This is a genomic window from Aliiglaciecola sp., assembly GCF_039982535.1.
In the GTDB taxonomy this organism is placed as follows: Bacteria; Pseudomonadota; Gammaproteobacteria; order Enterobacterales; family Alteromonadaceae; genus Aliiglaciecola.
Map to the genome: position 1 here is coordinate 1 of NZ_JBDWYG010000027.1, position 57,671 is coordinate 57,671.

Genomic DNA, 57,671 nt, shown 5'->3' on the forward strand with positions numbered 1-57,671 from the left:
CATCGACTGTAAAGTCACTGGTAACTAAACTGATTGTTAATGGGCTTTTTACTATATCGCTAGCCTCAACTTTCCCCTTAGCATTCGCTTTCCAAGGCGTATTTGCTTCTTTCACTAAGTTGAAATCAAGTTGGCTAGTAGCGGTATCCATTGTAGCCAAATCCGTGTTTAATTTGGATATTTCTAAGACGTTGGTGCCGCTAACCTGGATCTTCTCAGCTTGTTTTTGCATCTTCCCTGAGGCTGCAACATTCAATTCCGCAGCAATGAGTTGTTGGTCAACGAAAAGCTCAGTGGCTTCAGTCTGAAGTGTGATTTGATAGTCTAACTTGGCATCCATTTGCGTGTTTAATTCAATATCCTTTAATGTCAGTTTCAACGGATTTTGTAATGAACTGGAGATGAGATTTATCTCTGGAATGCCTATATTTGTGGCAGTAGCCGTGTTGATTTTAGGGATATCTATTGACCAAGCGTCTAGTTTTAGCAGTTGAGTAACCACGTCTGCTTGAGGACATTGTTTTATGGAAAATTGGGGTTTTAATTGACTAAGATCGACTTGCACCGCCAAAGGTGTAATTAGCAGACTTCCTTTAATTTCACCATCGAGTTGCACTGGGATCTTACAGTCTTCAAAGGTTATGACATTGTTGAGGGTAATCTCATGCTGACTGTTAAGCTCTGAGCCTGTGAATTCAAAATTGCTATGAATTGGAGTATCCAGCATAGATTGCCAATTAGTAAAATAGTCTTGGTAAGGTTGGATGAAACTCTCAAGTTGCTTACTTTGCGACAAAAATAGATTAGCAGACCATATTAAATCCCCACTAATTATGCCTTTACCTTGATGTTTAGTGACAAACAGGTCTGCTTCTACATCTCCCCGAATGGCTAATTCAGAACGATTGGGTTGAAAAATACGAATGTGTAAAGGTTGTTCCATAAGATATGAGTCAACACGAATTTGCTCAATAGTTATTAATGGCAACATCTCTGGAAGTGCCCACAACTCTTGTAGGTCATTATTTTGAGTTGGCTTAGGAGTTAAAGTTTGTAGGTTTTGTTTATGGGACACAGAAAGGCTGTCAATTTTCACACTGGCTTGGTTCAGGTAGCTAGCTTTTGCGAATAAACTCGGTCCAATAAAATACTTTGCCTGTTGAAGGTTAATTTCCACATCAGCAGACTCGATACACATTGAATGGATATTAATAAAGGGGGTTGTACCCAAGTCGAAGTCCAAACAGGTAATTGATGTATCTTCAGCTAACCAGAAATCACTCAACCAAATAACCAAGCTATTTCTAAATAAGAATCCACATAGAAAAATTACGAATGTCAGCAAAACTAGCCGAGGAAGAAAGCCATTGAGTAAATAACGGGATGTCTTTTTTGCTGTCACTAACAAGCGTTTCCTGAATTGATGATGAATGTACGCAGCAGATAAATGTTATTACGACTAAAAGCGAGATTAGATCTACCGTTACATTAGTTTGTTTATCAAATATTTCCTGCAAATACTATCATAGGGTGTAATAGGATAGGGCATATTCTTTGATGAAGTTTTGTTGTATAAAATTTGTGCTATATTCAGTGGGTGGCATTCTAGGGATAGTGGTTCTTCTCATGTTGTGTTGCCTCATATTACACACCAAAACTAATAGGGAATATTATGCGACAGCACATGCATTATTTACTGACAGCTATCATACTTGCCAGCCTAATTAGCTGCTCATCTCAGACACCAACACCACTAACAGACAGAGTTGATCAAGCTACACCCATTATTCCAAGAGATACATTATTTGGAAATCCAAGTAAATATCAAGGTAGATTGAGCCCAGACGGAACCAAAATAAGTTTCCAAGCGCCTCTAAACGGTGTAATGAACGTTTGGTTAGGGCCTCGGGATGAAGCTAATAAGGCAAAACCGATTACCCAAGATACTGGGCGAGGGATACCGAGTTATTTTTGGGCGCTAGATAATAAACATATTATGTATATTCAAGATAAGAATGGCGATGAAAACTGGCATATTTATCGTATCGACTTAAACACTAATGACATCTTAGATTTGACCCCTTTTGAGGGGGTTCGAGGAGATTTTATTGGTCAAAGTGAAGATACACCAGGCATAGCGATTATCGGTATGAATGATCGAGATCCTAAATGGCATGATGTATATCGCGTTAATATAGTGACTGGTGAACGGGAGTTATTAGAGCAGAACCCTGGTTTTGCATTTTATACTATTGACCACGAACTGAATGTTCGATTGGCAACAAAAGCGATGGATGATGGATCATACCAGGTACTGAACAAGCTCAACGATCAGTGGCAGCCATGGTTCACCATACCTGCCGAAGACGCTCTAACCACGCAGATTTTGGGATTTGATGGAGATAATCAAGGCATCTATCTGTTAGACAGCAGAAATCGAAATACCTTAGCACTGGTGCATATGAAGTTGGGCGAAAGCCAAGTAAAAGTCATAGCAACTGATAGTGAAGTTGATGTATCTAATGTATTAATTAACCCTATCAGCCATGAGCCTTTTGCTTATGCGCTGGATGTCATTAAACCGGTTTGGTTTGCAATTGATCCTTCTTTTAATTTAGTTATTGAAAAGTTTAATCAGCAAATTTCTGGTGGTTCACAAGTACTAGCATTATCACAGAACAATAAATATTGGACGGTTTTTACCGACGATAGTAATCGTTCACCGCTATATAAAGTATTTGATTCTGAACTTGGTACTTTGAATGAGCTTTTTGTTACTCGCCCAGAGGTCAATGAATTTGCGCTCACAACAATGCATGGGGTAAAAATTAAATCTCGGGATAATATGGAATTAGTTAGCTATCTTTCCGTACCTGTAGATGCCGATCCTGACCAAGATGCCGTTCTTGAGCAGCCCGTTCATATGATTCTATTGGTCCACGGAGGCCCTTGGGGACGAGATGTGTATGGGTTCAATTCACTCGTTCAGTGGTTAACTAACCGAGGTTACGCTGTTTTACAGGTAAACTTTCGGGGATCAACTGGGTTTGGAAAAGATTTCATAAATGCAGCCAATAAACAATGGGCAGCAGCCATGCATAATGATCTATTGGATGCTAAACAGTGGGCTGTTGATAATGGTATTACCCGTGACGATCAAGTTGCAATCATGGGGGGCAGTTATGGCGGTTATGCTACTCTCGTGGGATTAACCTTTACACCTGAGGCGTTTAAGTGTGGAGTCGATATTGTTGGACCCTCAAATTTAGTCACTTTAATGGACTCCATTCCTCCTTACTGGGAAAGCTTTAGGAAAGTTTTATACAACGCCATTGGAGATCCGACAACAGAACAAGGTTTAGCGTTGTTACAGGAGCGTTCGCCTTTGACTCACGTCGACAAAATCGTTAAACCCTTGCTGATTGCGCAAGGAGCGAATGATCCTCGAGTCAAGCAAGCGGAGTCTGATCAGATTGTAAATGCAATGAAAAAGCGTGATATTCCGGTTACCTATGTACTATATCCTGACGAGGGTCACGGATTTCAGAAACCAGAAAATAATCTATCATTCTATGCTGTGAGCGAAGCCTTTCTTAGCAATTGCTTAGGCGGTTCAGTGCAACCCGTTGGCGATGATTTTGATAATTCGAGTATTGAAATCATTCATGGATTAGATTTTATCCCCAGTATTAAAAACCATATAGATAGCGATCAATAGTACTGGTCATAGTCATAGAGACGTCAAAAACAACGAGTTCTGACGTCTTTTTTTGTTATTTACTATTTAATTGTAAGACATTGTTTTAACCAATACAGCTGACAGCAAAAAGCAGATAGTTTGCATATGAGCTATAAAGGTTATGTAATGGACATATACTCTGAATTAGCTTTCAGTCATCGTAATTAAATCAGATAGCCGTTTTAAAAATCCTTTTCCCTTTTAACATAAATTAACACCTTTACATAAACTCATAGGGTCTAATATTGCACCGCAACTTTAGAATTAGACTTGAATAAACTGCCTTATTGGATAAAGTGTTAATGATGTTTTTACAAAACCAGAACAGTTATTTCAGTCAATACTATTTAAGATCTGTATTCAAAGAATGCATCAAAAAAGCGCAATAAAAATCAGCCACAAGGAATAGTTATGTCCCAGTCTCATTACGATCTCATTATTTATGGCGCTACTAGTTTTGTGGGTAAATTACTTGTTGCACATTTACTCCATCGACATGGCGTTGAAGGTGATAAAAGTGGAGCAGGGCGCATACGCTGGGCTATAGCAGGGCGTAATCAATCGAAGCTAAATCAGCTTAAACTCGCTCTTAGGGAAATGACGATACCGACAGTAATAGCCGATGCCAGTGATCGTGACGCGTTGGATGCTATGGTTTCGCAAACAAAAGTGGTTGTTTCTACTGTAGGGCCTTATGCGATATTCGGTTCAGAGCTAGTTGCGGCCTGTGCTGCAAGTGGTACCCATTATTGTGATTTGACCGGCGAAGCGCAGTGGATACGACGAATGGTAGATACCCACGAGTCGAAAGCTACGGAAACTGGGGCCAAAATTGTTCACAGTTGTGGTTTTGATTCGATCCCATCAGATTTAGGTGTCTGGTTTATTCAGCAGCAGGCACTGGAATCATTTGGTGAAACCTGTTCGCGAGTACGATTATTAGTTAAAAACATGCGCGGTAGTGCCAGTGGCGGAACAGTTGCTAGTGCGCTAAATGCGATAGCTGAACAAAGCAAAGATCCATCTGTTGCATTGGAAATGGCGAATCCGTATTCCATAGCGCCACTGGATTATCGTCATGGAATCAAACAACCACAAGTTATTACCCCTGAATTTCATAAAGCTAGCGGTAATTGGTTAATACCTTTTGTAATGTCTGTGATTAACACGCGCATTGTACATCGCAGTCATGCATTGTTAGGGCAACCTTGGGGCAAAGATTTTCGGTATGATGAAGCGGTGATGGTAGGTAGTGGTACTCTAGGTTGGTTAAAATCTGCAGTCGCTTGTGGTGCCATGGCATCAGGCATGAAAGCCATGGAGTTCAGTATGTTACGTGAATTTGCAGCCAAACAACTACCTCAACCAGGTGAAGGCCCAAGCCCTAAAGAGCAAGAACAGGGTTGTTTTAACATCCTACTTTTTGGGGAAACAGCAAGCGGTAAGACAATCGAAACCCAGGTAACCGGTGATCGCGATCCGGGTTATGGCTCGACCAGTAAAATGTTAGGCGAAGTGGCCGTTGCTTTAGCTCAGGATATGGGGTCAAGCAAACTTAAAGGCGGGTTTTGGACACCATCCACATTATTTGGTGATGAACTAATAGACCGTTTAGTTAAACATGCCGGTTTGACATTTGTCCGTCTAAACTAATATTTCGTAGCGTATTTGGAATCCGTAATTTTGGACAAAGTTCTCACATTCAACAATCTCAAAGTACGTCTAAAGCAAAGTATCGAATTAAAGTAATTCATCGGGTTTTAAGCAAAATAACAGAGTGAAAATCAATAAGCATTTAACGATACAGATGTAATTATCGGCTCATCCAAAACGCTTTATTTCAACAGATCTAAACTTTCCAAAAATAAGAGTTAAACGAATAATAGTCTCCGCTATTTGTTGACTTCTGACTCAAACAAAAACTTCAAAACCTTTTCTATCTGAGACCGCAGATCAAACTAAAGTGTTGGTTATTTGTTTTTAGATTAAACGGATCTTACAACACATTCTTTATTTTACTATCCATTAATCTTTCCGCTGTTTTACCTGCAAATAATTTTTGAAAAATAGAAATTAAAAAATAGTGGGAGAGAGTATAAAACTGTATTTCGTTACTTAGATTCAAATCTGACGGCATTGTATGGCGACAGTGAGTACTTATTATCAAAATAATATTTAATTTAACATAATATACATTATACGAATATTACTATTAATGTGGATGGGAGGGCTTCTCGTGCTATTTAGGTAAAAATGACCATCTTTGTTACGCGTCCCTGTGTGTCTGGTTTCGCAATAACTCTCGCAAACTTGCACAGATTTCACGTACAGCACGGTTTGATTTATTGGTTAAATTAGAACAATTGGAAATGAGAATTGATTTGGGAAAATGCCGTTAAAAATATTTGTTAGTTGGATTTAAAAACCTTGGTCATTATCCAATCTTATTTATTGAAATGAAGTTCGATCACCCAGGTTTTTACAACTACGATTTCACGTTGCCGCTTTGTCTAGGAATGGACGAAGTAACACAATTTTTGTGGGGTAAAATTTGAGGTTAGATTTTGCGAATTAATAAGTAACAGAAAATGTGGCCAACATGAGCCGACCACATATTTTACTTATAAGTCACGGAAGTTGCTTTGTGACTCGTTTTATAAATAGACCTATTAGCTATTTAAAAACTTATCGACTTGCTCTTCGGCTTCTTCTTTGGATTTACCGTAAGACTGTTGAACTTTGCCAACTAATTCTTTACGAGTACCTTCCATTTTATCCAGATCATCATTGGTAATTTTTCCCCAATTTTTCTGTACTTTGCCTTTTAATTCTTTCCAATTGCCTTTTACTTGATCATCGTTCATAAAATTCTCCGTTTAAAGTTGAAGTTAGTTAAAACGCTAATTGATTGCACAGTTAAAGGAGCAAAGACTGGACCAGTTAGCGCTAGTAAATGGTAATAGCTAGGCAAATGGCGCAAATTGACTGATTTAAAAGGGATATTTTTTATCCCATATAGTTTTATAGGTTTAAAAATTCGATTTCTCGACTAATCTAATAGCTGCATGTTTGAAAATATTACAGCTTTACTGTGACAAAATTGCATGATTACACCTTTAAAAACTGAACAATTAATTGCTTTACGATTTAAGCTTCGGCATCACATTACAGACATATTGAATGACAGATAAATGGATACTAATTGCTGAGATTTTAGGCGGTATCGGGCTGTTTTTGCTCGGTATGATTGTAATGACTGACGGATTAAAATCTCTAGCGGGTAACCTCATCCGTTTCCGCTTAATGGAGTACACCCGAAGCCCCTACTCTGGCGCTCTTTGTGGCGCGATCAGTACCGCAATCCTACAATCTTCTAGTGCGGTTACGGTTGCTACCGTTGGCTTTGTCAGAGCGGGATTAATGACCTTTAGCCATTCATTGGGCGTAATATTTGGGGCCAATATTGGTACCACTATCACTGGCTGGTTGGTTTTATTATTTGGCTTTAAACTCAAATTAGGGGTCATTGCGTTTCCACTTATTTTTGCAGGCGCACTGCTTCGTCTATTCGCCAAAGCAAATATTGCAGCCTTAGGGTTAACAATTGCAGGTTTTGGGCTAATTTTTGTTGGAATTACTGAGCTTCAAGAAAGCATGTCTACTTTACGGGAATTTTTTGCCTTTGAAGGTTTGTCGGTGTCTACGTTCTCGCAAAAATTGACCGTATTGGGTTTTGCAATCCTTTTTACTTTAGTAACTCAATCATCAAGTGCTGGCGTTGCCGCGGCGTTAACAGCTCTTTATTCTGATTTAATTAACTTTGAAGTGGCGGCCACCTTGGTGATAGGCATGGATATTGGCACAACTGTTACCGCATTAATGGCAACGACCGGAGCCTCTATTGCTGCCAAACGCACTGGCTATTCCCATGTTATTTATAATTTGTTTACTGGAGTAAGTGCCTTAATATTTGTAACACCCTTTGTTATGGCTTGGGAATACATAACAACTCAGTCAATTGTAGAGAATGCCGAGGTCGCTTTAATTACTTTTCATTCCGCTTTTAACTTACTTGGCATTATCATAGTTTTACCCTTTAGTAAGTTGTTTGCAAAGGTAATAGAGAAGCTTATTCGCTCTTCCCATGAGACTAATTCAGAGCAACTTGATGAAAGTCTGCTTAATCAACCTTCTATAGCATTAGATTTAGCTTTGGACTCGTTAAAAAAGCAAATGATGGCATTATTACAAGCAACTGTGGGAGTGTTGCGGACAGATCCCTTAGCGATGACTACTAAACTGGTGGAATTACAAACTGATATCGATATTTCACGGGAATTTATCGACAAAATACCCATAGAAAAGAATGATCACCAGGAGCGACAGCGTCTACTTAATTTGATCCATACCTTGGATCATATGCAAAGATTACATGAACGCTGTGAAGAATTACCGAATCAATCTTTTAGACATTCCTTAAGCTCTAAAAGTGCCCTCCCCGCTGAAATTGCCGATTATTCTGAGCAGTTATGTAAAGCTGTGACGCTATTGAACAATAGCATTCAGCGCAATCAATGGTCTGCCCCATTAAAAGAAGTTTCAATATTGTTTGAACAACTTAGCGCAGCTCATCAAGAGTTCAGGCAAAAAGTACTGACTAAAGTCACCAATGATGAGTTTGATATTATGGATGCGACTAACATGTTGGATACGTATCGCTGGTTAGTGCATGTGGCTAAACACATCGAACGCTGTGCTAGCCACTTATTAGAAGCCAGCGCATTAACTGCTGGCTAGATTTTGAGACTCATAGTTTCTTTCTGCGCCTTCCTTCGGCATCAGCGGCTTTAATACAATGCATAACCTTTCTATGGGTGACCTCATAAGGTTCATTATGAATTGTTTCTCCCTCAGCACAGGCTCTTTTCGCCACCTTTAACAGTTCGTCTTCAGTGGGATCAATCATGCCAATATCTTCAAGACAAATGGGTAACCCTATTGATTGACAAAAATCGAACACTAAATCAATTGTCTTACTGGGTCTATCGGTTAGAAACATCATGGCTTGAAGACCAATTGCGACTTTTTCACCATGATAATAATTGTGGGTAGCGGCAATGGTGGTTAATCCATTGTGAATTGCATGGGCAGCTGCCAAACCACCACTTTCAAACCCTAGGCCGCTTAATAGCGTATTGGCTTCAACAACATGTTCCAATGCTGGGGTAACAATGCTGCTTTCACAGGCGTGTTTGGCATAAACGCCATATTCGAGCAATATTTCGTGACATAACTTGGCTAACGCATAAGCGCTTAAGGGCCCAACTCTGCCGGTCATATTTGTACCGCGTTTAAGTCGACAATCTTCTGCTTCAAACCAAGTTGCAAATGCGTCTCCCATGCCAGCGACTAAAAACCTAACCGGTGCATGGGTAATCACATTGGTATCAACTAAAACCACTTCAGGGTTGTGTGGCAACACTTCATAACGGTTAAATGAACCATCGGTATTATAAATTACAGATAAAGCACTACAAGGTGCATCTGTGGAAGCAATTGTGGGGATCAGTATAATCGGACAATTTTGTTTATAGCCAACAACTTTAGCTGTATCTAGGGTTTTACCACCACCGATTCCAATGATGACGTCAGCAGAATCTTTAGAAAAACGATCACAAAGTTTATTAATTTCATCATCACAACACTCACCACCAAAAAGCTGTAATTTTGAATCGTTAAGTTGCGATAGTGGCTCTTTGAATATTCCGCCGTTGTTATCGGTCACGAATTTATCCGCTATGATTAAAGCACTCTTACCATGCCGAGCTACTTCTTCTGGCAAAATACTTAATGCTTGGTCACCTTGAACATAACGCCCCGGAAATATGGATGTAGAAATCATTGAATTGGCCTCATTTAGTTCGAAGATAAGTATTAATTTAAAGGATCAGCCACGTTTTACGTTGATCTACATCAACAACTTTTACTTATTAGAGGTTCAAACTAGTATTAATAGCTTAATTGCTATTAACAGCAATGTTCGAAGAGGTGCTTTGGTTTTTTCAGTTGTAAGAATGAAATTATCAAACTGCGTGATACAGCTATTTTAGTCCTACAAAATTATTTGCCTGCCAACTATCGTGTAAGGAATATGAATGGATTTTAAAGATTATTATCAAGTTTTAGGTGTTAAAGAAGACGCTGATTTAAAAGAGATAAAAAAGGCCTATCGTAAACTTGCCCTTAAACTTCATCCCGATATGAATGCAGCCCCAGATGCAGAAGTAAAATTCCGTGAAGTAGCGGAAGCCTATGAAGTTTTAAAGGATGAAAATAAACGTGCCGAATACGATCAATTAAAACGGTTTGGTGGTCAAGAACAAGGCTTTGATGTACCACCAGATTGGCAGTCTAGTGGTAACTATACCCATTCTCATGGCGCAGGAAGTGCTGACTTTTCAGATTTTTTTAATTCCATATTTGGCGGAGCAAATCGACAACATCGTCAGTCTCAACAGGCTGAATCAAATCTATATAAAGGCCAAGATGTAGAGTTAGAAGTGCCACTTTTTCTAGAAGAATCTATCAAGGGCATTGTTAAACGAGTTGAATATACTGTACCTAATTTAACAGGTAACAACGTTGAACAGCTTAAAAAGTCATTGGAGGTTAAAATTCCAGAAGGCACCTCTGATGGCGAACGAATTCGAGTAAAAGGTCAAGGCGTACCAGGTAGTGAAAGCAAATTAAATGGTGACCTATATTTGCATATCCGTTTAATTCCCCATCCCTTATTTGATGTTCAAGGTAATAATTTGCTGCTTACCCTCCCCTTGGCACCTTGGGAAGCGGCCTTGGGTACTAAACTCGAAGTACCTACGTTATACGGTAATATAAACCTTAATATCCCTGCGAATAGTCGTTCTGGACAAAAGTTACGTGTCAAAGGTAAAGGACTGAAACACAAGGGGCAACAGGGAGATCTCTTCGCTGTTATTAAAATAGATATTCCCCCTAAAAAAACAGCTGAAACTGAAAAATTATGGTCACAATTGGCAGACGTCGCTAATTTTAATCCCAGAGCAGATTGGAGCAAGTAACATGTCTGAAATTACACTTCACCTTTCAATTCACGAGTTATGCGAATACCAAGAAATTAGCCAAGACTCAATCTATACGATGGTTGAATACGGCATAGTTGATCCTATTGATGGCAAATCTGTTTCCGATTGGATATTTGACTTGGACAGTGTCCACTGGATAAAAAAAGCAGTTCGTCTTAATCAACAAATGCAAATTGATTGGGTAGCAACTGCAATGGTCATTGACCTATTGCGACAAAAAGAGCAACTAAAAAAAGAAAACGACCAGTTAAAAGCAAGATTAAATAGATTACTTTGAAAGCTTATAACTACAAATAAAAAGGTCAGCCATTGTCTAGTGCTGACCTTTTTAAAAGTCATAGCTTGTTCTATTTTGCTATCAAGGCGATCTCTGCATCAGAGGTCAATACAACCCACCAAAGATTCCCCAATTCTGCGCTAAAACCTACAAGTGGATAATCGCTACATGCAGTATCGCGAATTGGAGGTGCAGTTAGAAAGGTATCGTCCCATGCCCCATCTATAACGCATTCCGAAGGTGTTATGGCAGCCCAACTATCTAATTTACGACCTAATTCCACAGTGTTGACGTCGACAGAGTCAGGTACCATGAATTCAACGGCGTATTGGTCTGAAACTGCGTTACTAATATCCCAAGATTTTGTAGCAGATGAAGGTAAAGAAACAACAGGTTTAGCTTCTCCTTCTTCCAAACTATCCAAATTCGGGCCAGACAATGAATACGCAAGGCCTGTATCCACTTCGATATCTTTTTCAAGACCATAATCATCTTGGTACATACCAGTTTGATTTTGTGTGCCACTGATAATTAAGATATCTGAACTAGTTTCTTCGGTGGCGGCAGTCCAGCTCAAAGTTACGTGTTCTTTTAAATCTATAGTTGTCTCTGGAATGATCATTTCATCATTATCATAGTCAGGCACAACGCGATATGCAGCATTTAAATTTGGTGACCAGCTTTCATGTACTTGGAATAACCATTGATAAGCAAGCCTAACGAGGTCGTTTAAGCTTTCAGCTCTTGTAAAACCAGGTGAAAAGCTCATATCACGGGTTCGTGTATCTGTGCGATTAAAAGTGTTGTTCAGTCCTCCTGCTAAACGCGCATATGAACCGTCTTCCGCGTAACATTCATTGGATATGTAACTAGGTTGTAAAACCATAACTGGACGAGTTTCTTGATGAATTGCATTAGGATATACAATAATCTCACATCGGTTTGTAGTTCGAGAAAATTTATCCATCAGTTTCCAGTCTGCGGTAAATGCTTGGTCTGGATCATTAGAGACTGCATTGTGAGTTGCAAAGTATGATTGGTAGTCAATTCGATCATTTTCAAAGGTTAATATTGAAGAATTAACATCATAACCACTGTCTTCAGCAGACGCATTGGTTTGGTTTTTTTGAGAAACGATCATTTGTACTAAATCACGCTCTCCAAAACGAAATTCATATCCTTTATAAGAGGCGTTACCTGTCATGATTTGAGTATACATATCCATGCGGTAGTTACCGCCAGTGGGTGTTGAGCTTGATGGGTAAGTAGTTAGTGTCGTTTTCGCGCTAATTAGTGAGCGTTGATATTGATGCTCGTGACCCTGGACATATATCACATCATATGCAGAAAAAAAGTCTCTTATTTGCGGTTGGACGTCGTATACCCATCCATCATCTTTGGTTCCATCAACTATTTGTTCTAGTGTTTGACCGTATTTAGCTCCTATTAGGCCATCATGACTGGCAACAACTATATGATCGATTTTATCTTCATTAGCTAAAACTGATTGTTGAATCCAATCAAATGCAATAGGCAAGTTATAATAAGCTAATGCGAATATAAGCACATTTTCACGCACTACATAGTAGTTGACCCACTCATAACTGGGCATATGGGTAGCATCTTCTGGAATAAAGTTCGTCATGTTCTTTATCCAGTTATAAGTATAGGCATAACTAGTTTCATGGTTTCCCATTAAGGGGAGAAACTCAATTCCTTGAACAACATAACTATCTGCAACAGAGCGCCATTCAGCAAATTCAATATCACTACCGCCGTCGGTTAAATCCCCTACAGCAATAACCATGTCGACATTTGAAGCTGCCTGATGTTTTAGTAACTCAGACATGGGGTGAATAGATACGTGGGCTTGCCCTTCACTATCTGAACCTCCTTGAGTATCAGGAAGTAAACCTATCTTGAACTGGTTGGTCGATTTCACAATAGGAACAGGCTCAGGTTGTTCAATTGGAACTTCGACAATAACGGGCACTTCTACTTCAACAACTTCTACAATGGTTTTTTCGTCTTCGCAGGCCGACAAAGCTAAAACTAACGCTAAGCAAGTCCCTGTTTTTATAAATCGATTAAATTGAATCACGTTACACTTCCTTTTATTGTTTTGTGGGACTATTGAGTTGAAAGTCGCGGCTACTATATTGGAGCTTTATTGCAAATTAATTAATGAAGTGTGTTACTTAGATGAAGCTTAAATGAACGTTTTGCCTTACTTTGTTTTTAGTGGGGCTAATAAAAAGTTACTGAATAGTGACTATGAAAAGTAATTTTTTTGAACATGCACCTAAAAAATAAGAGTATTTTAGTAAATTTATTTTGTTTCTATTTTTATCTTTAAAAAGGAGCATTAAGTAAACAATATCAACGAGTTCAAGGGTTATGCGTAACTTTGCAGGGGCGGGATTTGAGGTGTTTTATGGGGTCAGATACGTTGATTTTATCAATCTTGATGATAATTTCACGGGATCTGACCCCTATGAGTTTTTTAGATTAAAGTAGTTTTCTAATCACGAATTGCAAGATACCGCCGTGTCTGAAGTATTCAAATTCATTAGGAGTATCAATACGAATATCCGCATCAAAACTAAATGGTTGTTCGTTCACTCGGCGTACATTTACCACAACGCTTTTTTGTTCAGCGGATATAGCGTCGATACTGAAGGTTTCTGTACCGTCTAATTTATAAGTTTCAGCGCTTTGTCCAGGCTTAAACTGCAGGGGTAAAATTCCCATTCCAATCAAGTTCGACCTATGTATTCTTTCATAACTTTGGGCAATCACCGCTTTAATGCCTAACATCAATGGTCCTTTTGCTGCCCAATCTCTTGAACTGCCAGTCCCATATTCTTTGCCCGCAATAACAACTGTGGGTGTTTGTCGTTTTTTATAGATCTCGGACGCTTCAAAAACGGACATTTCATCAGATTCCGGTTGAAGTCTGGTCCACCCACCTTCTGTTTCAGGCGCAAGTTGGTTCTTTAAGCGCACGTTAGCAAAAGTACCTCGCATCATAACTTCGTGATTTCCACGTCTTGAGCCGTAGGAGTTAAAACTGGTTTTATCCACGCCCTCTTGTTGCAAATATTTTGCTGCGGGTGTGTCTAACCCTATGGCCCCTGCTGGTGAAATGTGGTCGGTTGTAACGCTATCACCTAATTTAAGTAGGCATTTGGCATCTTCAATTGCTTCAATTTTAGAGGGAGAAGCCGTCATTTGATCGAAAAATGGTGGCCTTTTTACGTAAGTAGAATCCGGCCAATCGTAGATATCTGAATTAACCGCTTCAAGTTCATCCCAGATTTTACCACCATCGTAAATTGAACCATATTTTTCACTAAACATGTTTTTATTTACAACTTTATCAACCATAGCATTTACTTCTTCATTACTAGGCCAGATATCTCTTAGGTAGACAGGCTTACCGTCTTGACTGGTGCCTAAAGGCTGTGAGGTCAAATCAATATTCATATTGCCGGCTAAAGCATAAGCGACCACAAGAGGTGGTGAAGCAAGGTAATTTGTTTTTACTTCCGGATGAATTCGCCCTTCAAAATTTCGGTTCCCAGAAAGTACTGAAGAAACGGTTAAATCACCGGTTGTAATAGCATCGGATATGGGATCTGGAAGAGGTCCTGAGTTACCGATACAAGTTGTGCAGCCATACCCTACTAGATTAAAACCTAATTGATTAAGTTCGTCACTAAGTTGGGCTTCATTTAAATATTCAGTTACAACCTGTGATCCAGGTGCAAAGCTGGTTTTTACCCATGGATGCACTTTTAAGCCTAGTCTGTTGGCATTTTTGGCTAGTAATCCTGCAGCAACTAGAACCGAAGGATTCGATGTGTTGGTACAACTGGTGATTGCAGCAATGACAACTGCCCCATCTTCAACATTAAATGTTTCGCCGTTGTACTGGCATTCTACCTTCTTGCTGATGGGCTCTTGCCCTTGCCCTCCTTCATTTTCATAACGACCTTCAATGGTATCTTTGGGTGCTACGTTTAGATCCGATTGATCTGAAACCCACTTTTTGAAACTGCTAGCTGCATCTTCTAAAGCGATTCGATCTTGAGGTCTTTTCGGACCAGCAATTGAAGGTACAATAGTCGACAAATCCAAATGTAATTTGGCGTGGTACTGGGCTTCACTCAAACTTTCTGAGCCCCACATATTTTGCGCTTTGTTATATTGCGTGATGTATTCTATTTGCTCTTCACTTCGGCCGGTTAAGCGCAAGTAAGTAATGGTTTGTTCATCAATGGGAAATAACCCACAGGTTGCCCCATATTCTGGTGACATATTGGCAATGGTTGCTCTATCTGCTACGGATAAATGTTGTATGCCTTCGCCAATAAACTCGACAAATTTACCTACTACGCCGAATTCACGTAATTGTTGTGTAACCGCTAATACCATATCTGTTGCCGTCACCCCTGGTGCGAGTTTGCCAGTAAGTTCCATTGCAACTACTTCAGGGATTAACATCGTTACTGGCTGTCCTAACATGGCGGCTTCGGCTTCAATGCCGCCTACACCCCATCCCATTACACCTAGTCCATTGATCATAGTGGTATGTGAATCTGTACCCACCAATGTATCTGGGTAAAGTACCTTACTATTGTCCTTTGCGTTTTCGTTATCGTCAGCGAAAGTAACTCGTGCCAGGTACTCTAAATTTACTTGGTGAACAATGCCTTTTCCTGGTGGTACAACTTTAAAGTTGTTAAACGCTTTTTGTCCCCACTTTAAAAATTGATAGCGCTCTTTATTTCGTTTTACTTCAATGGCTGTGTTGTGTTTAAAGGCATCTTTGTTACCAAACTCATCGACCATAATTGAGTGATCAATAACCAAATCAACAGGCTTTAAAGGATTGATCTTAGTTGGATCACCGCCAAGATCATTCATTGCATCACGCATTGCAGCTAAATCGACAACTGCCGGTACGCCAGTGAAATCTTGTAAGATAACCCGAGAAGGTACAAAAGCAATCTCGGTACTTGACGCTGCAGTGTTATCCCATTTACTCAAAGCATCTATGTCTTCATTTTGTACAAAATCGTTGTGACTGTGCCTAAGTAGGTTTTCAAGCAGAAGCTTAGCGGTTAAGGGCAGGCGTTGCAGGGCGTCCGGTGATGCAGCCTTGTTAATATCGTAGAACAGGTATTCGTTATCACCGATAGTAAGGTTAGATTGATACTTTGAAGATAAATCCATAATGCTTCCTTTTTTGTATGCAATTAAAACGGGACGCGAGAGGACAAAAATAGACCGAATAAAGGTTCGATATAATCCTCATATATTGGTTCCATAAATTTAATGATTATTAATTACCGCTAGCATGAAAAGTTGCGAACTCCCATGCTAAGGATCTTGTTACCAAGTTTAATCTTTATATTTATATTTATATTTTTATTGCAATTTGTTAGCCAATTGAGCGCTGGCAATGGATTCGGGGGAAGGATCGTTAAACAGAGGGATTTTATCTATAAATTATTCACTAATTGTAAAAGTTACACTGATATGAAACTCATTATTTATTGGAATAGTAGTTTTCTCTGATTTTACTGAAGTCGCCATTTTGTTTTCCGGCTATTATTATTTGTTCAATCTCTGCTTGTCGTGAGGTGAATTTAGACGATTTACTCAGGCCAAAAAAGTAATTACGTCGAGCTTCAGGCTGATAAAGAGAGGGAACTATAGTTATCTCACTTTCTAAGGTTTCCAATAACTTGTATGTACTAGCAGCAAAATGCACAAAACCGTCCACTCTGCCTTTTTCTAACAATCCAATTTTCTGTTTTAAAGTGGATACGCTAACCGTCTTAGGTCGATCATTTAAGCTCAGTTCAGGAAAGTAACTTCCTCTTGTTGTCACGGCAAAGGTAGATGTTTTGAAGTTATCGACGGAGGTCATTTTGTATTGATCTTGTAGCTTCACAAATACAGTATTTTGGATAGATTCATAGCTTGGCTGAAGAATAATAAACGATTCATCTGGTGATGCGTAATGGTGTACACCTGCAATCAGATCTAAATGTCCATTTTTAAGCTCAATCAAACGGCGTCCAAATGGTAAAGGCGTAATTTTTAAATCTGCACCTAATTTATTGGCTATGTACTTTAGATATTGAGCGTGCAATCCGTCTGGAAATTCAGGGGATACAGAAGAATGTAAAACCTCTTTTGAGACGACTATTCCAGTTGAGAAAAGGAACATTAACAATATACTGCATAAAAATCTGAAACCTTTAATACTCAAAACCCCTACTACCTTTACTACTTGTTATAATCTGTATTTTTACAGACTAATTAATCTATCACCTTAACATCGTTTATTGCATAAAAATGCGAATTGTGACTAACGTTTATGATCTTTAAGCCATTCATTTAGTAATTTAATTTGGCCACACTTATAAGCCGCGTACGTAATTCTTAATGCGTTCGATAAGACTTCATTATCGGTCCAGTTTGTTTTTTCTCGTATCTCATCATAACAACTCATGGCATCTTTTGTGACATAACCACGAACTTGTTTGTGCCCTAATTCTTTTTGACGCTGCCGGTAGCGTTTTTGCTTTTCGGCATTGGCTACTTTTTTGAGGTTTTTTTGCATTTAATCAATTTTCAATTAAGTTTAAACATATAATGACTATAAAATACCAGTTTGTTAAGAAAATTTCACTGTTCAGAGTTGTTTAGCTTACAAGTGTTCGCTAAATTAGAGCCTTTATAAACTAGAAGAAGCCTAAATGAGTAATTTTAAATCAAGTTTTAGTCGAGAAGATCTATTAGCGTGTAGTCAAGGGGAGCTTTTTGGACCAGGAAACAGTCAGTTACCTGCTCCGAATATGCTGATGATGGACCGTATTGTTACCATAAGCGAAACTGGCGGAAAGTATGACAAAGGTTATATTTTGGCTGAATTAGATATTTCTCCTGATCTTTGGTTTTTCGACTGCCATTTTCCTGGTGATCCCGTTATGCCTGGTTGTTTAGGCCTTGATGCCATGTGGCAATTAGTTGGGTTTTTCTTGGGATGGTGCGGTGGTCCTGGCAAAGGTCGCGCGTTAGGTGTGGGTGAAGTGAAATTTACTGGCCAAATACTACCTACTGCCAAAAAAGTCACTTACAAAATCCATATGAAGCGAGTTATTAAGCGTAAATTGTTTATGGGAATGGCTGACGGTGTGGTAGAAGTTGATGGTAGAGAAATCTATGCTGCCGATAACCTTAAAGTTGGGTTGTTCCAAGATACGAGCAGCTTCTAGGTGTTCTAAGGGATAGTTGCTTCGTCTAACTATCCCTCCAAATTACAAAAGCCCCTTTCGGGGCTCATTTTTAACGGCTATTTAAACCTATGTTGCGGTCTTCGATAGCTTCTCGCCATCCTCCTAACCACTCGGAACGTGATTCCGTTGTTTGAAATGGACAGATTTCTTTAGAACGTCCGGAAATTCCTGCTTGATAGCCTTTTGAATGAGCTCGGGAAAGTTTATCGCGTTTTTGTCTTTTCATTGAGTGACCTCTTATTGAAAAAAATACTTGTGATTATCTGAACCACATAACTGAGACTATCTTAACCACGAAAGGGTTCAATATGTTATTGCATAAAAATTTACCGGTTTTCAATAAATATATGATTAGTTTAGGTTTTTACCTTTACATCAATTTTGAATATAGGCAGTCTTTTTAATTTCTATTTGATATTACAATTTTGTGACGTCACTGGGTGCGGGGCTTAGCTAGAGATTTAACAAAAAACAAAAAAAAGCCCCGACATAAGAGTCGAGGCTTTAAAAAGATTCGAGAGCAATTTTAGCAGGCGTTTATGACTTTAATTTTTGTCTTAAGCGGCCATAAAATCCAAATAAAGCTAAACCAAGTAAATAGTAGATACTCCCACCTTTTCTCTCAATGACCTCTGTGGTTAAATGACAGTCATCGATGCTACCACCAGGAATCGGCACTAACTTAACCGCCACTGACATATTTTCAAAAATAGTATTACCACGGGCATCTAAGGCTAATTCACCGTTTATTGCTGTACGTTCACGATAAATTACTGCAGTAGCTGTGATTTCATCATTATCGTTAATATCAACACCTTGAACTATGGTGTATGGCGTATCACAACTCAACAGCTCATTTACGTTAGTAAATTCATCGCTATTAATATCGTAAAGAAACGCTTCACTTCTGCGAGTGCCGATTAAATCAGTATCAATCTGCCCTTCTCCAACGACTAAGCCGTTGTTATTAATTCCTCTGGCAACACTTGATGAGCTTTCAAAAAAGTCATCTGGAAAATCTAGCACGTCACCGCGATAGTCATAAACGAAGAATTTATTTCGAGAAGTCCCGTTAATAATTATATTCGCATAACCTACCACCATGTCGTTGTCATTGATGTCTAATGCGGTACTTTCAATGTATTCTTCATCACTAACAAAGCCCACGACTTCATCACCATCAAATACAGCCGCTTTATTTACAACAACACTCTGTGAGTCTTGATAATAGTCATTAGATACACCTACAGCGATACCGTTATTATTGATGGCATTAGCTCGGCTACCATAAAACGTTTCATCACCTGGAGCAGGTTCAATCAAAGTACCAAGCTCTCTGCTATTAAGAAGTTCTCCGCTAGCATTAAACTCCCATATAATTGCTCTACGCTTAAAGGTTTGATCAATGGGATAGCGATTTCCAACTGCATTAGCGAGTCTACCGCGTATATTATTCTGATACTGGTCTCTAAGTTGTCTCAGACAATACTCTAGAGGAATATCCCCTCTTTCATTTTTGTCGTCACAAACATCTACCACATCGTCGAAACCATCGACATAATCTACTGAACCGTAACCCGCTACTTCAAAACTATCGTTAATATCATTAGCAACACTAATACCACCTAACAAATCTTCAATTGGCGGTACTTCGATTGTGACACCGTTAATATCCATAAATCCGCGTACTAGAAAATCTTGAACGTGGTACTGAAGATTAAGGCCGTCTTCGTTACGATAGTTAATTTTATAAAATGGGGCTTCAGCAAATCCTACGGTAGCAGAAAAGTTATTAATGCCGGTCGTAAGGGTATCTGCGCTTTTGGTATAACCTTGCAGGTCTTGATCAATAACATCAAATCCAAACTTTTCTTCTACTTCGGTATTTTCTAATACGTAACTCTGTACCCTCGCAATTTGCTGCAAAAAGGGATTTGTAGAGTCATTACTTTGCGGATAAAAAGTACTGGAAGTGGTTGCATCAGACGTGATGAAACTATAAAGAATTAACAAGTCATCATCGTTGATATTTCCCACTGACGCGCCATCGGCATCGGTAAGTAAATTGATCAACGTTTCGTTTTCAAAGTCAATTAAGTCAACATCTATAGGAGGATCGAAGGGATCCGAAATGGAAGCTGCAACATCTCCTTTATCATTGATGGCTCTAGCATAGCTGTTGACGCCTTTATCTCTTAAAGGTAACTCTACAACTTCATATTTTGCTGCTTGCGCTGAACAAACGGTTAGCGCACAAAGGGTTAGCCCAGAGGCCAGCCGATTTATTTTCATTACATATCCTGTAAATTACTGCTTAATTAGCTAATTTCGGTATTTAGATATTGTAAAACCATTAGGTTCTTACATACCTTCTAGCTCATCCCATCTTGCATATGCTTTTTCTAAAGAACTTTCACATTCGGCCAGTTCGTTGATAGCAAGATTAAACTCGTCTTGGGACTGCTTAAAAAATTCCGGATCATTTATTTTAGTCTGTAATAGCTGAACTTCATTTTCCAGCTTTTCAATTTCTTGTGGTAAAGAATCGAGTTCTAATTGGTGCTTATAAGACAGTTTCTTTGTCTTTTTTAATACCGGTTGTGATTTAGGACTCGCTGATTTTACAGAAGTTTCGTCTTCTGTGGTTTTTTTTTCTGTCTGATACCAGGTTTCTATATCAGTATAACCGCCCACAAACTCTTTAAGTTCACCATTACCCTCGAAAAACAGGCTAGATGTTACGACATTATCAACAAATTCTCTATCATGACTTACTAAAATAACCGTCCCTTGGTAGTTTGAGATTAAATCTTCAAGCAATTCCAAGGTTTCAACATCTAAATCATTGGTTGGTTCATCGAGGATCAGAATATTTGACGGTTTCAATAATAATTTAGCTAGTAATAGTCGGTTTTTCTCACCACCAGAAAGAGACCTGACTGGCGCGTTCACCCTATCAGGGGTGAATAAGTAGTCCTGTAGGTAACTCATAACGTGCTTATATTGGCCATTGACCAAAAGATCACGTTTACCGTCACCCACAACATCTATGACGCTTTTATCTAAATCAAGAGCCAACCTATGCTGATCAAAATAAGCGACTTCTAAATTTGCGCCTTGTTTTACATAGCCAGATTGAGGCTGCAAATCACCAAGCAACAGCCGAATGAGGGTACTTTTTCCACAACCGTTGGGACCTATTAACGCTAGTTTATCTCCGCGAAACACATTCAATTCTAGATTATTAACAATAATCTTATTATCGATTTCATAATGGAGATCGGCTGCTTCAAATACAATTTTACCCGAAGAACTACTGGTACTAACGGTAGCTTTGGCCCTTCCTTGTAATTTATTCCGTTGCGAGTGCTCTTGTCGTAAAGCTTTTAGTGCACGTACTCGTCCTTCATTACGGGTACGACGGGCTTTAATTCCCTGTCTAATCCACTGTTCTTCTTGAGATAATTTTTTGTCGAATTCTGCATTAGCATTTTCTTCGTTTCTAAGATCTTCGGCTTTTTTATCTAAGTAGGTTTGATAATTACCTGGGTAACTGGTGAGGTTACTGCGATCTAAATCGACGATTCTTGAAGCAACAGCTCGAATAAAAGCTCGGTCATGACTAACAAAGACCACCGCGCCTTTGTAATCCTTTACTATGCCCTCGAGCCACTTAATCATATGAATATCTAAATGGTTGGTTGGCTCATCTAGTAATAATATATCTGGATTTCCCACCAATGCTCTAGCTAAAGCTGCCTTTCGACGCCAACCTCCAGATAATGAAGACAGTTGCTGATTACCATCTAAACCTAACAGGGTAAGCACTTGACTAATTTGCTGTTCAAATTGCCATGCATCTTGGTGTTCTAATTTATGTTGAAGTTGTTCTAATACTTGTAGATTTTTATCCGACGGGTCTGTGGAGACTAAATTAATTTGATGGAAATAGGCTTTTAAAAGTTCGCCGGTTTCAGCCATTCCTTCAGCGACATAATCAAATAAGGTTGATTCTACGCTCTCAGGTGGGTCTTGAGGTAAACGAGAAATTTTCACATTTGGTGAAATAATACGTTGACCATCATCTAAGGGTTGCTCCCCTTCCAACACTTTTAATAAGGTGGATTTTCCGCATCCGTTACGACCGACTAAACAGATTCTTTCGCCAGGATGAACAACCAGCTCACCTTTATTTAAAATGGCAGGGTGTCCAAACGAAAGCTGAGCATTTTTTAATTGTAACAAGCTCAATCTAAAAACTCCTTTAACTGCTGCAAATCAAATGGCCAGCCTAGTTCTTTTTGGTTATCTTCACGTTTAATCACAGGAATACGAGCACCGTATAAATGGAATAATTGGTGATCAGATTTTACGTCCATTTTGGTAATTTCTAAATCGTAACTTGATTCCACTTGTGCCAACAAAGCATCAGCTAGGTCACATAAATGGCATTCTTTTCCAGAATAAAATGTTAACTGCATTAAGTTATTTTCTCGTTATTTTAAGCGTGTTTCGTCAATATCCAGCAGTGGTGGATTTTAGGGTTACGTTTGAAATCTTCAGGTAATGTCTTTTGACTTATATTCTCTACAGATAAACCTAAATCGTTGACTGCGTTATTATCTAACTTAAAACTGCGCAAATTATTAGAGAAAATTATTTCTCCATTTACATTCAGACGATTATACGCATGTTCAATGAGTTGTAGATAATCACGTTGCACATCCCATGTTGAATCCATACGTTTTGAATTAGAAAATGAAGGGGGATCAATGAAAATTAAATCGTAGGTGTGTTCATGGTCCGCTAACCAATTAATACAGTCTGCTTGGATAAACTGGTTGGCACATTGAATGTTGTTCAATTGAACATTCTGTTTCGCCCAGTTTATGTAGGTTTTTGACATATCAACGGTTGTCACTGACTTAGCTCCGCCTAATCCAGCGTGCACAGAAACACTTCCCGTATAAGCAAATAGATTCAATACATCTTTATTGCGAGATCGTTGCTGAATAATTTCTCGAGTAATCCGGTGATCCAAAAACAAACCAGTATCAAGGTAATCAGATAGATTAACTAAGAACTTAGCGCCATTTTCATAGACTTCTAAGGTGACTTTCTTTTCAGCTACTTTTTGGTATTGCTCACTACCCTTTTGTTTCTGGCGGGTTTTTACCACGATTTGTGCTGAATCCACACCAGTAACACCAGGTAGTGCCAGCAGCACATCGTGCAAGCGCTTACGGGTCTTTTGTTCTGGTATATCTTTAGGTGCAGCATACTCTTGCACGACTAACCAGTCGCCATAACGGTCAATTGCTACGTTATATTCAGGCAAATCAGCGTCATACAATCGGTAACAATTGGTATTTTGCTTTTTTAACCAACGAGACAAAGATTTAATGTTTTTAGCCAGTCTATTGGCAAAATCAGAATCGGGTTTTATTGCTTGTTTTACGATGCAATTTTTTTCATCCAAAACATAGTTAACTAACTGGCACTCAATTGCGCCATTCATTAGTTTGTAGTCTTTGTTAGCTACCAACTTCAGTTGTTTGAATAAATCTCGATTTGCGGTGAGTAAACTCACTCGCCAACCTTGGAAGTGTTGTTTTAAATGTTCCCCCCAAGATTGAAATACGGGCAGTAGTTCGGTGAGTTCATTTAAACGTTCACCATAAGGTGGGTTAGAGACTATGTACCCAGCTTCACAATCCACCTGCAATTTAGTGGCATCAGAATTAAAAAAGGTTATGTGCTCTAACATTCTCGCCGAGTCGGCATTTTGTTTGGCGGTATTGAGTACTCTTCTATCTAGGTCATTAGCATAGATTTTTGCAACTGGCTGCACCTGTGCATCTTGAGCTTCATCTACCAACGTATCCCAAAGATCAGCTTGGTGTAATTTCCAATTGCTAAATCCCCATTGTTGCCGGCCTATACCTGGAGCAATATTACAGGCCATCAAGGCGGCTTCAATGGCAATGGTACCGGAACCACACATTGGATCGAAGAGCGGTTTAGTGCGCTCATTGTTCCAACCACTTCGCAATAACATAGCGCAGGCTAGATGTTCTTTTAGAGGCGCTTGCCCGGTATTTTGGCGATAATGGCGTTGGTGCAAACTACGCCCTGAAATATCTACATAAACCGCAAAGTTTTCTCTGCGTACTCTTGCATGAATTCGGATATCTGGTTGAACTTTGCTAATTGAAGGCCGTTCATCAAAATGGTGGGTAAAGGTATCAACAATGGCATCTTTTACCTTTAGGGCACCAAATTGGGTGTTATTAATCGTTCTATTGGTTCCCACAAAATCAACCACAAAGGTGTTGGAGACCTGAAAATGATCCTGCCAAGGAACAGTTGCCACAATATCGTATAGCTCCTCTGCAGTATCAATTTTGCCTTCTGCTAATTGCACAAGCACCCGATTAGCTAATCGGGACCAAAGGCAAACTTGGTAAGCGTCTTTAAGATCGCCACTAAAATACACCTGTCCAGGTCGCATTTTTAAACTGCAATTGGGTAATAATGACGTCAACTCGTCAAGTAGTAGCCCGTCAAGTCCCCTTGAGGTTGTAACTAGAATTTCAAACATGTTTGTACCAGAAAATAAAATCTCGGCGATTATACGGGATAACGACTGTGGGTATAAGGGGTATTATTGATTAGCCCTTTAAATTTATATAAAACTAAATCTGCAATGACGCTCAAAAGTGAGATTGATTTTCTAACCCTTGGTCGTCATCGTCTTCTAGTTGCTCTAAACTCATTAGTCGATCAGACAACACGTTAATCAAAGAAAACTGAGGATGTACTTTATTATCTGAGGTTTTAAACTCTTCTGATAGGTTTAAACACAGTACAGAACTACCTTGTTGTTCTAGTGTAAGCATAAGGTAGCTTTCGTCATGACTAGTTAACCAAGCAAGTTGTTGTTCGTCGCCATGCAAACTAACCGCGTTTTTAGTATATAACCAGCTTTTGTTTAGAACCGGCTTATGAAAACATTTAGCCGCAGTAGCATTCAATGCAATTTGCGTTTTGACGCTGCTTTCGAACGGAACATTTGAATGATTAATGGCTTCAAGAGATTCAATAAAAGATTGCGAATGTTGAATTTGAAAGTATAGATTCTCAGGAATTAATTTTAACTGAGAATCTAAGTAAGCCGTTTGGAAGGATAGCCCAGCGTCCATTTCAATCATCAAAAAATGCGATTGTTTATCTATAAACCACTTCCAGTGACCTGATGGCAACAACATAGATTACGCTCTTAAGTCGAAACAATTAATCTAAATTTATCATAACCACAAACTTATTCTAATCCTTTCACTATTTGTTTTATTAATGGTGGTCCTTGATATATAAAACTGGAATATATTTGAACTAAACTTGCTCCTGCATTTAATCTTTCGTTGGCCGTAGCACTAGAATGGATACCTCCTACCCCAATTATCGGTAACGCACCACCTAAATACTGAGCCAAAAGTTTAGTGATATGTAAGCTTTTATTGGTCAATACCTCACCACTTAACCCGCCAGCCTCTTTAGCATAACGCAAACCTTCAACTGCACTGCGATCGAGAGTGGTATTAGTGGCAATAACGCCATCAATTTCTGTTTTTAGTAAAGACTCAGCAATACCTTTTACTTCTTCATCCGTTAAATCTGGCGCTATTTTAACCACCAAAGGAACATATTTACCGTGCAGTTGTGCTAACTGTTTCTGTTCATTCTTTAAACCGAAAAGTAAGTGCTCTAGAGCCTCACCATACTGCAAAGATCTTAAGCCTGGCGTATTTGGAGATGAAATATTTACCGTTACATAATCAGCATAAGCGTAGACTTTTTTCAAACATATTAGATAGTCATCAAGGGCATTTTGCTCTTCTGTTTGTTTGTTTTTGCCGATATTAATGCCCAGTATGCCGTCATACTGAGACTGCTTAACTTGCTCAACCAAGTAATCTACGCCTTTGTTATTAAATCCCATGCGGTTAATGATTGCTTTGGCATCCGGTAATCTAAACATCCTTGGTTTATCGTTACCTGGTTGTGCTAATGGTGTAACCGTGCCCACTTCAATAAAGCCGAATCCCATGGCTGAAAAAGCATCGATACATTCGCCATTTTTATCTAAGCCTGCGGCCAAGCCAAGGGGATTTTTAAAGGTTAAACCTAAACATTGAACAGGATGGTCGGCAATGCTTTGTTGATAGGTAAGCTTTAATAAATTGTGTTGAGTACGTTTTAAATAATCTAATGTGAAGTCGTGACTCCATTCAGGGTCACACTGGAATAGTGCTTTTTGCACAAGTGGATACATATAAAAAGGACCTCAACAAAAAGCCCTGAATTAGCAGGGCTTTTATGGTTAAAAACAATTGAATATTAGCTTACTAACATTCCACTAACTGCTCGCATTGATACTAAGCAACATTAATTCTCGTAACGCAACAGAGAATTTAGCAAACTCATGTGAGTTACTGGTTTTGAATTCAGACATCATATGATACCAGCGTTCTAGCAATATGGTATTGTTGTCCATCCATTTTTCCAAAATTTCTTCTGGATCATTATTATCTGGTGCACCAGATAATAATACAGTGGTGAGAGAACGTTGCTGCCAATCTAACTCTTCGCGATATGACGCTCTTGCTAGCGCTTGCCAATGGTTGCTTACGGTCTGATTATTAATTTGATCCAAGAACCAATGTAGTTGTAACTTCGAACCTAAATTGAAATATAAACTTGCGGCTACATCTAGCTTTCTGTTTTCCGACTTAATCATTTGCGCTAAATCTAAGGCGCAGAACATATTACTTAAACTGGCAACCTTGTACGCAATGTTTTTAGGTACGCCTTCAGCAACATAATCAGAAGTCGATTTTTCTAATTGACTATATTCGGTATCAACTAAGTAATTTTCTAAATTCTCACTTAAGGTTTTGAAGGTGGAAACATACAAATCAATCGACTCGTTAATCGACAAGTTCTTTTCACCATGGCGTAGGAACCAGCGTGATGCTCTGCGCATGGTGCGGCGCATCAAATCTAACATTCCTAATTGGATTTTAGCTGATACTTTATTATCTAAACTTTCAATTTCTTGCCATAAAGAATCGATACCAAATACGGCTTTAACAACAGAATAAGCCGTTGCCACTTCTTCAACCGCCGCTCCGGTTTCTTCTTGCATACGAAACACAAAGTTAAGGCCCATATCGTTAACCATATTATTAGTTAATTTAGTGGCAATAATCTCTGCACGTAACGGATGAAATTCCATTTGAGGAACAAATCGTTCCTGCAATTGTTTCGGAAATGCACCTACCAACAATTGAGCATAAAATGGATTATTAGTGATCTGCTCAATATTGAGTTTCTCTTTTAATACCATTTTACCGTAAGCGATCATTACCGACAGCTCTGGCCGGGTCAATCCTTTGCCGAGTGCTTGTCGATCGGAAAGCTCGTCGTCAGATGGAATAAATTCAAGCTCGCGATTTAACGCCCCCTCTCTTTCCAATCCGTGAATAAAGCGCAATTGTTCTTTAAGCAGTGTTGGACCGCCAAATTCAGTAATGGATATAGATTGAGTTTGACGATAACAATCCTGAATCACTAAATCTGCAACGTCATCGGTCATTGAATACAATAATTCGTTACGTTGTTTGTTAGTTAGATCACCCGCTCTGACTAAGGCGTTAAGTAAGATTTTGATATTAACTTCATTATCTGAGCAATCTACACCGCCAACGTTATCAATAAAGTCAGTATTAACTCGACCACCTTGAGATGCATATTCAATCCGACCTAACTGTGTTAAACCTAAGTTACCGCCCTCACCAATAATTTTGGCGCGTACGTCCTTACCATTTACACGAGTATCGTCGTTGGCGCGATCACCAACTTCACTATGGGTTTCTTTGGTCCCTTTAACATAAGTCCCTATTCCACCGTTCCAAATCAAATCGACCTGCATTTTTAAGGCGTTGTGAATGAGTTCGTTAGGCGTCATAGCAGTTTGAGTCGTGCCTAACCATTTTTTCATTTCATTGGTAAGTTTTATCGACTTAGATGCACGACTAAAGATACCGCCACCTTTAGAGATGAGTGATTTATCGTAGTCATCCCAGGTTAACGATGGGTTTTCAAACAAACGTTGTCTTTCTATATAACTTTTTTCAGTATTCGGATTAGGGTCAAAGAAAATATGCAAATGGTTAAATGCACAAATTAAGCGTGTGTGCTCTGACAATAGCATGCCGTTTCCAAATACATCACCGGCCATATCACCTACTGCCACACAGGTGAAATCGGTGGTTTGACAATCTATACCTATTTCACGGAAGTGGCGTTTGACCGACTCCCAAGCTCCACGGGCTGTAATGCCCATTTTCTTATGGTCATAACCTATACTGCCGCCAGAGGCGAAAGCATCCCCTAACCAGAAGTTAAAGTCATCGGAAATACTATTTGCTATATCAGAGAAAGTTGCTGTGCCTTTATCTGCTGCAACCACTAAATACGGGTCATCTTCATCAATTCTAACCACATGTTTAGGAGGAACAACTTCACCATCGATAATATTATCAGTTATATCCAAAAGGCTACGAATAAAGATTCGGTAACAAGCTTGCCCTTCTTTTTGTATTGCTTCTCTGCCTTGGTCTATGGGTAAGTTTTTGCAAACAAATCCACCCTTGGCACCAACTGGTACAATTACGGTATTTTTAACCTGTTGGGCTTTAACTAATCCTAGTACTTCTGTTCTAAAATCTTCACGTCTATCAGACCAACGTAATCCACCGCGAGCAACTTTACCACCACGTAAATGCACACCTTCAATTCGTGGTGAGTACACAAATATTTCATATTTGGGTAAAGGAAGTGGCATGTCAGGGATTAATTCAGGCAATAACTTGAAGGACATATAAGGTTTTTCATTGCCCTCTTCGTCTGGCTGATAGAAGTTGGTACGTAACGTAGCCAAAATCATATCTAAATAACGACGGATAATTCTATCATCGTCCAAATTAGAGACTTGATCTAAACGTTCTTTAATGTCACTTAAGATGCTTTCGTTTTTCTTATCACTTCGTTTTTTACTGGGGTCAAAACGATTAGCAAATAATTCAATCAATCTTTTGGCAATATTTGGATAATTAGCCAGTGTATTTGCCATGTAGGTCAAACTAAAGGAGCTGCCAGTTTGGCGCATGTACTTAGCGTAGGCACGTAAAATAGTGACGTTTCGACCTGTTAACCCTGCCCCCAACACTAAACGGTTGAACGGGTCATCTTCTAAGGTGTTATGCCAGACTTTGGCAAAAGCATCTTGAAATAGAGCTTGTGCGGCTTCCATGTCCAAATTTTGGCTATTGCTGTGCAACATGGAGAAATCCATGATCCAGTGTACATCACCATTTTGACAGGTAATTTTATACGGACTCTCATCTATAACGCGCAACCCAAAATGTTCAAGCATGGGCAGAACAGCAGATAAGTGAATGGGCTCTTTGCGATGAAACAGTTTTAACTTAACGGCCTTAGAATCATAACCTTCTTCTTGAGGTCGATAGAACAGCATGTCCAGAGTATGGGATTCTGTTAGTTGCTCTAGTTTACTAATATCAACTAAGGCAACGCTGGGTAGATTTTGCTCTGTATAGCTTCGAGAAAAGCCATTGCCATATTTCTGCTCAATTGCTTTTCCGGCAGCCTCACCATATGTCGCGCTAATAGATGCTGCTAACCTGTCGTTCCAACTTTTGGTCAGCTCTATAATATTCTTTTCAATTTCCTTCACATTAAATTCCGCATTATTATCTTTCACTCGAGCAATATAGTGAGTTCGCGCATAAACTGACTCTGAAAAATAAGTCGTAAACTCTACTTGTTCTGTACTGTTAAAGGACTTTTGTAATAATTCTTGGGTCTCTTTACGTAGTTGAGTGTTATAACGCTCCCTTGGCACATAAACCATACAACTAATAAATCGACCAAATGCATCTTTACGGACAAATAACTTGGATATCCCGCGCTCTTGCATTTGAAAAATACCTAAAATGATATTTCCTAACTCTTCATCATCACCTTGCAGCAACTCATCACGGGGATAGGTTTCGATAATGTTGACGAATGCTTTATATGCATGAGAGTTTTTATCAAAACCAGAATATTCACAAATACGTTCGATCTTTTTCTCTAAGACCGGAAGCTGGGTGGCGCTGCTATTGTAAAATGAGGCTGCATATAAACCTAGAAAGCGGTGCTCTCCAATTACGTTACCATCTTTATCGAAGCATTTAATTCCTACGTAATCCATATAAGCAGGACGACTCACTCTAGCTCGACTATTTGTTTTAGTGAGAATAAGTGGGTTTTTACTTAGGGCTTCTTTTTGTGCTGATTGAGGCATATTCGATAAAATTCTATCGCGATCGCTAATAGAGTTTTTCATCAAACCTAAGCTAGTTTCATTTTTAGGTGTCCAGCGATGATCCCCTTCAATGGCATTCACATCGTAATAACGATAGCCCATAAGGGTAAAGTTGTGATCATTCAACCAAGTTAAAAATGCTACAGCCTGAGTTTGTTGTTCTTTGCTTACTGGACAATTGGTAGACGGAAACTGTTCAATAATATTGGCCAACTTATCACTCATCGCTTGCCAGTCAGAAACGGCTAAAGACACTTCATCTACCACAGATAATAATTCACTGGTTAGTTTATTCAGCGCTTGTTTCGTTACCTGTCTATCCACTTCGATTAAAAAAACGGTTTCACGAAGTTTTTGTTTAACTCGACTTTTACTGCTTAAAAACGTGTCGACTTCGGCTTTATCATTACGCTTCAAGCTAATCGGGCTGTGTAATAATAGATGTGAAGTAATGTTCAGACGGTTTAGTGTCATTCTGACTGAATCAACTAAAAACGGCATATCTCTAACAATGATCTCCACTATAGTGTGGGAAGATTGCCAGCCGTGTTTCGATATCTCTGGATTAAACACGCGAATTTTGGGTTGTTGACCGTCATATTTAACAAACTCGTTCCATAGACTTAGCGTTGCACCATATAAGTCACTGTCATTTCGATTTTCTAGATCATCGATAGAAATGTTCTTAAATAACAGACGAGAAAATTGTTCAACCAATGCGGCATTGGATTTATCGAGTTTTTTATTAATTAGTTTAAATACATTTTCTAGCAGTACTGAATGTTGGCTATTCGCAACCGTCATTTTATTACCTTGTTTTGATAAATGTGCTAATTTTTTCTTAACACAATAAGTAAGTTCTATTTAGATTAGTCAAAATGCTGAGATATATACAGTTTTTGATAATTTAGTTGGACTATTTTCGCTAAAAAATGCGGCTATTTAAAGGACTAAATTAACCATAAATTTACAAAAAATATAAATATGCAGGGAATCTAATTAAAAAAGGGCCGAATGGCCCTTTCATTGAAGTTTAAGCAAATAATTATGCAAAAATTATTTTTGTTTTCGCCAGAAAACTGCGGCTAGTGCCGGTAATACCACTATGGCACCTAACATATTGACCACGAACATGAAGGTCAGAAGTATCCCCATATCCATTTGGAACTTGAGAGAAGAAAATACCCAAGTACTCACACCAACAGCTAGCGTAATACCGGTAAACAGAACAGCACTACCTCTTTCTTTTAACGCTTCAAAGTAAGCTTGTCTTACTGGCATGCCCGATTTAAGTTTTATATTCATAGTAGACAGAATATAAATACCATAATCCACACCAATACCTACCCCTAAGGCGATAACTGGCAAGGTGGACACTGTCAGGCCTATTTCTAAAAACGTCATTAACGCTTGGGCGAGCACGGAAACCACATACAAGGGAATGACCACCGACATAGTCGCACGCAATGAGCGGAAACTCAGTAAGCATAAAATGATAACGGCTCCAAACACATATAACATCATTGGGTTTTGTGCATCATCTACAGCTTCGTTTTTAGCAGCCATCACACCAACAGGCCCAGATGCTAAACTAAATTTGAGATCGTCTGTTTCGTAATTTTCTCTGAACAATTTCACCGCTTCGACGACACGTTTAATCGTTTCAGCTTTGTGATCTTCCATAAACAAGATGATTGGCATGACAGAACAATTCGTATTTAGCAAACCAGAGGACGTTGGTATTTGCGCAATAGCTTGAACTAAGGTTTGTTGATTCCTAGGAATAACTCGCCATTTAGGATTCCCTTCGTTATAACCCGCGTTGACTAACTTAGCCACAGAAGGAAGACTTACAGTGGATTGGACTCCCTCTACGTTGCCCATTTTCCACTGCAATTCATCAATTGCATTCATCACCTCATAAGATGTACAAGCTTCAGGTGTTGTTTCTACAAGAATAGAAATGTAATCAACACTGATGGCGTACTTATCGGTGATTAAAAACGTGTCTTGGTTATAACGACTGCTTTCGTGCAGAGCGGGTGCTCCAGCATGAAGATCACCAATTTTCATTTTAGAAGATTGTATCCAACCAAAAACGAATAATACTGCGGTGACAAACAAGATTAAATAGGCAACCTTAGGGGTTGAACAATGAGCAATTGTATTCCAAAACTTGTCTGAGCGATTTTCCTTGTTTTTAAACTTATTCTTATATGAATCACTAAATTTCACATAGGACATAAGCACTGGCAGTAGTATCAAGTTGGTTAAAATGATGACTGCAACCCCTAAACTAGCGGTTATCGCTAACTCACGAATAATACCAATATCGATTACCAGCAACGTCATAAACCCAACAGTGTCGGATAACAATGCAATGCCGCCTGGTATAAGCAAGGTTCTAAAGGCACTCTGGGCAGCAAACAATGAAGTGCCGCCTTCGACGACTCGTTTACCTACGGCATTAATCATTTGCACACCGTGGCTAACGCCAATGGCAAAGACTAAAAACGGTACCAGGATAGACATAGGATCTAGGCCAAAGCCTAAAATTGTTAATAACCCTAATTGCCATACAACAGCTATTACTGAGCATAACAGTGGCAAAATGGTGAGCATGATTGATTTAGAAAAGAAATAAACCATGACAGCAGTAATGGCTAACGCAATGGCAAAAAACGTTAATACGTCTTTTGCACCATTGGCCACATCGCCGATCATTTTGGCAAAACCAATTATATGAATACTGGTATTTTCGTTTTCAAACTTGCCACGTAATTGCTGTTCCAACTGATCAGCCAAAACTAGGGTATCAAGCTTCTCCCCAGTATTTGGATCAATATTCAGTAACTGAGCGGATACCATTGCACACTTAAAGTCATCTGAGACTAACTGCCCAACGATACCTGCCTTATCAATATTTTGAGACACTAACGCTAATGCATCTGAGTTAGTTGAATCGAAATCTGCTGGGATAACTGGTCCGCCCGCAAAGCCCCCTTCTACTATCTCGGTAAAACGCGTAGACGAAGAAAACAATGATTTAACTAAGGAGCGTTCAACACCATTAATAAAAAACAACTGGTCATGGACATTTTTCAGAGTGTCGAAAAATTCAGTATTAAAAATATCACTGTCTTTGTCACATACTGAAACCAAAATACTATTAGCACCACCAAAGTCCTTGGCATGCTTCATATAATTAACCATGTATTCATGGTTTAACGGTATATTTTTGGTGAAGCCCGCATCTAACTTAAGTTGTGAGGACTGATAGCCCAAAAAAGCGGTAGTTAAAGCAAACAATAAAACAACAATAATCCGATTTCGAAAAATAATGCTGACACAAAAATCAATCAATTTAGTCATAAGTCTTAATTCATTCCTTCACAAACGGATTCGTCATCGCTATACAAAACGCTTTTTATTCCTTCCGCTGTTGCTAAAAGGATTTTATTTTCATGTTTAACTGCTGCATTAATGGCTTTACCGTCATCAAAGTGAGCATTTACGACGTTGTTGCCGTTAACACAAACTACATTGCCACTATTCCCCATGGCTACATATTGGGAATTTGGCAGGGGCATAACCATATTTAACGATGAGGTTATGCCAGATTGAATCGCTACCCATCTTTTATCTTCAGCGGACAATTTAAATATGTTGCCACGCAAACCAACGGCAACTAAGTCACCATTGTCTAATTGTTGTATATCGAAAAACGAACCATAGTAATTCACATCCATTCGTTGCCAGGTAACGCCTTTATCGTCACTTTTAGCCAGTAACCCTGACTCGCCAGCAACGTAAATGCTATCGTCAACAACTAGAATTTTGTTGAGGTGAGGTAAAATGGAAACTAATTCAGAACGATAAAATTCTTCATCCTCTAAGCGCAGTTCTTCTAAATATTCAATATCATCAGGATGAAGAAAACCGAGATGAACCTCAGTATCCCAACTTTCACCACCATTTAGGGTACGCATAAAGGTACCGTAAGCGCCTATGGCTAAACCTTCATTAATATTTAAAAACGCCACATCTAACAACGGCTTTTCTAATTCAGGAGCGAACAGTTGAATTTCCCATGGTTGACCTTGGTCTTGCTGATGTAAAATAACTGCATCGTGACCCACTGCCCAAAGTTGGTTATCAACTGCAGTTACCGCCGTGAGTGTCGATAAGGTAGGAATGACTTGTTGTTGCCATTTTTCGCCATCTTCTGAAACTAGAACATGACCACGTTCACCAACGGTGACTATCTGTTGATTGCTTTTTACCACGTCCAATAATAGTGATTCTTTAGCTAAAGGAGCCATATAAGACTCTTCAGAAGACGCTGAGAATGCACTGAAAGAACTGATAAACAAAATTGTTAAAATTTTACTTCGATTCATTTTCTTCTTTTCATCTTCAATTACAAAAACGGCTGGCAGAGCCAACCGTTGTTATTTGCTAGTTAGCGTATCCCTTCTCGCCTTAGGGCTTGGGCCGTAAATTCTTTCTCTCTAGGTCTAACCGAGAAATCATATACTTTATCTTCGTTATCTAAACCAAGAGCCAAGTAACGTCTTGAATTTAGATCATGGTATACATCTAGCGTAGACCAATGTGCAGGAACATCGTAGAAATTTAATCCATGAGCAACGGCTACTTTGTACAAATCACCGCGGTTATCATACATATCTACTACTTGTACTTGCCAGCTATCTTCATCAATGAAGAATACGCGTTTAGAGTAAACGTGGCGGAAGCCTTCTTTTAAAGTCGCTTCAACAACCCAAACACGATGTTTTTCATAACGCGTTAAATCTGGATTAATGTGTCCTGGGGTAAGTATTTCTTCATATTTTACCTTATCACTATGCAAAGCATAGCTGTTATAGGCAACATACATTTCTTTTTTACCCTTTAATTCCCAATTGTAACGGTCTGGAGCACCGTTAAACATATCGAAATCATCGGTAGTGCGCAATCCATCAGACGCTGTACCTGGTGCATCATAAGCAATATTAGGCGCGCGTCTAACACGGCGTTGACCAGTATTGTATGTCCAAGCTTGGCGTGGTTCGCGCACTTGATCCATAGTTTCATGAACTAATAATGCGGTTCCAGCGAGTCGTGCAGGAGACGTTATCTTCTGCTTAAACTTCATAAGCATGTTGTTTTCAAGTAGCTTTTCAGGGGTTGCATCACGTTTGGCGTATTCTACCAATAATATTTCATCAAAACCTATCACGGTGTAATCACCAGATGCGGTAGGGGCTGCTTGACCACCGTAGCGCTTAATGCCTTCACCACGGAAACGTAGAATATGATTCCAAATTGCCTCTACGCCTGTTTGTGGAATTGGAAAAGGTACACCAACAGCCGCATTTTTGATGCCATTACCGCCTTGAACTAATTCAGCACGAGAAGCATTAGCTTTCGCTGCATCGTACACATATTGTGGGTTTGAAGCAGTTCGGCGAGTTTCGTAAATAGGCATTTCATAAGTATCAGGATAGGTTTCAAAAAGCTTGATTTGCCCTGCACTTAAGAAGTCTGCATATTCTTTGTAATTTTTACCGCTAATGGTAAACAACACTTTGTCTCCAGGAAATGGGTCTGGATGAAAATCACCAGGTTCATAACCCTCTGGAGGAGTTGTAATTCCACCGTTCCAAGCTGGGATACTGCCATCAGCATTACCTGCTTTTTCTCCGCCTAATGGCGTAAGTTCATTACCTAGTTTCGCTGCTTGCTCTTGAGATACTTTCGCATGAGCAAACGAAACACTTAGTGCCAATGCCAAAGCAGTGGTTGTTACTACTAAATTCTTTATCATTTCGTTTTTCTCTTAAATCGAATATTTGAAGTTAACTGATACAAAGTCGCGATCTGAAAGTGCATTCGAATTACCGATGCCACCCCAGTAACTACTGTAACCTACCGCAGCTGAAAATTTGCTTAAATAATCAAACTCGAAAGTTAAGTTCGCTGATTTCACATCTTCTGTAAATAAGAACAATGGATCAGGCGTTGTCCCCTCAACATCATGAGAGAATGTCGCTCGCGTTCTAAGATTTACACCAGAAAACACATTATTGAAGTCGGCTACTGCCAAAATACGGTAACCCCAAGCGTAATCTGTGGGGAATGGGTTTGTTTCAGGCCCATCAGACAAACCTATGTGTAAACCTTCTCGAGTGGAAATAATATTACCACTTTCATCACGTAAAGGCTCTAAAGAAGGTGTTCTCGATGTACCCGGACCATTTAATCTAATGACGTTGGGATCTGGCATATCTTCTATACTCACATAACCTACTTCACCAAGTAAGATTAGGTTATCAGTGCCCCAAGTAGGACCAAAGACGTGAGTGGTAGTAAATTGCACCTGCATAGTATCTGATACTACAAAACCCTCAGCAGTTTCACCTGGACCAACCGAACGTCCGATGTTACCCATTTGCGATATACCCGCAAAATCTGGACGAATACCTGCATTAGCAAGTTGTTCAGGCATTGCTGTATACAGCAATTCCACATCATCGATTTGTAGCGGTTCATCAACACGATAAGCAATTTCACCGGCAACAGCCGTTTCACCTACATTGGTGTTAAAACTAAAACCGTATAACTTAATATCTTCGGGATACATAAATTGACTTTCAGTAAATGCATCTAACGAGGTGATGTTGTCACGGGTGATTTCATTAGCCGCTAAAAAGGCAATATCTTGGGCAATACCAGCGCTTGTGAAATCGGAAGTCGTGCCTGAAATTAACGGACGCTGACTATGATAATTAATATGATATAAACTAAATTCCGTATCATTCAACTCACTTGAATAATAGGACATTTTAATACCGTACTGACCTTGATCATCTGCATCTGTATGAGCAGCGTCACTATATCCTCTAACTGCTACTTTAGTTGGGTAAGCCAAATATGCCGCAGCAATATCTGAAGAGTCTGCCCCAGCTAACAATGCTGAACGTAATCCATTTAAACTTTCAAGTAGGAAGTCTAAATTAATATCTGGGTTACCAGAGAAGCCTAATTGAATGTTTTGAGCCTGACCGCCCTCGCCTGCAAAATCATTGGTTGCGAAATAACTACCAGCTTGTGGCAATCTGCTACGCTCCCACTCATATTGATAATAGGCGGATAAACTAAGGTTTTCTGTTAGCCCAAAAGATGCGAAAACCATTCCTACAGGAATGAAAACTTCTTTTAGCTCAGCACCAGGTGCTAGTGCACGAGTAACATCAACAGGGTTAGTTGTATTGATACCGTGTTGGATGAAAGTACTTTCCCCCCAACTTACAACTTGGTCACCTATACGCAAAGTAACTGGTACATCACCAATATCAAAGTCAGCATAGAAAAATGCGTCTAACAATCTAACATCTGAACACAGTTCCTCAGACGCTTGCGGCGCGGAACAAGGATCTTGGATTTGGCCGGTAATTGGGTTGGCCCAATCTCTTGTGCCATCTTTTAATGCGAAATCGTAAAAATACAAACCACGAGCAAAAAAGCCCATGTTGTCATAACGAATATCTAGTTCATGGGTTCCCTTAAAAACTGTTGAAAAAGCTTCGCCTTTATCAAAGTTAAGGTTACCTAAGTCACCATTGGTTGAATAAGCACCGTCTGCGCTTGCCCATACATCAGATGATGCATAAGTGACATTAGTCGCTGCGTTGTAATTACTCCAATCAAAGTTGGGGTGATTGCTGTTACCTATTAGAGAGAAGTCACGTTCTTCAACACGAATACTTGTTCCAAGTGAAAAGTTTGAGTCAAAGTTTATCGACCAATCCCCTTTTTCCCATGACGCAGCATATAGATTTGCGGAAGTCATAACAGTAACGGCAGCTATGCTAAGTGCAAGCGGTGACTTTTTAAACTTCAAAGGTCCACACTTCATATTTTAGTTCTCCCTAGTCGCCAGAAAATGAAGACGACGTTTATTTAGTATCAAATTATTCACAAAATGATTACATCATTTAGACACGATAGCAAGAAGAAATCGTACCAGTTAACAATTTGTAAAAGTCCACCGTTTTCAATAGGTTAAAAATCACACAATTGCTAACTGCGAGTTATTAGGTCACTTTTTCAAATGAAAAGACTTTATTTTCAGGAGTAATTATAAGTCGAAAACGGCCATTTAACCCGAGCCTAGTAACAAATGGTCGTAAATTAAAGGTAGGGAGTTGAATACGTTCACCATTTTCTGAGTATAGAATAACGGCGTTATTTGTAGACAAATAAAGCTTCTCACACATTTCGTAAGAAGCGTTTAAATTAAAATAATAGGTTCGCATATTATGTTAATAACTGAGGCTTTTACTTACTTTTTCAAAGACATCTTTACTTAAACTCGGTAGAGCAATTAACCGAGTTAACTGATACTTCATCAAATCAGCTCGAATGTCATCCATTTTTCGCCATTGAGTTAATGGCGTAACAATGCGTGAAGCAACCTGTGGATTTCTTGCATCCAACTTCATTAAGTAATCTGCTACGTATTTATAACCTGAACCATCAATAGCATGAAAGCCCGTTGCATTATAAAACGCAAAAGTACCAATAACCGATCTTACTCGGTTAGGGTTATCATGATTAAACTGTTTATGACTCATGAGCAAATCTAAGCGGGTCAAGATATCGGGTATCTCACAACTAGCATGCAATGCAAACCACTTGTCTAAAACCAGAGGATCATCGGCCCATTTCTGTTCAAATTTATTCATTAGATCTTCGAAACATGGCAGCACTGCTCCTTGAGCGGCTTTAAGTGCGCCTAGTGAGTCTGTCATGTTGTCGGATGATTCGAATTGTTTACTAACAAGGGAATTACCCTGCTCTGTTTTAGCCAAGTAATATAGACATAAATTTCTTAACTTACGCTTGTTCACCTGTTCTGACTGATAGGCATAACCAGATTGCTGGGTAGACTGGTAGACCTTTAAAAAGACGTCGCTAAAGGTTTCTGCAATATAAACTTCTAGTTCTTTCCTGCCTTGGTTTAATTCAATCACATAATATCGAGACACTTGTTGCCCTAAGGTTTCGATGCTAGGTAGAGTCAGCATTTCAGCAATCAAAGCCAAATCACAGGGTGCCTTTGTTTCGCTCAATAGCCCATCCACTAATTTATCAATGGCGTTAAAATTGACGCTTAATTTAGAGCTAGCTGGTGTTTTACCGTGTAAAAATTCACTGAATAGTGTCTGCGCGGTATCCCAGCGAGCAAAACCGTCTTTTGCAGATAACGCTATTTTTAATAAGGCATCCACAGAATAATTAAATTCAAGTTTAACGGGAGCAGAAAAGTCTGTTAACAGTGCAACCGTGGGTTTTTGTTCAAGCCCTGTTTTCTTAAGCGTTTGCTGAGACTGTTTAAGATGGAAAAGTTCAACAGAGGTTTCACCACTACTATTTATCAATTCCAATCGAATAGGAATATGTAAATCTTGTTTTTCTAGTTGATCAGCTGTGGCATTATTTATTTGTTCAAACCCAAGGGTATATTCGCCTTTTTGTTCATCGAAACTTTCGTTAACTTTGACAATAGGCGTTCCCGATTGTCCATACCATCGTTTAAATTGTGATAAATCGAACTGATTCGCATCTTGCATAGCACTGACAAAATCATCGCAAGTTACTGCTTGGCCGTCATGACGTTTAAAATACAAATCGATACCATTTTTAAACCCTTCTTGACCAAGTAAGGTATGCATCATTCGAATAACTTCCGCACCTTTGTCATACACGGTTACAGTGTAGAAGTTATTCATTTCTATCACTTCATCGGGACGAATGGGATGTGACATGGCGCTAGCATCTTCTGCAAATTGATGCTCTCTCATCACTTTGACATTTTTAATCCGATTCACAACCGGTGAGCCCATATCTGCACTAAATTGTTGATCGCGGAATACCGTTAGGCCTTCTTTCAAACTTAGTTGAAACCAGTCTCTACAAGTTACTCTGTTGCCTGTCCAATTGTGGAAGTATTCGTGGGCGATGACTGATTCAATATTGAAAAAGTCTTCATCTGTTGCTGAGGCACTATCGGCTAACACGTATTTACTGTTGAATACGTTTAGCCCTTTATTTTCCATTGCGCCCATGTTGAAGAAGTCAACAGCCACTATCATATAGATATCAAGGTCATATTCTAAATCAAAAACTTGTTCATCCCAGGCCATGGCTTTTTTGAGAGATGCTAAAGCATGATGCCCCCGATTTAACTTACCTTTGTCGACGAACAGTTGTAATAAAACCTTTCGCCCTGAAGTGGTTTTATAATGATCTTCTAGCAGATCGAAGTCCCCTGCTACTAACGCAAATAAATAACAGGGTTTTTTGAATGGGTCATGCCATTTTACCCAGTGGCGACCATCTTCTAATTTACCACTGTCTATTTTATTACCGTTTGACAATAGATAGGGATAAGCTTTTTGATCCGCATAAATGGTAACAGTATATTCGGCTAGAACATCGGGCCGGTCGATAAAGTAGGTTATTTTTCGGAAGCCTTCAGCTTCACATTGGGTGCAATAAGCATTTTCGGTTTTATACAGCCCTTCTAACGAACTATTCTGTGCAGGATCCAGTTCTGTATAAATTTCAAGATAGAAATCATCTGGCACATTTTCAATGGTTAAAGCGGATGACGTTTGTTCATATTTTGTCAGGCTATTACCATTTAACTTGATATCGATTAAGGTTAGCTCTTCACCATCTAACACTAGCGGCTGTTGGTGATCTCCGTTACGTTTGATACGCAACTGACTTTTAATTTGAGTTTTTGGCTCTTCAAGTTTTACGGACAAATCTACCGTTGAAATTAGAAAATCTGGAGCTTGATAATCTAAACGGCGCTTTGCTTTAATATCACGATTGTCGGACATACTTAGACCTAATTAAGAAGACAAAAATACCGATTACTCTAAAGGCTTTTACTGACCTTTAGAGGTAACCGATTCTGCGTATGCAGGCATTGGGACTCTGAGAATTTTAATCCCTAAATAAGCATACACAATAGCTAAAACAGGGTTAATGAGATTGAAAAAAGCATAGAAAAGATAATCTAACGCACTTACCCCTAATACACCGCCCATATAGGCACCACAGGTATTCCACGGTATTAATGGAGAGGTTAAGGTTCCACCATCTTCTAAGCTTCTGGATAAATTTAATTGATGTAATCCACGTTTTTCGTACTCGTTTTTATACATACGGCCAGGCATTACAATTGCCATATACTGATCTGCCGTAATCACATTGGTTGCGAAACAGGTTAATATTGTTCGAGAAATCATGTCACCCGCAGATTTAGCACCTAATAAAATGGCACTTACTATGCGTTTTAATAGCCCAACTTTCTCCAACACAGCACCAAAGGTTAATGCACACATGATTAACCATATTGTATTTAGCATACTGGACATGCCACCACGGCTTAATAAATCGTTGAGCACATCACTTTCAGTTGTAAAGCTGACACCTGCATAAAGCGCTGTCCACACAACAGTAATACTTGCAACTATTCCGTCACGACCGTCAGTGGCAAAACCTTGTACCACTTCAGGTTGAAATGTTGCGGCCCAAATTCCTCCCATAATTGCTCCAATAGATACCGCTGGAAAGGCAGGTACCTTCTTCAACGCTAAAATAAGTAGAACAACCAACGGAATGAGTAAATGTAAGCCTAAATTAAATTCAGACGCTAACAAATTTTGCATGTCTGCAATACTTTGCGCGGATGACTCTTGACTAGAGTTAAAACCTAAAACTGTAAAGATAATTAGCGTCAGTATGATACTCGGAACTACCGTCCACAACATGTACTGAATATGTTCAAACAAATTAGTACCAGCAATGGCTGGCGCTAAATTTGTGGTTTCTGACAATGGTGAAATTTTATCACCAAAATACGCGCCAGATACCACAGCTCCAGCAGCGATGGCTTCTGACATTCCCATGCCATTAGCCACTCCCATTAAGGCAACACCAACAGTCGCGGCGGTTGTCCAACTACTGCCAATACTCATGGCAACAACAGAGCAAATTAAACAGGTAGCAGTATAAAATAATGAAGGATTGAGCAATTCTAGGCCGTAATAAATCAAGGTTGGAACCGTACCTGATAACATCCAAGAACCAATTAATGCGCCAACTGCCAATAAGATTAGGATTGCTCCAAGGGAAAGCGATATGCCATTGACAATGCCCTCCTCAATCTCCTTCCAGGTATAGCCATTTTTGATGCCAATAATCGATGCTATGAACATGGCGAATATCAGGGCAATTTGATTTGGTCCGAAGGAAGAATCACTTCCGTACCAATAAACAGAAGAGCATAACAAACAAACTAAGATGACTATTGGGATCAAGGCATCAAGAATCGAGGCGTCTCTGGCGACTTTTTTATTTGGAGTATTGTCCATTAAATTGACTTCCTTATCCGATTACTGAGCGATAGAACATAATGAAAATGACAACGGGACATACAAATTTCACGTACCAAGGCCAAACTTTCCAGAATAAGGAATGTTCAGCATTCTCATTTCCTTGCTTTAATTCCGCTAATATTTGATCTCGACGCCACACCCAACCGGCAAACAAGCATAATGCTAATCCTAAAAGTGGTTGGCTGTATTTTGTGGTTAGACTAATCACTAGTCCAAATAAACTAGAAAAGTTAAACACGATAACAGCACTTGCGATAAACACGCCGCTGGCTAATAACCAAACGGCTTTAGTACGTTTGACCCCTTTACTTTCAACCACATAAGCTACAGGTACTTCAAGCATTGAAATGGAAGACGTTAGGGCTGCTATTACCATAAGTGCGAAAAACGCAAACGCTACAAAAATCCCTACGGACCCCATAGTATCGAACAGTGCTGGTAAAACCGTGAATATAAGGCTGTCGCCTTCAATTAAAGCGCCACTTTCAGAAAATATCTGTACACCGTTATGCAAAGCTACATACATAGAGGGAATAATTAGCATCCCAGCAAGAACAGCAACACCAATATCAACCAAGGCAACTGAGGCACCTAAAGACGGTAACTTCTCATTTTTACTAACATATGATCCATACACCAACATGGTACCTACACCAAGGGACATAGAGAAAAATGCTTGTCCCATGGCATTAATTAACAATGCAGGATCCATAATGCGGCTAAAATCAGGCACTAAATAGGCTTTCCACCCCTCAATAGCTCCTTCTTGCAGCGACACATAGACAATCAAAAGTACGATAATAATCATTAGGGTCGGCATTAAACGAACAGACCAACGTTCTATTCCTTTGCTAACACCGCCAGTGACTATAGCTGCAGTTAATACTAAAAAGACGCCACAAAATATAAGGTTACGAGTTATAGATTGACTTGTTAACCAGTTAGATGCCGTATCTAAACCGAGTAGATGAGTAACAGTTTCTAAGAAAAATGCCAACATCCAACCGGCTACGATGGCATAAAAAGCAAGAATTAATGAAACAGTAACGAAGCCCCATGCGCCTGTTGCACGGCCTATTTTACTGCCTGATATTTGCCCTAAGGCATCGACCATATTTGCTCTGGTAGCACGTCCGATAATTAATTCCGCCATTAATACTGGATATGCTAATAGGAAAGCCAAGATGATGTAAACTAATACAAAAGCGGCTCCCCCATTGCTTGCAACCTGTGTTGGGAAACCCCAAATATTACCTAATCCAACAGCTGATCCAGCTGCTGCGAGGATAAATCCAAGTCGAGAAGAAAACTCTCCACGTGCGTTCATTCCGTACCCTTTTATTATTATTGTGTTTAGCTAATTTTTTTAGCCATTTTAGGAATACTATACTAAACCGTCATGACCGCAAAATAATCCTATTTTAGGTTTGACTGACTAAAGTAAAAATAGCCTGTTGTCGCAAATGACGCTCCATCTAATACTTTTATAGTTGGTAGGTGCCAATGCTTTTGAAACAAAATATGCGTTTTTTATGTTATAAAAAAGGGGCTATTTAAAATAGCCCCCATTAATACATTAAAAATTACTTACCCTCTGAATGAGATGCGTACATTCCCGTAGACACCAAATCAAATGTAATACTTGCAGCCTCATCAAGGAAAGGATCAATTTCATCCATATCCTCTGGTAAATCATCAAGTTTTTCGACTTTTTCTTTGCCTGCTCTCACTAAACGTTCGTTTGCTCTTTTTAGACGCAAAGCTTCTTGTTCGTCTTTTTCTTTGATTCGTTCAGACTCTACCAATGAAATAGTCTTTTTATCTTTTTCTTTTTGGTAACGCTGAATATCTTCGAAGATATAGGCAAATTCAGGATCATTTTTAATTCGTTTTAAGTGATTTTGCTCCATTACAGTAAGTGCACTTGATGTGTCACCAAATGTAGAATAATTCACTCTTTCAATGCTATCCCAAGGCAAAGCATTTTCTTCTTGGCTTTCACCCCAATCATCTGGGTCAATTGCAGAAGGAAATTTGATATCTGGAACCACACCTAAGTTTTGTGTACTACCACCGTTAATACGGTAAAATTTAGCGATAGTATACTGAATGCTTCCTAATGGGTTGCTATATAAATCGTAAATACGTCCTAAGGGACGGTGACGCTGTACAGTGCCTTTACCAAAGGTTTGCTCACCCAAAACTACGGCTCGTCCATAATCTTGCATGGCTGCGGCAAAAATTTCTGATGCCGATGCACTATAACGATCAACAAGTACTGTTAAAGGACCATCATAATAAGTAATACCATCAGTATCTTTTTCAGTTCGGGTGCGCCCAGATGCATCGTGAATCTGTACCACAGGACCCTGGTCGAAAAACAATCCAGACAGCAATGTTGCTTCGGTTAAGGAGCCGCCGCCATTTCCGCGTAAATCAACTACGATTCCTCGCACGCCCTTTTCTTTTAAATCAATAAGTTCTTTTTTGACATCAGAATGCAGATTGTTATAAAAAGACGGTATGGTAATAACACCAAGCTTTTCACCAGCGTGATTGCCAGTTTCAGGTGTGTAAACCTCAGACTTAGCCGCTCGGTCTTCTAGTTTAATTTTATCTCTGGTTAAACTTACCACTTCAGGAACATTCGATTCAGATGCACCTTTCAAGACTTGTAGCTTAACTACGCTCCCTTTGGGGCCTTTAATAAGGTCTACCACTTCATCTAAGCGCCAGCCGATAATGTCCACAAAATCATCTTGATCTTGTGCTACACCAACAATTTTGTCTTCAGGCTTAATTTTTTTAGATAACTCAGCTGGACCACCAGGGACCACACTGCGAATGACCGTATAATCGTCTTCACTTTGTAAAACCGCACCTATACCTTCAAATGACAGGTTCATTTCCATATCGAAACGATCGGTACTTTGCGGTGATAAATAACTTGTGTGGGCATCAACGCTGCGAGCAAAAGAATGCATTACAGTTTGGAATACATCTTCACTTTTGGTTTGTGAAAGACGTTTAATTGCACGTTCATAACGTTTCGTTAAAAGATCTTTGATTTCTTCAGCCGTTTTTCCCGCCAACTTTAGATTTAAGGCATCGTATTTTACTCTTTGACGCCACAATTCATTTAATTCAGCGGTGGAAGCAGCCCAAGGCGCCTCTTCACGATCAAACTCCAAAGAATCGCCTTTTTTCTCAAAATCAAAAGGTTTATCGAGTAACGTGATGGCATACTCAAACCGCTCTAAACGACGATTTAAGTTCAAAGAATAAATACTGTACGCGTCGTTTAAATTTCCTTGAGCAATGGCTTCATCAAAATTTAAACGGTACTTTTCCATTGCATCGATATCAGACTTCAAAAAGAAATTACGATTAAAGTCTAGGGTTCTAACGTAGCGGTCAAATGTTTTAGCAGACAAGCTATCGTCAATTTTAATCGGCTTATAATGGGAACGTAATAAATGAGAGCTTATTCGTTTAGCTGAAGCAGAGTGTTGTGACTCTTGCACTAAGCTAGGGATGTCGACAGCTTCACTCGTAGAATTAACCGCGATCGCCCCAGCACTTAAACAAAACAATGCGCTATATACAGAAACGCGTACAAATTTATTCATATTACTACCTCTTAGGTCGAGCTAAGCGCAAATTATCTGCTTGCACTTTCACTATCATACCGGTTTGCAGTTGGACGTGAACTTCATCTTTTGAGATATCGGTAATAGTCGCAGGAAGAGGACTCTTTCCAACCTTAACGGTAACTTCGGTCCCTACCACTAAATTTGATTCAGTCAATTTTTCAGGTGGTGGTTGTTTAATTTGTTTGTGTTTTGCGGGTTTAGTTCCCTTAAATTGCGTTTGATTTTGTTTTTCACGCTTTTCTTTAGAACTTTTTTTCTCAGGTTTTGGTTTAGACGCGTTGTTTAGTTTACGTTTTTCAGCCACTTTAGCTTTACTTTCAGTCAACTGCTTTAACGCATGGTCAGCATGTTCTTTTTCAATGGCATCACCTTGATTACCATCTAAATCGATTCGAAAACTGCCTTCTTTCACACTGTGTAAATAACGCCAGCTGTTTGTATAATGTCTAAGAGAAGCACGTAATAACGTTTTACTTACCCGATCATCTTCTTTTAAACGTTCAGAAAGTTCTTGAAATATACCTATTTTTAAAGGTTTCGCTTCACCTTCTAATGAGAAACATTTAGGGAAGGTTTGTGCTAAAAAAGTGATAACTTCTTTGCTATTCGAAAATTTTTGTTGGTTTTCCATTCAATCTACTAATTAATAATTTTGTTCATAATCTTCATCGTGTTCTGCATCATCCCAAGTTGCCAACAGTTGGTCAACCCAGTCGTGCAAATCCGCGTCGTCGATTTCCAAGAGGTAACTGTCTTCATGCCAGTTTACCCATATATGATGTAGTATTTTTTCTAAACGGCTTGTGTCTATGTCTTCATCTGCAAGATCATAAGCCATGTGTAAAATCGTGTTTAATCGTTCAGCTGCTTCTTCGGCTTCGTCATCCCAATTTTCAAGATCAGCTGGCGTCGCCAAAACAACGTGAACATCTACAAGACTTTTCACACTATCGTCTCTTGCAGCAAATCAACCATTTTTTGTAATCCCAAACCATCGATAGAATCAAAACGTGCTATTGATGGACTATCTATATCTAACACACCGATTAGTCGTCTCCCTGACAAAATGGGTATCACAATTTCAGAGTTGCTTGCAGCATCACAAGCAATATGCCCTTCAAACTGATGAACGTCAGAAACGATCTGAGTTGTTCTATTTTTAGCAGCACTTCCGCAAACGCCGGCTCCCATTGGAATCCGAATACAAGCAGGTTTTCCTTGAAACGGACCTAATACCAATTCATCACCGTCTACTAAATAGAATCCAGCCCAATTTATGTCCTCTAAACTCATAAATATTAACGCACTCAAATTTGCTAAATTAGCAATCAAGTTACGCTCATCTTCTATGAGAGCTTGTGCTTGCTTTGCAAGGCTTTGATAAAAGTCAGCTTTTTCTTGATCTGTAGACATCTTTACCTTCAGGTTATTAACCTATATTTGCGACGAGTCGATATATAAAGGGATTTTAACCTCCAATCACTAGAATTTCAGCGATTTTTTTACGATTTATGTTTTAAAGACCTTCGGAAATGATCTTTGCAGAGATTAAGGGGTCTCAATCTCTGCAAAAATTGGTTGGAAATAGCGATATGTTTTGACCCGCAAGTTCCCCCCTAGGAGGTTATTCTTTTATGTTAAAAGACAAAGTCACACTTGCATTTATTTCATTAAGACCTGGTAAATACTGCGCAGCTTCATTGAATACAGAAAGTGAGCGCGCAGAAGGCTGCGGAGTTGGTTGATAACTCGATGTTTCTTCAACATTTACCACACTGCCTAATTTAATCTTTAAGTTTTTTGCTAAATGTTTAGCCCGCTCGTGACCATCAGAGATAGCTGCTTCTAGGGCGTTAAGGTAAGCTTGTTGTTGATCTTCGACTTCATAGCGAAATCCATCAATTCTGTTTACCTTCAAAGTAAACAACTCTTCTAAAATAGCTGGGTAGTTTTCAAACTTCCGCAATGTCACATTGATATTGCGACTAAACACAAAGCCTTTTTGAATGTTTGATTGTCTTTCACGTTCATACCAAGGGTATAAGCTTAAGGACATGGCTTGAATATCTTGTTGCGCCACTTTGTGTTTACTCAATACCGATAATATTTTATCAGTTTTCGCATTTACTAGGCCATTTAACACTGACGAATTATCACCCTTTTCCTCAACGGCAATGGTAAATTTTAAAATATCAGGTGCTTGGAAAATGCTCCCTTGGCCCCTCACCGTGATGATATCACTACGAGATTCATGGGCGGATAAAACAAAACTATTTAGTAATAAAATACCAACAAGTAGTATACGCATTTTAATCTAATCCTTTTTTGGTGATAACTGCCGCTCTATCCATAATGAAGCTGACTTTAATATATTTTTCATCTTCATTACCCCAGATGCATGAATGGGTACCAATAACGGCCTCGCAATTATCCGCTTTACCTAAAATCATCTCTACATCTGATTTTATCATCCCCATCTCTACTCTATCGTAGTTTTCCAAGGTAACTTTTGAACACCCTGCAAGCAAAATGCTAATACCTGAAAACATGATTATTTTTCGCAACATATCTTTACCTTCTAAAAATGTAAGTTGTTCAACTGTTAGTTTAACCAAAAAACCAATAAGCCACTATAATTGCCGTAATAATTCCTGCGAGATCTGCAGCGAGGCAGCAGGCCACGGCATAACGACTATGCTTAATTCCCACAGCCCCTAAGTATACGGCGAGAATGTAAAACGTAGTTTCTGTTGAACCTTGCAAAACTGAAGCTAGACGACCGGCAAAGGAGTCCGCGCCATGGTGTTGCATGGTTTCAATCATTAATGCTCTGGCACCAGAACCGCTCAAAGGTTTCATTAATGCATTGGGTATGGCATCAACAAAGCGGTTATCTATCCCAATAAAGTTTACACCACTAGCCACGACCCCCATCAACATGTCTAGTAATCCGCTGGCTCTGAGCATACCAATAGCAAATAACATAGCAATTAAATAAGGAATAAGTGAAATAGCTAATTCAAATCCTTTTTTTGCCCCTTCAACAAACAATTCATAACAATTTAGTTTTTTGAAAGCCCCCACACTTAACACTATGACAATAAAAGTTAGTAGCAAGCTATTGGCTACAATGGATGACTGTGTCGACATTTGCTGTGCTGTTAGTGAGGAAAAATAAATAATTACCGCTGCTAATATTGAAATAACCGCGGCGGCATAAAGAAAAATCACACGGTTAAATAGATTTATTTTTTGTACCCAAGAGGTTACCAACAAACCAACCATGGTCGAGGCAAATGTCGATAACAAAATGGGTATAAACACATCCGTAGGGTTGACCGCACCCTGCTCTGCTCGATACAAAAATACTGCGATTGGAAATAACGTTACAGACGAAGTATTCATGACTAAAAATATGATTTGTGCATTAGTAAGACTGGCTTTTGAAGTATTCAGACTTTGCATATCTTGCATTGCCTTTATCCCAAAAGGCGTAGCTGCGTTATCCAATCCCAAGACATTGGCTGATATGTTCATCGTAATGCTCCCTATGGCGGGATGCCCTTTGGGAATTTCTGGCATTAATCGACATAACAGTGGTTCTAACACAATAGATAATTTAGCAACTAAACCTGAACGCTCAGCGACTTGAAAGATGCCTAACCAAAATGCCAATACACCGATTAAACCAATGGAAATATCAACGCTTAACTTGGCCATTGAATAGACCGCATCCATTACATCTTTAAAGCTACCTATATGGTCATTAAAGAATACTTGCCAGAGTGTGGCGATAAATGCAGACAAAATGAATGCTAACCAAATTCTATGTAACATAATTACTTAAGGTGTTGACTGTTTAAGAGTAAACTACCATAGAATCAATATGATGTGAGAAAATCCTGTTTATCGCTTAACAATAAACAGGATTATTTTTGTAGTAGTAATTATTGAGGGTTAATTTTTAATAGAATTATTTATCTGAATTTAAAACGGCTTTTAAACTATCGATGCAGTAATTCACATTTTTTAAATTTGAACCATAACCCATAAGCCCGATTCTCCACACTTTACCCGCTAAAGAACCGAGTCCAGCGCCGATTTCTAAATTGTAATCATTTAGTAAGGTTTGTCTTACCTTAGCATCATCAACGCCGTCAGGGATCCGAACTGTATTTAGTTGCGGAAGACGATATTTTTCTTCAACAATAAATTCTAATCCGAGTGCTTCAAGGCCTTCTTTTAGCTTATTGTGCATTTCTTGATGGCGTTGCCATGCAGCTTCTAATCCTTCTTCTTTTAAAATAACTAGGGATTCGTGCAACGCATACAAACTGTTTACAGGTGCGGTATGGTGGTACGCGCGTTTAGCTCCTGTACCCCAATATCCCATCACCAACTCCATATCTAAGAACCAACTTTGGATAGGTGTTTTTCTTGCTTTAATGGCATCAATTGCTAACTGACTGAAGGAAACAGGCGATAAGCCAGGAACGCAGGATAAACATTTTTGTGTCCCTGAATAGATAGCATCAATTTGCCAGTCATCGACGCGCAATTCACAGCCGCCTAATGACGTCACAGCATCCACTAAGGTTAAACAGTTGTACTTTTTAGCCAGTTTACATAAGGCTTCAGCATCGTTTTTAACCCCTGTAGAGGTTTCTGCATGCACAAATGCGACAATCTTAGTGTCTTTATTTTCTTCTAAAGCTTGTTCAAGTTTTTGAATATCTGTAGGTTTTCCCCACTCATCTTCAACCATCACAGCTATGCCACCGCAACGAATTACATTCTCTTTCATGCGGCCGCCAAAAACACCATTTTGGCAGACAATGACTTTGTCACCTGGCTCTACTAAGTTAGCAAAGCAAGCTTCCATACCAGCGGAACCTGGTGCTGAAACCGGCATAGTTAATTGATTCTTGGTTTGAAATGCATATTGCAGGAGAGTTTTAATTTCATCCATTAAGTCGATAAACTGCGGATCTAAATGACCAATTGTTGGTCTAGAAAGGGCCGTCAGTATTTTTGGGTCAACATCTGAAGGTCCAGGCCCCATGAGAGTACGAACCGTCGGGATAAATGATGTAGCAGTTGAAGTCATAAATTACATTCTCATTAGGTTAAAACGGCCATAGTGTTACAGTTGATTGGCTAAACAACAAGATCAGCATATCCAACATTCACAAAAAGAATGTAATTTTCATTCAGCATTTTTCAAATTACTATTCAATTGAGTCAAAAATAATGAATTTGTTGCAATTAAGCGCTGTGGATAACCTGTACACAAGAACTGTATAAGGTGTGACGAATTCACTAAGATTCTTCATGTTTTAGTAATATGGAATAACTAGGTGACTGATATTACGTCATATTTAAATTTAATTTCAAATATGTTTAATTTTTGAGCAAAGTTGTTCTAAACTAAATATTCAAATCAATTATTTTGATTTTTGAAGACTTCTCCCTGAAGAAGTTTAGTTAGCGCAAGGCTCTTTACCAGAGCCATTCCCCTAAGCCCGGCACTAGAAATGGTACCGGGCCTTTTTTAAGGAAAGTGACGATATTATTCAGCCAGTAACTCGCTCATATAATGTTTGGCATTTTTCACATAATGGTCAGCAGAACCTTTTAGCATCGCCTGTTGCTTATCACTCAGGGTTTTTACAACTTTCGCAGGGCTTCCCATAACTACAGAGCCGTCGGGTATCTCCATATTTTCGGTCACCAAGCTGTTTGCGCCAATCAAGCAATAACGCCCTATTTTAGCGCCATTTAGCACTACCGCATTGATACCAATTAAACTGTAATCACCTATTTGACAGCCGTGCAACATCACCTTATGCCCAACAGTAACCCCTTTACCCAAAATTAGCGGCACTCCGTAATCGGTGTGTAATACCGAACCATCTTGGATATTTGTGTCTGGGCCTACGGTTATATCATCGCAGTCACCGCGAATTACAACGTTAAACCAAACACTGCTATTTTCCCCTAAGTTCACCGAGCCAATAACATGGCTTCCTGGCGCAACAAAGACACTATCAGCCACCACGGCTTTGCGTTCTCCTAATGAATAAATCACATCAACTCTCCTATTGTGCTGTTATTTATCAACTTGTCGCATCAATCCTTCTTGCATAGTTGACGCTACTAGAACGCCTTGCTGATTGAAAAATTGACCACGAACTAAACCACGCACACCACCAGTAAATGGACTTTCTGCTACGTACAATAACCATTCATCAAATTTAAACGGATGGTGGAACCACATAGAGTGATCTATAGTAGCCATTCTAAGCTGTTTATTTCTCACCGAAATACCGTGGGGCTGCAAACAGGTACCCAGAAAATGATAGTCTGATGCGTATGCCAGCATGGCGTGGTTTAAATTTAAATTCTCCGCAACCAATTCTTGGGCGCGCATCCATATATATCGTTTGGGCTCTGATTTAACCGGTTGTAATGGATCGATAGTTTGCACCGTTCTGCTATCTATCGGTTTGTGATAACTAATGGCTTCTTGCATTCGTTCTGAAATTTTGTCCAATGTACTTTCAAAAAAAGTTAAATCTGATTTAACTTCTTCTGGTGGCGGTACATCTGGCATATCCGCATATTGATGCTCTAAGCCTTTTTCAGGTGTTTGAAAAGAAGCCGTTAAGTAAAAAATGTTTCTGCCATTTTGAATGGCCTTCACTCGCCGAGTGGAGAAACTTCTGCCGTCTCTGACATTTTCCACTTCATAAACTACTGGGTGGTTAGCATCACCCGGCAATAAAAAATAGGAGTGGAATGAATGGGAGACTCTACCCTCAGGTAAGGTATTGTGGGCAGCGGCTAATGCTTGACCCATTACCTGACCACCAAATAGCGCTCGGAAGCCGAGATCCCAACTTTGTCCCCTGTACAAAGTGTTTTCAATTTTCTCTAATTGCAATAATGACTTTAATGTCACTTCTGCCATGTACTACTCCCCGTTAATTTTAGCGCTGTTGTATTTTTAGTTTTTTAGGATAAAACTTTTCTGGTAAACCCGAAGCATGTTCGAAGTAACGAGTGTCTTTATACGGCAATTTCATAAATCCTGAAATCCCTAAGCCTTTAATTTCTGAAACTAACTGAATAATCCGCTTTAATAACGCCTTAAATTCATTTTCCATACTGTGGTCAAGTAAGGTGTAATAACTGTGGATTTTTAAATTAGATGGCAGTGCTTCAAATATTATGCACCCCGTATGATGAATACGATTTAACTGATGAATGATCTCCATCATTTTATCAGGAAGAGCTAAAAGTTCATCTGGATCTTCGCCGTCCTCAAAATAAGAATGGTTGCGACTTTGATCCTCCGTTATCGAAGTATGACTGAGTTCATAAGGAATCTGCATGTTATTCTCAGCTTGATAAGGTAAATTTTCGTTATCACGTTCAATATGTAAGGTATCGCGTGCGTTAAACATACAGCTTTTAAACACACCCACACGGTGAATTGCTCGCGCTAAGGTAATCACATTATTGACTGACACATCAAAAGACCGTTTTAAGGTCGGATCGTATAAATTTAAACTAGAATCTATATAAACCCCTTCAGGTTGCCACCGGACCACTAAACCGCCCACAACCGGGTATTTACCTAATCTGCCTACCGCTGATATAAAGGCTTTTTCGGTTTCGCCCATCCCCTGCATGTAATTTTTATAATAGCGTTCAAACTGTGCATCATTGACGTAATGCAGATCCGAGCCAATATCGCTATTTTCAAGTTTCAAGAAAGAGCGTCTAGAACTGTAAACAACAGTATCAATTTCCTTTTTCTTAGCAAAACTCCAAGTTGGAATAAGAGCAAGGTGTTCATCAACATCCTTATCAGCGAAAACTACGTTTTTCATGAACTTCATATTTTTCATAAAGTAATCGCCGCCTAATCGGCGTTTTTCCGGCTCGTCACTTAACATTGCGGTTAATACTTCTGATAACTCTTTGGGTAACCCTAGGGAATTGGGCGTAATAATATGTCTTCCAAAGCGACTTGATTGACCTGACGCCAATGCATAAAGTGTACTGGCTAAGCCCTGCTCGTCGAATCTCGGGCTAGATAGCTCTCCGTTTAACTGTTCGTCGCCAATGAAATAGACGTCTCCAAGACGAGCGTTAGTTTGTTGCAGATCACTGGACATGAGATCCATCACATTGTTTGCGATGTATTGGCCTTGGTGATCCATTTGAGCAAACACACTGGAGCCCCAATCAATTAACCCGATTGATTCCGTTTGTTCGTCGAATACGATGTTTGATGGTTTAATATCACCATGCACTATGGGTTTGTTGGTGCCCTGCTCTTGATGCTGTCGTAGAAATAATAAGATGTCACAAAGTTGAGCGGCTATTTTGGTTATGAGTCTGGCTGACAATGGCCCTTTTTGTAGGGAATAGACTTCAAGGTCAACTCCCTTTGCCCTTTCCATAACCAAAATGGCTTGTTTTTTAATGCGCTGAAATTCAATTAAAGAAGGCACATGAGGATGTTCTACCTGACTTAGCATATAAGCTTCGTCTTCTAACTGTTCCTGAACATGTTGCGGCAGGTTAATACGGGAGAATTTAAAAACTAATTGGTTCTGTCGAGGATCACTACCGGCAAATGCAAAACCGAAGGCACCTTTACCTATCAATTCAATATCACTGTAACCAAGCAGCTCTAGTTGCTCTTTACATAACTTAATCCAATCCTTTAATTTTTGTGCGTCTTTGTGGGACAAAAGATAAATAGATTGTTCATCTGGAATATAAAAATGTTTGAGATCCGCAACAGTCATTTCAGTTGGCCTTGATTCAATAGCCTAGTTTTATAAGCCCATATTGATTAGCTCTTAATCATAAAAAAGGCTATTCAGCCTTTTTCAACCACTCGACATACCCTTTGCCATGGGCTTTGTCTACACTAAGGTGATTCACTAATTCAGGTAGCAATTCATCTAAGTCAGTGTCCAATTGCCAAGGCGCGTTGACGATAATTAACCCCGAACCATACATACCGGCGTCACCTTCATTTTCAGTAACATGCATAACAACATTCAATACACTTTTGCAGTCAAGTTGCGCAATTTCTTGGCACATTTTTTCGCTTAATCCAGCCTTTTTACCGGCGCGATTGGATAACAGCGGATACCAAATGGCAAAAATGCCAACGGACCACTTTTTAATCCCTTTAGTCAAAGTCTGCACAACCTGTTCATATTCGCTAGCCACTTCATAGGAGGGATCTATCAGCACTAAGCCTCTTGCTGGAACTGGCGGTAATATGGCCAACAAACCTTCATAACCGTCACGATGATGCACAGCAATAGTGGCTGAACTACCAAAGTCAGACAAATTGTCTCGTAAGTTATCAATTTCAGTATTATGTAACTCCATGCAAACCATTTTGTCTTGTTCACGGAGCATATTAGCGGCAATTAACGGCGAACCAGGATATTGATTATTTGCAATAAATTCATTGGTGAGCTGCTGATAGTCTGCAATATCCTGTTGCTCTGATTGATATTTCTGGATTGCCGTTATACCGGTCTGAAACTCGAGGGTTTTCTGTGCTTCTTCACTTGCTAGTTCATACAAACCCGCTCCGCTATGGGTATCAATGTAGATGGCTGGCTTGGATTTGATTTTAAGTTTTTTGATGATCAACATCTGGGTAATATGCTTTAACACATCTGCATGATTCCCTGCATGAAAACTGTGGCGATAACTTAACATTTCAATAGTTACTTTTATAACTGGACATCAGCTAATGATACTTAAATAAGGCAATGCCACCAAGGTTTAATCAAAAACTGCCATATAAAACTATATGGCAGCACATACCTTAACTTAACTCAGTTAGCATACTGATGGGGTTTTCCAGATAGGATTTCCACAAGTTACTAAATTTCAGCATTGTGGCACCATCAATGATGCGGTGATCCCCAGACCAACTGATATGCATGATATTGACCGGAACGACATTATCATTTTGATCAAATCGTGGAAGTCGCTGAATTTTGCCTAAGGCAACAATAGCGCTTTCAGGTTTATTGATCACCGGCGTTGCTGTGGTACCGCCAATTACACCAACATTAGATATACTAATAGTACCGCCCTTTAAGTCTTGATTAGACAGTTTCCCCTGTCTGGCTAACCCGACTAAACGTTCCACTTCTTGGGCAATCTCAAACAAGGAAAGGCTTTCTACACCTTTTATATTGGGCACTAACAAACCTACCTTTGAATCAACCGCAATGCCAATATTGTGGGTTTTGATATAGGTTATTTCAGTACACTCAGGGTTCACTTGGCTATTAATGATTGGGTACTGTTTTAACGCCAAAGACAGTGATTTAATGAAAAATGGCATCAAACTTAATTTAGTGCCCTTACCTTCAAACTCCTGTTTAAGCTCCCGGCGCACTTCCATTAACTTATCCATTTCTATTTCATCACTGACACTAAAATGGGGAATACTGAAAACAGAATCCGTCATTTGTTTGGCCATAATGGCTTTAATTCCACGAATAGGCTCAACTGTATTATGGTTATCTACACCTTCTGTTTGTTGACTTTGGCTTCTACGATTTTCATTGACGTTATGATTTG

42 protein-coding genes (1 of these 42 running past the window's edge) are annotated in these 57,671 nt (G+C 39.3%); 6 read left to right on the forward strand and 36 right to left on the reverse strand.

All coding sequences use genetic code 11. The features are described 5' to 3' along the window. Nucleotides 1-1,402: hypothetical protein (locus ABJV04_RS05955; RefSeq protein ID WP_348490394.1), on the reverse strand; the 1,402-nt coding region annotated here is incomplete at its 3' end. Between the two features lie 270 nt (nucleotides 1,403-1,672). Here ABJV04_RS05955 and ABJV04_RS05960 point away from each other — a divergent pair. Beyond that, complete coding sequence (locus ABJV04_RS05960; RefSeq protein ID WP_348490395.1) at nucleotides 1,673-3,718, forward strand: alpha/beta fold hydrolase; 2,046 nt, start codon at nucleotides 1,673-1,675, stop codon at nucleotides 3,716-3,718. A 432-nt stretch (nucleotides 3,719-4,150) separates the two neighbouring features. Beyond that, nucleotides 4,151-5,392, forward strand: coding sequence for a saccharopine dehydrogenase NADP-binding domain-containing protein (locus tag ABJV04_RS05965; RefSeq protein ID WP_348490396.1), 1,242 nt, complete (start codon nucleotides 4,151-4,153; stop codon nucleotides 5,390-5,392). A gap of 1,016 nt (nucleotides 5,393-6,408) precedes the next feature. On the opposite strand, the gene ABJV04_RS05970 is transcribed toward ABJV04_RS05965, so the two are convergent. Beyond that, nucleotides 6,409-6,603 carry a CsbD family protein gene (locus ABJV04_RS05970; RefSeq protein WP_348490397.1) on the reverse strand — a complete coding sequence of 65 codons (195 nt, stop codon included), beginning with the start codon at nucleotides 6,601-6,603 and terminating at the stop codon, nucleotides 6,409-6,411. Nucleotides 6,604-6,919: 316 nt separating this feature from the next. Between ABJV04_RS05970 and ABJV04_RS05975 the strand changes: the two genes are divergently transcribed. Next, complete coding sequence (locus ABJV04_RS05975; RefSeq protein WP_348490398.1) at nucleotides 6,920-8,536, forward strand: Na/Pi symporter; 1,617 nt, start codon at nucleotides 6,920-6,922, stop codon at nucleotides 8,534-8,536. A gap of 10 nt (nucleotides 8,537-8,546) precedes the next feature. On the opposite strand, the gene ABJV04_RS05980 is transcribed toward ABJV04_RS05975, so the two are convergent. Beyond that, nucleotides 8,547-9,641, reverse strand: a complete 1,095-nt coding sequence (locus ABJV04_RS05980; protein ID WP_348490399.1) for a glycerol dehydrogenase — start codon at nucleotides 9,639-9,641, stop codon at nucleotides 8,547-8,549. Nucleotides 9,642-9,894: 253 nt separating this feature from the next. Here ABJV04_RS05980 and ABJV04_RS05985 point away from each other — a divergent pair, with 253 nt between their 5' ends. Both ABJV04_RS05985 and ABJV04_RS05990 read left to right on the forward strand, forming a co-directional pair. Continuing rightward, entirely contained in the window at nucleotides 9,895-10,839 is a 945-nt protein-coding gene (locus ABJV04_RS05985) for a DnaJ C-terminal domain-containing protein (protein WP_348490400.1), read from the forward strand. 1 nt (nucleotide 10,840) lies between these two features. Further along, complete coding sequence (locus ABJV04_RS05990) at nucleotides 10,841-11,140, forward strand: chaperone modulator CbpM (protein ID WP_348490401.1); 300 nt, start codon at nucleotides 10,841-10,843, stop codon at nucleotides 11,138-11,140. A 70-nt stretch (nucleotides 11,141-11,210) separates the two neighbouring features. On the opposite strand, the gene ABJV04_RS05995 is transcribed toward ABJV04_RS05990, so the two are convergent. The 4 genes from ABJV04_RS05995 to ABJV04_RS06010 form a co-directional block, all read right to left on the reverse strand. Then, nucleotides 11,211-13,241 (reverse strand): metallophosphoesterase, encoded by a 2,031-nt coding sequence (locus ABJV04_RS05995; protein WP_348490402.1) that lies wholly within the window; start codon nucleotides 13,239-13,241, stop codon nucleotides 11,211-11,213. A gap of 407 nt (nucleotides 13,242-13,648) precedes the next feature. Continuing rightward, complete coding sequence (acnA, locus tag ABJV04_RS06000; RefSeq protein WP_348490403.1) at nucleotides 13,649-16,378, reverse strand: aconitate hydratase AcnA; 2,730 nt, start codon at nucleotides 16,376-16,378, stop codon at nucleotides 13,649-13,651. A gap of 316 nt (nucleotides 16,379-16,694) precedes the next feature. Beyond that, nucleotides 16,695-17,381, reverse strand: a complete 687-nt coding sequence (locus ABJV04_RS06005; protein ID WP_348490404.1) for a transporter substrate-binding domain-containing protein — start codon at nucleotides 17,379-17,381, stop codon at nucleotides 16,695-16,697. Nucleotides 17,382-17,522: 141 nt separating this feature from the next. Then, nucleotides 17,523-17,777 (reverse strand): hypothetical protein, encoded by a 255-nt coding sequence (locus tag ABJV04_RS06010; RefSeq protein WP_348490405.1) that lies wholly within the window; start codon nucleotides 17,775-17,777, stop codon nucleotides 17,523-17,525. Nucleotides 17,778-17,913: 136 nt separating this feature from the next. On the opposite strand from ABJV04_RS06010, the gene fabA reads away from it, so the two are divergent. After that, complete coding sequence (fabA, locus tag ABJV04_RS06015; RefSeq protein ID WP_348490406.1) at nucleotides 17,914-18,432, forward strand: 3-hydroxyacyl-[acyl-carrier-protein] dehydratase FabA; 519 nt, start codon at nucleotides 17,914-17,916, stop codon at nucleotides 18,430-18,432. Between the two features lie 70 nt (nucleotides 18,433-18,502). Here fabA and rmf read toward each other — a convergent pair whose 3' ends face one another. From rmf to ABJV04_RS06160, 29 genes are all read right to left on the reverse strand, one after another. Continuing rightward, a complete protein-coding gene (gene rmf, locus ABJV04_RS06020; RefSeq protein WP_216046599.1) occupies nucleotides 18,503-18,679 on the reverse strand; it encodes a ribosome modulation factor in 177 nt (58 codons plus the stop codon). A 311-nt stretch (nucleotides 18,680-18,990) separates the two neighbouring features. After that, complete coding sequence (locus tag ABJV04_RS06025) at nucleotides 18,991-20,745, reverse strand: DUF3466 family protein (RefSeq protein ID WP_348490407.1); 1,755 nt, start codon at nucleotides 20,743-20,745, stop codon at nucleotides 18,991-18,993. 69 nt (nucleotides 20,746-20,814) lie between these two features. Continuing rightward, nucleotides 20,815-22,704: an ABC transporter ATP-binding protein gene (locus ABJV04_RS06030; RefSeq protein WP_348490408.1), complete on the reverse strand. Its 1,890-nt coding sequence runs from the start codon at nucleotides 22,702-22,704 to the stop codon at nucleotides 20,815-20,817. Next, entirely contained in the window at nucleotides 22,701-22,934 is a 234-nt protein-coding gene (locus tag ABJV04_RS06035; protein WP_348490409.1) for a glutaredoxin family protein, read from the reverse strand. Before ABJV04_RS06035 ends, ABJV04_RS06030 begins: the two co-directional genes overlap by 4 nt. Nucleotides 22,935-22,954: 20 nt before the next feature. Beyond that, on the reverse strand, nucleotides 22,955-25,054 hold the full coding sequence (gene rlmKL / locus ABJV04_RS06040) for a bifunctional 23S rRNA (guanine(2069)-N(7))-methyltransferase RlmK/23S rRNA (guanine(2445)-N(2))-methyltransferase RlmL (protein WP_348490410.1): 2,100 nt from the start codon (nucleotides 25,052-25,054) through the stop codon (nucleotides 22,955-22,957). A gap of 112 nt (nucleotides 25,055-25,166) precedes the next feature. Beyond that, entirely contained in the window at nucleotides 25,167-25,721 is a 555-nt protein-coding gene (locus tag ABJV04_RS06045) for a cell division protein ZapC domain-containing protein (RefSeq protein WP_348490411.1), read from the reverse strand. A 53-nt stretch (nucleotides 25,722-25,774) separates the two neighbouring features. After that, nucleotides 25,775-26,785 carry a quinone-dependent dihydroorotate dehydrogenase gene (pyrD, locus tag ABJV04_RS06050; protein ID WP_348490412.1) on the reverse strand — a complete coding sequence of 337 codons (1,011 nt, stop codon included), beginning with the start codon at nucleotides 26,783-26,785 and terminating at the stop codon, nucleotides 25,775-25,777. A gap of 84 nt (nucleotides 26,786-26,869) precedes the next feature. Then, complete coding sequence (locus ABJV04_RS06055) at nucleotides 26,870-31,708, reverse strand: NAD-glutamate dehydrogenase (protein WP_348490413.1); 4,839 nt, start codon at nucleotides 31,706-31,708, stop codon at nucleotides 26,870-26,872. Nucleotides 31,709-31,960: 252 nt separating this feature from the next. Then, a complete protein-coding gene (locus ABJV04_RS06060; protein ID WP_348490414.1) occupies nucleotides 31,961-34,276 on the reverse strand; it encodes an MMPL family transporter in 2,316 nt (771 codons plus the stop codon). 5 nt (nucleotides 34,277-34,281) lie between these two features. Continuing rightward, nucleotides 34,282-35,304 (reverse strand): YCF48-related protein, encoded by a 1,023-nt coding sequence (locus tag ABJV04_RS06065; protein ID WP_348490415.1) that lies wholly within the window; start codon nucleotides 35,302-35,304, stop codon nucleotides 34,282-34,284. Between the two features lie 62 nt (nucleotides 35,305-35,366). Continuing rightward, nucleotides 35,367-36,734 (reverse strand): DUF1329 domain-containing protein, encoded by a 1,368-nt coding sequence (locus ABJV04_RS06070; protein WP_348490416.1) that lies wholly within the window; start codon nucleotides 36,732-36,734, stop codon nucleotides 35,367-35,369. Between the two features lie 12 nt (nucleotides 36,735-36,746). Beyond that, nucleotides 36,747-38,825: a DUF1302 domain-containing protein gene (locus tag ABJV04_RS06075; RefSeq protein ID WP_348490417.1), complete on the reverse strand. Its 2,079-nt coding sequence runs from the start codon at nucleotides 38,823-38,825 to the stop codon at nucleotides 36,747-36,749. 178 nt (nucleotides 38,826-39,003) lie between these two features. After that, the gene (locus ABJV04_RS06080) at nucleotides 39,004-39,225 is read right to left on the reverse strand and encodes a DUF2835 family protein (RefSeq protein ID WP_348490418.1); all 222 of its coding nucleotides are present in this window, start codon (nucleotides 39,223-39,225) and stop codon (nucleotides 39,004-39,006) included. Nucleotides 39,226-39,231: 6 nt separating this feature from the next. After that, nucleotides 39,232-41,820, reverse strand: a complete 2,589-nt coding sequence (pepN, locus tag ABJV04_RS06085; protein WP_348490419.1) for an aminopeptidase N — start codon at nucleotides 41,818-41,820, stop codon at nucleotides 39,232-39,234. Nucleotides 41,821-41,868: 48 nt separating this feature from the next. Beyond that, nucleotides 41,869-43,359, reverse strand: coding sequence for a Na+/H+ antiporter NhaC (gene nhaC / locus ABJV04_RS06090; RefSeq protein ID WP_348490420.1), 1,491 nt, complete (start codon nucleotides 43,357-43,359; stop codon nucleotides 41,869-41,871). Nucleotides 43,360-43,372: 13 nt separating this feature from the next. After that, complete coding sequence (locus tag ABJV04_RS06095) at nucleotides 43,373-44,710, reverse strand: sodium-dependent transporter (RefSeq protein ID WP_348490421.1); 1,338 nt, start codon at nucleotides 44,708-44,710, stop codon at nucleotides 43,373-43,375. 256 nt (nucleotides 44,711-44,966) lie between these two features. Next, nucleotides 44,967-47,012, reverse strand: coding sequence for a carboxy terminal-processing peptidase (gene prc, locus ABJV04_RS06100; protein ID WP_348490422.1), 2,046 nt, complete (start codon nucleotides 47,010-47,012; stop codon nucleotides 44,967-44,969). A 4-nt stretch (nucleotides 47,013-47,016) separates the two neighbouring features. Continuing rightward, nucleotides 47,017-47,667 carry an RNA chaperone ProQ gene (proQ, locus tag ABJV04_RS06105; RefSeq protein ID WP_348490423.1) on the reverse strand — a complete coding sequence of 217 codons (651 nt, stop codon included), beginning with the start codon at nucleotides 47,665-47,667 and terminating at the stop codon, nucleotides 47,017-47,019. A gap of 12 nt (nucleotides 47,668-47,679) precedes the next feature. After that, the gene (locus ABJV04_RS06110; protein WP_348490424.1) at nucleotides 47,680-47,982 is read right to left on the reverse strand and encodes a hypothetical protein; all 303 of its coding nucleotides are present in this window, start codon (nucleotides 47,980-47,982) and stop codon (nucleotides 47,680-47,682) included. Continuing rightward, on the reverse strand, nucleotides 47,979-48,449 hold the full coding sequence (locus ABJV04_RS06115) for a GAF domain-containing protein (RefSeq protein WP_348490425.1): 471 nt from the start codon (nucleotides 48,447-48,449) through the stop codon (nucleotides 47,979-47,981). Before ABJV04_RS06115 ends, ABJV04_RS06110 begins: the two co-directional genes overlap by 4 nt. Before the next feature lie 211 nt (nucleotides 48,450-48,660). Then, on the reverse strand, nucleotides 48,661-49,344 hold the full coding sequence (locus ABJV04_RS06120; RefSeq protein ID WP_348490426.1) for an SIMPL domain-containing protein: 684 nt from the start codon (nucleotides 49,342-49,344) through the stop codon (nucleotides 48,661-48,663). Nucleotide 49,345: 1 nt separating this feature from the next. Continuing rightward, nucleotides 49,346-49,603, reverse strand: a complete 258-nt coding sequence (locus ABJV04_RS06125) for a DUF3862 domain-containing protein (RefSeq protein WP_348490427.1) — start codon at nucleotides 49,601-49,603, stop codon at nucleotides 49,346-49,348. Nucleotides 49,604-49,643: 40 nt separating this feature from the next. Continuing rightward, nucleotides 49,644-50,873 carry a nucleoside recognition domain-containing protein gene (locus ABJV04_RS06130; RefSeq protein WP_348490428.1) on the reverse strand — a complete coding sequence of 410 codons (1,230 nt, stop codon included), beginning with the start codon at nucleotides 50,871-50,873 and terminating at the stop codon, nucleotides 49,644-49,646. 136 nt (nucleotides 50,874-51,009) lie between these two features. Beyond that, nucleotides 51,010-52,143: an alanine--glyoxylate aminotransferase family protein gene (locus ABJV04_RS06135; RefSeq protein ID WP_348490429.1), complete on the reverse strand. Its 1,134-nt coding sequence runs from the start codon at nucleotides 52,141-52,143 to the stop codon at nucleotides 51,010-51,012. A gap of 462 nt (nucleotides 52,144-52,605) precedes the next feature. Continuing rightward, nucleotides 52,606-53,124: a gamma carbonic anhydrase family protein gene (locus ABJV04_RS06140; protein WP_348490430.1), complete on the reverse strand. Its 519-nt coding sequence runs from the start codon at nucleotides 53,122-53,124 to the stop codon at nucleotides 52,606-52,608. Between the two features lie 21 nt (nucleotides 53,125-53,145). Further along, nucleotides 53,146-54,006, reverse strand: a complete 861-nt coding sequence (locus tag ABJV04_RS06145; RefSeq protein WP_348490431.1) for an acyl-CoA thioesterase II — start codon at nucleotides 54,004-54,006, stop codon at nucleotides 53,146-53,148. Between the two features lie 19 nt (nucleotides 54,007-54,025). Continuing rightward, entirely contained in the window at nucleotides 54,026-55,858 is a 1,833-nt protein-coding gene (locus tag ABJV04_RS06150) for a protein kinase (RefSeq protein ID WP_348490432.1), read from the reverse strand. Between the two features lie 70 nt (nucleotides 55,859-55,928). Beyond that, nucleotides 55,929-56,795, reverse strand: a complete 867-nt coding sequence (gene rlmJ / locus ABJV04_RS06155; RefSeq protein ID WP_348490433.1) for a 23S rRNA (adenine(2030)-N(6))-methyltransferase RlmJ — start codon at nucleotides 56,793-56,795, stop codon at nucleotides 55,929-55,931. A 109-nt stretch (nucleotides 56,796-56,904) separates the two neighbouring features. Beyond that, nucleotides 56,905-57,671: the end of a dihydrolipoyllysine-residue acetyltransferase gene (locus tag ABJV04_RS06160; protein ID WP_348490434.1), read on the reverse strand. It continues 886 nt past the right edge of the window; only the last 767 of its 1,653 coding nucleotides appear in the window; its start codon lies off the right edge, out of view; its stop codon occupies nucleotides 56,905-56,907.

What these genes read in the sequence shown, in the direction of transcription:
- ABJV04_RS05960 (WP_348490395.1), top strand. Translation starts at nt 1,673, where the DNA reads ATGCGACAGCACATGCATTATTTACTGACAGCTATCATACTTGCCAGC.
- ABJV04_RS05965 (WP_348490396.1), top strand. Translation starts at nt 4,151, where the DNA reads ATGTCCCAGTCTCATTACGATCTCATTATTTATGGCGCTACTAGTTTT.
- ABJV04_RS05970 (WP_348490397.1), bottom strand. Translation starts at nt 6,603, where the DNA reads ATGAACGATGATCAAGTAAAAGGCAATTGGAAAGAATTAAAAGGCAAA.
- ABJV04_RS05975 (WP_348490398.1), top strand. Translation starts at nt 6,920, where the DNA reads ATGACAGATAAATGGATACTAATTGCTGAGATTTTAGGCGGTATCGGG.
- ABJV04_RS05980 (WP_348490399.1), bottom strand. Translation starts at nt 9,641, where the DNA reads ATGATTTCTACATCCATATTTCCGGGGCGTTATGTTCAAGGTGACCAA.
- ABJV04_RS05985 (WP_348490400.1), top strand. Translation starts at nt 9,895, where the DNA reads ATGGATTTTAAAGATTATTATCAAGTTTTAGGTGTTAAAGAAGACGCT.
- ABJV04_RS05990 (WP_348490401.1), top strand. Translation starts at nt 10,841, where the DNA reads ATGTCTGAAATTACACTTCACCTTTCAATTCACGAGTTATGCGAATAC.
- acnA (WP_348490403.1), bottom strand. Translation starts at nt 16,378, where the DNA reads ATGGATTTATCTTCAAAGTATCAATCTAACCTTACTATCGGTGATAAC.
- ABJV04_RS06005 (WP_348490404.1), bottom strand. Translation starts at nt 17,381, where the DNA reads ATGTTCCTTTTCTCAACTGGAATAGTCGTCTCAAAAGAGGTTTTACAT.
- ABJV04_RS06010 (WP_348490405.1), bottom strand. Translation starts at nt 17,777, where the DNA reads ATGCAAAAAAACCTCAAAAAAGTAGCCAATGCCGAAAAGCAAAAACGC.
- fabA (WP_348490406.1), top strand. Translation starts at nt 17,914, where the DNA reads ATGAGTAATTTTAAATCAAGTTTTAGTCGAGAAGATCTATTAGCGTGT.
- rmf (WP_216046599.1), bottom strand. Translation starts at nt 18,679, where the DNA reads ATGAAAAGACAAAAACGCGATAAACTTTCCCGAGCTCATTCAAAAGGC.
- ABJV04_RS06025 (WP_348490407.1), bottom strand. Translation starts at nt 20,745, where the DNA reads ATGAAAATAAATCGGCTGGCCTCTGGGCTAACCCTTTGTGCGCTAACC.
- ABJV04_RS06035 (WP_348490409.1), bottom strand. Translation starts at nt 22,934, where the DNA reads ATGCAGTTAACATTTTATTCTGGAAAAGAATGCCATTTATGTGACCTA.
- rlmKL (WP_348490410.1), bottom strand. Translation starts at nt 25,054, where the DNA reads ATGTTTGAAATTCTAGTTACAACCTCAAGGGGACTTGACGGGCTACTA.
- ABJV04_RS06045 (WP_348490411.1), bottom strand. Translation starts at nt 25,721, where the DNA reads ATGTTGTTGCCATCAGGTCACTGGAAGTGGTTTATAGATAAACAATCG.
- pyrD (WP_348490412.1), bottom strand. Translation starts at nt 26,785, where the DNA reads ATGTATCCACTTGTGCAAAAAGCACTATTCCAGTGTGACCCTGAATGG.
- ABJV04_RS06055 (WP_348490413.1), bottom strand. Translation starts at nt 31,708, where the DNA reads ATGACGGTTGCGAATAGCCAACATTCAGTACTGCTAGAAAATGTATTT.
- ABJV04_RS06060 (WP_348490414.1), bottom strand. Translation starts at nt 34,276, where the DNA reads ATGACTAAATTGATTGATTTTTGTGTCAGCATTATTTTTCGAAATCGG.
- ABJV04_RS06065 (WP_348490415.1), bottom strand. Translation starts at nt 35,304, where the DNA reads ATGAATCGAAGTAAAATTTTAACAATTTTGTTTATCAGTTCTTTCAGT.
- ABJV04_RS06070 (WP_348490416.1), bottom strand. Translation starts at nt 36,734, where the DNA reads ATGATAAAGAATTTAGTAGTAACAACCACTGCTTTGGCATTGGCACTA.
- ABJV04_RS06075 (WP_348490417.1), bottom strand. Translation starts at nt 38,825, where the DNA reads ATGAAGTGTGGACCTTTGAAGTTTAAAAAGTCACCGCTTGCACTTAGC.
- ABJV04_RS06080 (WP_348490418.1), bottom strand. Translation starts at nt 39,225, where the DNA reads ATGCGAACCTATTATTTTAATTTAAACGCTTCTTACGAAATGTGTGAG.
- pepN (WP_348490419.1), bottom strand. Translation starts at nt 41,820, where the DNA reads ATGTCCGACAATCGTGATATTAAAGCAAAGCGCCGTTTAGATTATCAA.
- nhaC (WP_348490420.1), bottom strand. Translation starts at nt 43,359, where the DNA reads ATGGACAATACTCCAAATAAAAAAGTCGCCAGAGACGCCTCGATTCTT.
- ABJV04_RS06095 (WP_348490421.1), bottom strand. Translation starts at nt 44,710, where the DNA reads ATGAACGCACGTGGAGAGTTTTCTTCTCGACTTGGATTTATCCTCGCA.
- prc (WP_348490422.1), bottom strand. Translation starts at nt 47,012, where the DNA reads ATGAATAAATTTGTACGCGTTTCTGTATATAGCGCATTGTTTTGTTTA.
- proQ (WP_348490423.1), bottom strand. Translation starts at nt 47,667, where the DNA reads ATGGAAAACCAACAAAAATTTTCGAATAGCAAAGAAGTTATCACTTTT.
- ABJV04_RS06115 (WP_348490425.1), bottom strand. Translation starts at nt 48,449, where the DNA reads ATGTCTACAGATCAAGAAAAAGCTGACTTTTATCAAAGCCTTGCAAAG.
- ABJV04_RS06120 (WP_348490426.1), bottom strand. Translation starts at nt 49,344, where the DNA reads ATGCGTATACTACTTGTTGGTATTTTATTACTAAATAGTTTTGTTTTA.
- ABJV04_RS06125 (WP_348490427.1), bottom strand. Translation starts at nt 49,603, where the DNA reads ATGTTGCGAAAAATAATCATGTTTTCAGGTATTAGCATTTTGCTTGCA.
- ABJV04_RS06130 (WP_348490428.1), bottom strand. Translation starts at nt 50,873, where the DNA reads ATGTTACATAGAATTTGGTTAGCATTCATTTTGTCTGCATTTATCGCC.
- ABJV04_RS06135 (WP_348490429.1), bottom strand. Translation starts at nt 52,143, where the DNA reads ATGACTTCAACTGCTACATCATTTATCCCGACGGTTCGTACTCTCATG.
- ABJV04_RS06145 (WP_348490431.1), bottom strand. Translation starts at nt 54,006, where the DNA reads ATGGCAGAAGTGACATTAAAGTCATTATTGCAATTAGAGAAAATTGAA.
- ABJV04_RS06150 (WP_348490432.1), bottom strand. Translation starts at nt 55,858, where the DNA reads ATGACTGTTGCGGATCTCAAACATTTTTATATTCCAGATGAACAATCT.
- rlmJ (WP_348490433.1), bottom strand. Translation starts at nt 56,795, where the DNA reads ATGTTAAGTTATCGCCACAGTTTTCATGCAGGGAATCATGCAGATGTG.